Here is a 57,671-nt window from a genome sequence, read left to right on the forward strand (position 1 = left end):
CAGTAAATATTGGAACCCTGCAATTGAAAAATCGTTTGGTCGTATCTCCAATGTGCCAATACTCCGCAAAAGACGGTTTTGCAAATAACTGGCATTTGGTTCATTTGGGCCAATTTGCAATCGGCGGAGCTGCAGCAGTAATACAGGAAGCAACAGCAGTTAGCCCTGACGGTCGAATCAGTGATGGAGACCTTGGTTTATGGGACGACCAGCATATCGAAAAATTAAAAGAAATAACCGAGTTCATTAAAGAAAATAATTCCATACCGGGCATACAACTTGCTCATGCAGGACGCAAAGCAAGCAGTAATAAACCCTGGGTCGGGCGGAATCAATTTTCACCAACTGACCCACAGGGTTGGCAAACAGTCGCCCCATCTCCGATCCCTTTCCATGCTGGAGATTATGAACCACAGGAGCTTGATGTAGACGCCATTGAAAATCTAATTGAACAATTCGGAACAGCAACGAAAAGAGCCATACAGGCAGGCTATGAAATTATTGAACTCCACGCTGCACATGGTTATCTGATCCATCAATTTCTTTCACCACTGAGCAACTTACGGACAGACTCTTTCGGCGGGATCTTTGAAAATAGGATACGTTTTCTTATTGAAATTGTGAAAAGAGTAAAACAAGAAATAACAAGCCAAAGTTTATGGATACGTATTTCAGCAACGGATTGGGCCGAAGCAGGCTGGGATTTACAGCAGTCCATAGCCTTATCACAACTACTGTATACATTGGGGGTAGATTTAATTGATGTGTCGAGTGGAGGCTTGGTCTCCTATCAAAAAATAGATGTCGGACCAGCATATCAGCTCCCTTTCGCCAGCGCGATTAAGGAACATACCAAGAATAACGTTGCCACAGTAGGCTTAATCAAAACGGCTATTCAAGCGTCCGAGATCATCGCACAAAAGCAAGCTGATTTAATCTTAATCGCGCGGGGATTTCTTGATGATCCACATCTTCCATTACATTTTGCCAAAGAATTAGACGCTGACATACCCTGGCCTAAACAATATGAAAGAGCAAAATAAGATGAAACATTGTAAAATAATTTGTATATGATCCATATCCTTAAGAAACAACCTTGTATAACAAACACAATGAGATAAGATTTAAAAATGAAATTAAACCTCAACAAGATACATCATATCGCCATTATCTGTAGTAATTATGAGCGTTCAAAGAAATTCTATACTGACATACTGGGCCTAGAGATTGCTAGAGAATACTATCGTGTGGAACGTGATTCCTACAAACTGGATCTCAAACTCAATGATCATTACATTATAGAACTTTTTTCGTTTCCATCACCGCCTAATCGGCTCAGCTTTCCAGAAGCCGCCGGTTTAAGACATCTTGCATTCGAAGTCGATAATCTCGACCTAGAATTAAATAAGCTCGAAAAAGCAGGTGTATCACATGAAGGGATCAGAATAGACGAGTTAACAAATAAACGCTTTACATTCTTCTTTGATCCTGATCAGCTTCCAATAGAACTATACGAACGTTAAAACAGAAAGCGGCATTGATCTTAATCAATGCCGCTTTCTGTTTTATTAGTGTATCACTAAGTGATTACAATTTACGTTTCACTTCAACTTGTTCGTAAGCTTCGACAATGTCTCCTACTTGAATATCATTGAAACGGTCAATATTTAAACCACATTCATAACCCATTGAAACTTCTTTCACGTCGTCTTTGAAACGTTTCAAAGATGCCAGTTTACCAGTATGAATTACGACACCATCTCTGATTATGCGGATATCATTATTTCTATTGATCTTACCTTCTTTAACCATACATCCGGCAATCGTACCAACTTTAGAAATTTTGAAAGTTTCTCTGATTTCAACCTCAGCAACAATTTTCTCTTCAAATTTCGGAGCCAACATACCCTCCATCGCAGACTTGATTTCGTCAATCGCATCATAGATGATCGAATATAAACGTACATCAATTTGCTCGTTCTCTGCCAACTTACGCGCATTTTGTGTCGGACGTACTTGGAAACCTATGATGATCGCATCGGAAGCAGAAGCTAACAATACATCTGATTCAGAGATCGCACCCACTGATTTATGAATAATATTAACTTGGATCTCGTCAGTAGACAATTTCAATAATGAATCTGATAATGCTTCAATAGAACCGTCCACATCACCTTTAACGATAATATTAAGTTCTTTAAAGTTACCGATGGCCAAACGACGACCGATTTCATCCAAGGTAATATGTTTAGTTGCACGCATACCTTGCTCGCGTTGTAACTGAAGACGTTTGTTGGCGACAGTTCTAGCTTCAGACTCGCTTTCAAGAACATAAAGCTTATCTCCTGCTGTTGGCGCGCCTGCCATACCCAAGATTTGTACTGGAACAGACGGTCCCGCCTCTTTAACACGTTCACCTCTTTCATTAGTCAAAGCCTTCACCTTACCTGAATGCGATCCCGCTAAAATAGGGTCTCCAACACGTAATGTACCACTTTGTATCAATACCGTTGTCACGATACCACGACCTTTATCCAAAGCTGCTTCAATTACTGAACCAACAGCACGTTTTTTCGGATCAGCTTTTAGATCTAACATCTCAGCTTCCAATAGAACTTTCTCTAATAATAGGTCAACATTTTCTCCCGTTTTTGCTGAAATCTCTTGCGCTTGGAATTTACCGCCCCAGTCTTCAACTAAGATATTCATCGCAGAAAGCTGCTCACGGATTCTATCAGGATTTGCTCCCGGTTTATCTACTTTAGTAAATGCAAATACGATTGGCACTCCCGCTGCTTGCGCGTGGTTGATTGCTTCTTTTGTTTGCGGCATGACAGCGTCGTCCGCTGCAATAACGATAATAACAATATCCGTCACTTTAGCACCGCGGGCACGCATAGCCGTAAAAGCTTCGTGACCAGGAGTATCCAAGAATGTAATTTTACGGTCATCCTCCAATTTCACCGCGTATGCACCGATATGTTGGGTGATACCACCAGCCTCACCAGAAGTAACGTTCGCCTTACGGATATAATCCAATAAAGATGTTTTACCATGGTCAACGTGTCCCATGACCGTTACAATAGGAGCTCTTGATATCAAATTCGCTTCGTTATCCGGTTCCTCAAGTTCAGCAGTCTCCTCGTCCTCAGGTTTGATAAACTCTACCTGATAACCAAATTCATCCGCTACAATTGTTAAAGTTTCCGCATCTAAACGTTGGTTAATTGATACGAACATACCCAAACTCATACAAGTTGCAATAATTTGGGTTACCTGAACGTCCATCAAATTAGCTAATTCGTTTGCTGTTACGAATTCTGTAACACGCAATACTTTCGCCATCATTTCTTGCTCCATTGCAGCTTCTTCTGCATGTTGAGCAACATCATCACGTTTCTGACGTCTCAATTTGGCACGTTGCGCAAATTTACCAGATTTACCTGCACCACTCAAACGAGCAAGTGTTGCTTTGATTTGATCTTGGATTTCCTTTTCAGTAGGCTCTTCCTTATTCTCAACAGGTCTTCCCTTCCCTCTATTGTCAAAACGATTACCGTGTTGCGGTCTTGTACCTTGTCCTGGTCTAGCTGGGTGTTGGTTGTTACCTCCTTGTCCTGGTCTACCCGGGTGTTGGTTGTTGTTTTGCCCTTGACGATTGTTCGGGTTGTTGTTAGGACCATGATTCCCACCTCGGTTACCCCCTTGTTGGTCCCGGTTGTTGGGATTGTTACCATCACGCGGTCCACGGTGTTGGTTATTATGACCTTGACCTTGCCCCGCATTTGGGTTTACTGGACCATTTGGATTCGTACGCTTACGCTTACGTTTCTCATTATTATTTCCAGCATTTGAAGATGATGCCACTGGTTTGTGGGAAGGTCTAGCAGATGGTAATTCAATCTTACCAATGACTTTAGGACCTGTCAATCTTTCTGCGCGAGCAGAAATAATTTCATCTCCTTGTTTTTTCACAGGCTCCGCTATTGGAGTTACTGGTACAGCTTTCGGCGCTGTTTCTTCTTTTTTCTTGTCTTCTACCTTCACAGGTTCAGTTTTTGTCTCTACAACCGGAGTTGCTTTTACTTCAGTTTTATTTACTTCGGGTTTTTCTATTTCAGCTTTTGGCACAACAACTTCCGGCTTCTTTTCAATAACCTTTGGTTCTTCTTTTTTCGCTTCAACAATAGGCGCTTTGACTTCGGCTTCTTTCTTTTCTTCCACCTTAGCTTCAGCTTTAACCTCTGCAGGTGTTTCTTTGACAGTTTTAGGTTCCTCCTTGACAGGTTCTTCCTTCTTGACCTTATTTCCGCCTCTATTCAATGCGTCCAGATCAATCTTACCAACCACCTTCATACCACCTTGATGAACGGGCTCCTCTACTTTTGCAGGAGTAGTTTCCTTAACAGAAGGGATTTCTACCGTATTTTTGACCAAGATTTCCTTGGATTCATCATGATCTTCGAAATCCTCATTCTTAGATGATTCCTTAGGAGAAGTGGACGGCGACTCCTCACGACGAATTTTGCCAATCACAATTTGTTTAGCTTCATCTTTCAGTGATTTGTCTCCCTGAAACTCTTTTAACAGCACACCATACATCTCTCCGCTCAATTTAGTGTTAGGCTTTGCTTCTACATCATATCCTTTTTTCACTAAACATTCCACGGCGGTATGTATCCCGATGTTGAGTTCCTTTGCTGCTTTAAGCAAGTTTGTTCCTTTTCCTTCAGTCATCTATAATATAAACTATTTTAATATAATTACAAAAATATGTTTTTTTCCATCCATAAACAATTTATTCCGAATGTTAGATAGAAAAAAATTAACGAGCTGAATTTTATTCAAATTCAGCTTGTAAAATACGTACAATCTCACGAACAGTATCTTCTTCCAAATCGGTACGTCTAACCAGCTCTTCCTCGCTAAGAGACAACACCGATTTTGCTGAATCCAAACCAACACGTTTCAATTCATCAATAACCCAGCTTTCAATCTCATCGCTGAATTCTTCGATATCAACATCTTCATCAAACTCGTCATTTTCGCGATAAACATCAATTTCATAACCAGTCAATTTACCAGCCAACTTGATATTGTGTCCTCCACGACCAATTGCTAAAGAAACCTGATCCGATTTTAAATATACAGCCGCAGTCTTATTTTCTTCATCGATTTTGATTGAGCTAATCCTTGCTGGACTCAAAGCACGAGCGATATACAATGAATGATTTGTTGTAAAATTAATCACGTCAATATTCTCATTACGCAGTTCACGAACGATACCATGAATACGGGATCCCTTCATACCAACACAAGCTCCTACAGGATCAATACGATCATCATAAGACTCAACAGCAACCTTCGCTCTTTCTCCTGGTTCACGAACGATTTTCTTAATCGTAATCAAACCATCAAAAATTTCAGGAACCTCAAGTTCAAATAAACGTTGTAAGAACGCAGGTGCGGTACGTGAAATGATAATCTTTGGATTATTATTCATCATATCCACTTTATGCACAACTGCGCGAATGCCATCTCCCTTTTTGAAATAGTCAGCCGGAATTTGTTCTGATTTAGGAAGAATTAATTCATTACCGTCCTCATCCAATACCAAGATTTCCTTTTTCCAAATCTGATAAACCTCACCAATGACCAACTCTCCTTCTCTATCTTTATATTTCTTAAAGACCTCGTCTTTTTCCAATTCCAAAACCTTAGATACAAGCGTCTGACGTGCAGCTAAAATTGCACGACGGCCAAAGCTTTCCAATGTGATCTGTTCAATAAAATCATCGCCTACTTCCAAATCTTCATCATGCTTTCTAGCTTCCGCCAATTCGATTTCAAGATCATCATCCTCTGAAAACTCATCTTCAACAACGACACGCGTCCTCCAAATCTCCAAATCTCCGTTATCTGGATTCACGATAACATCCACATTTTCATCCGTACCAAAACGACGACGGATCATACTACGAAAAACCTCTTCCAATACTGTAATAACAGTAGGTCTATCGATATTCTTAAACTCCTTAAACTCTTGAAAAGAGTCTATCAGATTGATGTTGCTGTTACTCATTATTATTAAAATGAAATTACCACTTTTGTTGCTTTTATTTGATCAAAAGGAAGTTCTTTTTCTACCTCTTGTGCTTTTTTACCTTTTTCTTTTATCTTCTGAAGAACATTGATCTTCATCTCGTCTACGGTCAATAATGTACCTTCAACTTTTGTATTATCGTTCAACTTTACCTGAACTGTACGACCTATATTCTTTTGGTACTGTCGGATATTAACAAAATTAGCATCAATACCTGGAGATGAAACCTCTAAACGGTAAGCGTCATCAATTACATTTTCCTCCTCCAAGTGGAAACCAACATGACGGCTCACCTGTGCGCAATCATCAATATTCACACCATTATCTCCGTCCAAAAGAATCTCAAGAATTTTATTTGGGCGCATCTTCACGCTGACGATAAACAAATCCTCGCGATCTGCAATTTTTTCCCCGATGAGTTCAATAACTCTCTTTTCTATATGCTGCATTGTTCTGTTTCTAGAAATGCTAAATTAATTGAATTAAAAAAAGGGGGCAATACGAGCCCCCTTCCTTTCAGATATGCAAATATAGCATTTTATAAAATAAAAAACAAAATTAGATAGATTGTTTTTATATTCAATACACTTACATTCCCTATAAAAACAAGCTATCGATCGCTCCTCGGTCATAGAAATTCTCTTCACGGCGCAACTATATCGTAAAAAAAAACGAAGACAATTCCCCACTATTTCGAACTATCTACTACCGCATTAATTGTTTTCTGCATCTGCGCCATCATACTCGTCAGCGTTTCCATTGTTGGCTCCGGCGTAGGCTCAGGCAGTTGTGTACTGATAAAAGCCTTCGCTTTCCATACTTCAAGAATGTCCGCAGTCTCCACCCAATAAGGCTCATATGTTTTATTGTCTGAAACGAGCTTCAAACCCTTATCTTCTTTAAATTTAAAAGCGATACGCTTATAAACCACGCCATCTTCCTTAGACAATATAACATAGGTACTCCCCGGCTTGATATCATGCCAGTTCTCCACATACTCCGCTACAATAATGGACCCCGATGGCAAAGGTAACATCGAGTCCCCCTTTATTTCAAAAGCACGAAATGTCCCCTGACCAAACATAGGAAGCGAAAATTTAGGCAACTCAGCCACATATTCCGGATCCCCATACCCATTTAAATACCCGGCACTTGCCTTAACGGGCACAAGTTCGATATTTTCACGATCATCTGCGTCTACAGTCACACTAAGCACCCTTAAATTTGAGGCATTGCTTTTGGGAACCGGCTTCCATTTATCATCAATAACGTCGTTTGCCAACTCATCCATAGTCAAACCATAGAATTCGGCAATCTTCTTTAATAACTCATATTTGGGCTCTGCTCGATCCTCCTCATACGCGCCGACAGACGCACGCTTAATTTCCATAAGATCAGCAAATTGTTGCTGTGTGATTTTTTTTCCTTTTCGCAGGAACTTCAGATTGGACGAAATATTTGACATATTATTTTTTCAAAAAATATTTTGCAAAAACTAATTTTATTAGTAATATTGTGCCAATAAAATTAGTAAATATATTTTAAACGTCCAAATAATTTAGCATTATGAACAATTTTATTGTATATATATCAACTGACAACAATCGTAAACACTTTAAAATCGGCCTCAGTTCCAACATCTTTAGTACAGTAATGGAACTACAGCAATCCAATAGTTTTATTTTCAACCAAGGCCCTAGTTTAAATCGAATAATCTACACAGAATCTTTTACAAATTCGGAGACTGCCAATAAGAGAATAAGCGAACTGCAACATTTTACAACCATGCAAGTCGAACGGCTCATTCGTAAATACAACCCTAACTGGAATAATCTTTTTCCACAGCAACACCAAGCATTCGCCAAGAGAGATTCCAACCACGCAGCCTAGCATAAAAAAAGCCACCTTAGTTAAACTAGGCGGCCATCTTTATTTTTCAGATAGAATCCTCTTTAAGTAGTATCAATTTTAACTACCAACCTCCTCCAACGAGGATGACCCTTCGCTACTCGTTCCACTATCAGCACCTTCAGTATGATTACGCTCAACAGGATGCTCCGCTCCCTCTTCCTCAGGTCCGATAAATCCTTCATCAGCGGGCTCTTCTACCTGTGTAGAATCACTCTGATCTGGCTCTGGATCACTATAACGCGGAGTTTCGCACTTGTAAGATTTCGTAATTTCAACTGTAGGACTAGGAAACTTACCTTGCGTATACCCCAACTGTTTATCTTTATAAACAGACTCCATATATACCCCAAATATCGGTAATGCTGTACGAGAACCTTCTCCCGAATGAGAATTTTTAAAGTGAATACTCCGTTCGTCGCAGCCAACCCAAACACCTGTAACCAAATCTTTCGTCACCCCCATATACCAGCCATCCACATACTCCGATGAAGTACCTGTCTTTCCGCCGATTTCATTTTCCTTATCAAATAAATCCCATTCCCACAATCCCTGAGATGTACCTCCAGGTTCTTCCATACCACCACGCAACATATACGTCATCAACCAGGCATCTTGCTTATCCACCACTTGTTTACGCTCCGCCTGAAAAGTAGCAATAACATTACCATCATGATCTTCGATCTTAGACACTAATAAAGGAGTGACACGCTCACCGTGATTCATCATCGTCGAGTATCCATTCACCATTTCAAAAACAGAAACATCATTAGGCCCTAACCCCACAGAGGCAACAGGATTTAATTTACTTGTGATACCACAACGATGGGCCGCATCAACAACTTTCGCAGGCGTAACCATATCAGTTAACTGAACCGTAACCGAATTGATGGAACGTGCCATCGCATGACGCAACGACATTTCACGATAGGAAAAATTCCAGTCTGCATTTTTGGGCTCCCAAATCTCAACAGAATCCCCTTTATCAATCTTGATCGTAACAGGCTTGTCGGTAATCTTATCACACGGAGACATCCCTGACTCCAAAGCAGCCAAGTAAACAAAAGGTTTAAATGTAGACCCCGCTTGTCGCTTCGCCTGCATCACGTGATCATACTTAAAATATTCGTGGTTGATCCCACCCACCCATGCTTTAATTTCACCCGAATACGGATCCATAGACATCATGCCTGCATTTAACATCATGGCATAATATTTCAAAGAATCCATTGTAGACATATCCTTTTCGATCTTACTGCCATCCTTCCAATTATAAACTTCGATCTTCTTCTTTTTATTTAGGAAGTAATTGATACTATCAGGGGTATTTGCATATTTTTTACTCAAAAAAGCATAATAAGGAGTTTTCTTTGCCAAATTATCCAAGAAATTGGGGATAACTTTACCTGATAAATCACGCCAAGGTTCCTGTCCCTCCCAGGTGTTATTTAGACGTTGCTGTAATTCAACCATTTGTTTCGCCACAGCATCTTCAGCATGCTTTTGAAGTTTAGAATTTATCGTCGTGTAAATTTTCAAACCATCTGTATAGATATCATAATTGTTATCCTCAGACCATTTTTCCAACCATTTAGCTACTGCAGCACGTAAGTAAGAATCGCCCCCCGCATTAAGATCTTGACTATTTGTATTCAAAACAATCTTCTCCTTAACCAGATTATCATACTCTTCTTTTTTCAGAAAACCACCTTTATACATTTGACTTAAAACGGTGTTTTTTCGCGCAAAAGCATTTTCGGGATTACGAATAGGATTATATAAAGTCGTACCTTTTAACATCCCAATCAAAACAGCAGCTTCGGTCTGATTCAATTGGTTGGCTCCTTTTGAAAAATAGCGCTTTGCAGCAGTTTCAATCCCATAGGCATTATTACTGAAGGATACCGTATTTAAATACATCTCCAATATCTGATTTTTGGAATAACGTTGCTCCAATTTATAAGCCGTCATCCACTCCTTAAACTTCGTGACCACCAAGCCCGCGACGGGAAGACGCGTCAACAATCCACCGGCCTTATTATAACGTGTACGATAAAGATTTTTAGCTAACTGTTGCGTAATTGTACTTGCACCCCGCTTATCCCCTTTTAATGTAGAGATAATACCTGACCCTAGACCAAAAAAATCAACACCATTATGACTATAAAAACGCACATCCTCTGTTGCTATCAACGCATTAGTAACAGACTTCGGAATGCTATCAAATGGAATTGGATTTCTGTCCTCGTCGAAATAACGCCCAATTAAAACACTATCTGCCGTGTATAATTCGGTAGAGATATTCACACTGGGCATAACGATATCCTTTTTTGTCGGAGAATAACCAAAGAGCCACAAAAAATTCAATTGTATAGCACACACCAATATAATGATAAAATATATTGCTATAACGAGATAACGAAGAATCCTATTCTTAATACGTTTAAACATAAATGGAAATTTATCTTATATTCAACACATCCGACCAGCAAAAGGTTTTACGCCCGTCCAATATGCCTTTTTACCTATTTTCAGGGGCTAAATATACAACTAAATAAATCGCTGTAATCAACTATTTACATTTTTTAACAATAAAAAACACGCGCCAAACAACGGTAAAATACGACATCATTCGAAAGGGATATTTTGGAATTTACAACGACGACTAAATAAGAACAGCCCGGTATGGAGAAAACAAGCTCAGTCTCAAATTTGTTTATAAATTTTCCCGCGTTCCACAAATATTATACCCAATTTTTATTTATTATCGATTTTATTTTAAAATAATAATGATATTTGTTTAAATTTAGATGTAAAAAAGTCAACTATTAGCATGTTAAAACAAACATTACAACAAAAGCTATTACAGAAATTGTCCCCGCAGCAAATACAATTTATAAAATTGTTGCAGGTTCCGACTGTTTCATTAGATGCGAGAATCAAGGAAGAATTAGAAGAAAACCCTGCGTTAGAAGATGGTAGCTTGACTAATATGACCGATCCTATAGAAGAATACCCCGATAAAGATCCAGACGACAATTTCGACAATGAAGACGGATTCGACTCAGAAGACTTTAGTTTAGAAGACTACATCCAGGAAGATGATTTCAAAGATTACGGCAACGGCTATGACTATGGAGACGATGATGACGACCGGAAAGAAATGCCTGTTGCTATTCAACACTCCTTTTATGAGCAGTTACAACAACAATTAGACCTTTTAGCATTAGATGACAAGCACTTTTTAATTGGCCAACAAATTATTGGCAGTCTCGATGATGACGGCTATTTACGCCGACCCATCATCAATCTTGTCGACGATCTCGCTTTTGGCCAAAATGTAATGACCGATGAGCAGGAAGTACTTGATATGCTAAAGGTAATTCAAGATTTTGAACCTGCAGGAATTGGAGCACGAGACCTACAAGAGTGCCTATTGATCCAATTACAAAAAAAAGATACCCAAAACCCCACAATCAAACTCGCGATTAAAGTCGTAGCGAATTACCTTGAAGAATTCACCAAAAAACATTATGATAAATTAGAAAAATCTTTAGGTGTTTCATCAGAGGATTTAAAAAACGTCGTCAATGAGATCCTAAAACTTAATCCTAAACCAGGAGATTCTGGCGCAGTTGCGGGCAAACAGCTTCATATTATCCCGGATTTCCATATCAGCAATAATGATGGGACACTGCATTTGACTTTAAATGGCCGAAATGCACCTGAGCTCCGCATAAGTCGTGATTACCAACACATGTTCGAGCATTACGAGAAATCGGATCAAAAGGATAAAAAAATGAAAGAGGCTGTGCAATTCGTCAAACAAAAACTTGACTCAGCCAAATGGTTTATTGATGCAATAAAACAGCGTCAACAAACCTTACTAAAAACAATGAATGCAATCATGGAATACCAATATGATTATTTCCTCACGGGTGATGATCGAAAATTAAAACCCATGATACTGAAAGACATCGCCGATAAAATCGACATGGATATATCTACGGTGTCGCGGGTAGCAAATTCAAAATACGTGCAAACAGAATTCGGAACATTTCTCTTAAAATCATTTTTCTCTGAAGCGATCCAGACTGATTCTGGTGAAGAAGTATCCAATAAAGAGGTTAAGAAAATATTGGAGGAATGCATCTCAAAAGAAAATAAACGGAAACCCTTGGCTGACGAGAAACTAACTGAGATCCTAAAAGAAAAAGGATACAATATTGCGCGGCGAACGGTGGCAAAATATCGGGAAGCATTGAATATTCCTGTAGCAAGATTACGAAAAGAGCTCTAAGAGCTCTTTTTGTTTTTCCCACAGACCAAATCCAAATTAAGAATAGTATCTTTGTGCTGTATTAAAATAAGCATTAAAGAATGAGCAAAGTAAAAGTTGGAGTTGTACAGATGAGCTGTACCGCAAGCAAACAAGAGAATCTCGAAAAAGCTATCGCTAAAGTAAAAGAAGCCGCTGCAAAAGGTGCGCAAATTGTGTGTCTGCAAGAACTATTTACCTCTTTATATTTCTGCGATGTGGAAGATTACGACAATTTCGCATTGGCTGAATCCATTCCCGGCCCATCCACGGACGCCCTATCGGCTGTTGCTAAAGAAGCAGGCGTCGTAATTATCGCTTCATTATTTGAAAAAAGAGCAGAAGGACTGTATCATAATACAACCGCTGTATTAGATGCAGATGGTTCCTATTTAGGAAAATATCGCAAAATGCACATTCCGGATGACCCTGCATTTTATGAAAAATTCTATTTTACCCCAGGAGATTTAGGCTACAAGGTATTCAAAACAAAATTTGGAAGAATAGGCATTTTAATTTGCTGGGATCAATGGTACCCTGAAGCATCTCGAATTACCGCATTGATGGGTGCCGAAATCTTATTCTACCCTACAGCTATTGGATGGGCAACAGATCAAGATGAAGAAACCAACAAAGATCAATACAATGCGTGGCAAACAATACAACGCTCCCATGCTGTTGCAAATGGTGTCCCTGTTGTATCCGTTAACCGTGTAGGATTTGAACAAAATGGTGCGATGAAATTTTGGGGTGGAAGCTTCGTTACGAACGGACAAGGCAAATTACTTTACCTTGCCTCACATGACAAAGAAGAAATTGAGGTCGTCGAATTGGACTTAAATGAATCGGATTATTTCAGAAAACATTGGCCATTTTTGAGAGACCGAAGAATCGAAACATACGCACCGATCACCAAACGTTTTATTGACGAAGACTAATATTGGATATTCTAGCCATTTCAGTTTCGAACGCACACAATTGTGCTGAGACGAACTGAAATGGCTTTTTTTAATCCCATTAAAATAAGTATGGAACAAAAAAAGACATTCACACAGGACTATTTTGACAATTCCCCAAAACAACAGGGCTTCTCATTTCCCGCAGAATGGGCAAAGCAAGAAGCCTTATGGTTGAGCTGGCCACATAAAGAGGAATCCTGGCCTGGGAAGATTGAAACAATATACAAACCCTATTGCGAATTTATTAAAGTCGTAGCAGCAGGGCAAAAAGTAAGGATTAACGTCGCTAATGAGGAAATGCAAAATTTTGCTATTACCGCGCTCAAAGAAGTAACAACAGATTTTAGCAATATCGAATTCTATTTTAATCCGACTAACGATGCTTGGTGTAGAGACCACGGTCCCGCTTTTATTATTAACCAGGCAACAAATCAAAAAGCAGTTGTCGACTGGGGCTATAATGCCTGGGGTGGAAAATACCCTCCTTTCGACCTGGATGACGTCGTTCCGACGCGTATTGCCAAAGAATTTAACCTTCCTTTATTTACGCCTGATATCGTTATGGAGGGTGGTTCAGTTGAGTTTAATGGCGCAGGAACAATCATGACAACAACCGCTTGTTTATTGAATAAAAACCGAAATCCACACCTGACAAAAGAACAAATAGAAACCTACTTGAAAGAATTTTACGGTCAGGAACAGGTTTTATGGCTTGGAGACGGTATCGTTGGAGACGATACAGATGGACACATTGATGATATTACACGTTTCATCAACGAAAACACCGTTTTAACGGTTGTGGAGGAAGATCCAACAGACGAGAACTATGAGATACTTCAAGAAAATCTAGCAACACTTCGTTCATTTAGGCTCTTAAATGGAGAGCCTCTGCATATCATTGAGCTCCCAATGCCAGCACCGGTCATCTATGACGAAACAAGATTACCGGCTTCTTATGCTAATTTCTACATTGCAAACGATGTCGTTGTTGTACCGATCTTTAACGATAAAAATGACCAAAGGGCGCTGGATATCATCCAAGGCTGTTTCCCTACACGTAAAGTCATAGGAATAAATTCCGTCGACATTATTTGGGGGCTGGGAAGTTTCCACTGTTTAAGCCAGCAAGAGCCGGCGCTGAGCTAAAAAAAGCTATCCATAAAAAAAATGTCCCCAAATAGTTAAACACTCTTTGGGGACATTTTTTATGATAAAAATAAGCAGCTCCGTTGTGAGTTTTAATTAAGCTGAGTTAAACAACAATAACATTTACGCCAGCTTTTTCTAACGATTCCACAAAGCTTGTATTTACTTTGTCATCGGTAATTAATATATCAATTTTATCAAAACCACAAATCCGCCCGAAGCTTCGCCGTCCGAATTTAGACGAATCTGCTAGTACAACAACCTTTTGAGCCGTATCGATCATAATGCGATTTAACTGTGCCTCCTGGGCACTCGAAGTTGATACGCCGTATTCCAGATCAATACCATCGACTCCCAGAAACAATTTACTGCAGTAAAAATCATGCAATAAATTTTCTGCATACTTTCCCGTTACGGATGTTGAGGTCTTGCGAAGCGTCCCACCCATCTGCATGATTTCAACCGAAGGATATTTGATCAATTCCATCGCAACATTCAATGCCGAAGTTACTACAGTGATATTTCCTTTAGGAATGATCTGCTTTGCCAGCGACTGCATAGTCGTTCCTGAAGCTATAATGATTGAATCATTTTCCTCAATCATTTCAGCCGCTTTTTTTCCGATCCGGCTTTTATCGTCCGAACGAAGCTTCTCTTTTTCAAATACTGTACGGTCAGTCGTATAAGGATTATATTGTGTTGCCCCGCCATGCGTTCTAAACAACAATCCACTATCTTCCAACAAGGTCAAATCTTTCCGAATGGTTACAGAGGAAACGCCCAATTCCTCACATAGATCAATTACCTGAACTACGCCGACCTCCTTTAATTGTTTTAAGATATATTGATGTCTTTCTACATTTGTCATGGCTCTATTTATAATAAGCTGTTAAAATACTAAATCTATTATCGGTTTGTTTAAAGGAATATGTCGATATCTTGAAAAAATCCATCGATATCAATAAATTTCAACAAATATGACTTTCTACTTAAATTTCCCTTAGTAGAATTGATGTTAAAATAATGAAATTATTTAATTTTTTCACGCTGACAATCATAAATTCATTTTTATTTTAAAAAGAAAAATGAATTAAAATTGCAAAGGATCAGGCAGGACAAATTGATAATCAAGTTCCTCTAGAAGTAATCTTCCGCTAACTATTTTTTGAGTCGCATCCGCAGCTTCGAACGCAAGCGGCAAAGCATAACCATGTTTTTTTGCCGAAGCTAGAATAACATCCTTTTTCTTAGGATGTAAGGGAGCAACAACATTGTATACAGTATGCTTAAGCGCATTGCAAGATGCTGCCTCTAACAGTCTGATCACATCATCGATATGAACAAAATTGGCGGGTTGTTCGCCCGTCGTACAAATACGTTCGGAAAAATATTTGGCAAAAACACGATTTTTACCAAACAAACCTCCTAATCGATAAATGATAGTATCAGCCAATCCCAACATACTTGCTTCAGCAAGCAAGAGTTTTGATGAAAGTTTGGTTGTATCTGCATAGGATTCATCAAATACGCCATCTTTGTCCGGATAAATTCCAATAGAACTCAGGAAGACTTGTTTCTTCCATGTCATATGCGCATAAAATGATTTGATATTCGAAAATCTGTTTTCAAGGATCGCTACACTATTTTTCTGACTTGCCGGTATACTGTTTAATACGAAGTCAAATTGAGTAGGTAAATCTACCTGTGCTGGAAAATTTTCATAATCAAAGTCTAAAATAAACGAAAAAATACCATCGGCTTTAAGCCGATGGTATTTTTCAGATGTTGTTGTACTAGCCCAAACCTCATGGCCTTGATGCTTCATATGTATCGCAAAAGATTCTGCGAGCCAACCGTATCCCAAAATGAGTATCCTCATATTACGACAACACTATTAATAAGCTTTTGCAAACAGTACACGCCGACTTGAAGGTTTCCCTGTAAAGATACAGATACCTTCCTCTTCCTTCGCATCCAAAGGAATACAACGAATTGTTGCCTTGGTTTCTTCTTTTACACGTTTTTCCGTTTCTGTTGTTCCATCCCAATGACAAGAGATAAAACCACCCTTACCTTCCAGTACTTCTTTAAACTCATCATAAGAATTCACCTCAGTAAAATGAGATGTCCTGAAATTTAACGCTTTTTGATATATATTTTCTTGTATGGTATCTAGCAATTGTACAATAGTACCAGCCAAGCCTTCCTGAACGACCGTTTCTTTCGTTTGAGTATCACGACGCGCCAATTCTACCGTACCATTTTGCATATCTCTCGCTCCAACAGCTACACGTACAGGAACACCCTTTAACTCCCATTCTGCAAATTTAAAACCTGGACGTTGTGTGTCCCGATCGTCGTATTTTACCGATATATCGTTCACACGCAATTCATTGGTTAACTGATTCACAAAAGCATCGATTTGCGCTTTTTCTTCTTCAGTCTTAAAAATCGGAACGATGACAACTTGAATTGGTGCTAATTTTGGCGGCAATACCAATCCTTGATCATCTGAGTGAGCCATAATCAATGCGCCCATCAGACGTGTAGAAACACCCCAGGATGTCGCCCAGACATGCTCCAATTTACCTTCTTTAGAAGTAAATTTCACGTCAAACGCCTTTGCAAAGTTTTGGCCAAGAAAATGAGAAGTTCCTGCTTGTAATGCTTTTCCATCCTGCATCAATGCTTCAATACAATACGTATCCAAGGCACCCGCAAAACGCTCGTTTTCTGTTTTTCTACCACGTACAACAGGCACAGCTAAAATATTTTCAGCAAATTCAGCATACACATCAAGCATACGTTCCGTTTCTTCAATAGCCTCTTCTCTTGTTGCATGGGCTGTATGGCCCTCCTGCCATAAAAACTCTGCAGTACGCAAGAAAAGACGTGTACGCATTTCCCATCGTACAACGTTCGCCCATTGATTGACCAAAATTGGAAGATCACGATAAGATTCAATCCATCCACGATAGGTGTTCCAAATAATCGTTTCGGAAGTCGGACGCACGATCAACTCTTCCTCCAATTTCGCGTCTTCATCCACGACGATCTTACCTGTACCATCGTTTTTTAATCGATAATGAGTTACCACTGCACACTCTGTAGCAAAACCTTCCACATGCGCCGCCTCTTTAGAAAAAAACGATTTGGGAATGAATAAAGGGAAATAAGCGTTGCTATGACCTGTTTCTTTAAATCTTTTATCTAAGATCGCTTGCATCCTTTCCCAGATAGCGTATCCGTAGGGTTTAATTACCATACAGCCTCGTACAGCTGAATTTTCAGCTAGATCAGCTTTAATCACAAGCTCGTTATACCATTGTGAATAATCTTCAGCACGACTTGTTATTCCTTTACTCATATGAAATTGATAAATTATTGTAACATTATTACATTAAATCTCGTCTGTAATTTTAATACGAAAAGCGTTCAATAAAAAATATTTGTATTTTTGATTACTTCGATTAAACCCCCTTGAGAAATTTGCGTCTAAGATAGTAAATAAGGCTGTATAATCGAAAATAAGGATTTAGGATATTATGAAAAAAAATAGATTATTTATCGGAGCACTTGCCATAACAGGAGCGTTCATGCTGGGTTCCTGCGGTACAAGTAGGCAAATCTATGGCGACGATGTCTATGGCAATAATGGGCAAGCTAGACAAAAGGTTTATCAAAGCCCAGATTACTATTACACAGATGCAGATCAGTCCCAACCAAACGGGCAAGCGCAAGGCGGTTACTATGATGACGAATATTCTGATCAGGATTACAACAATGATTCCTATGAAGATCTTGAATATGCCAATCGTATCAACCGTTTCTATTACGCTAGTCCGGGCATGACGTATTTCGACCCATTTTTTGATCCATGGTATGGTTATGGTTTCGGCGGTTGGTACGGATACGGCCCATCGTTCGGAATGGGATGGGGATGGAACTCTGGATGGGGTTCATCTTGGTCTATCGGCCTCGGATGGGGTTGGGGATCTAGCTGGGGCTGGGGATCTCCTTGGTATGGCGGTTACAGACCTTGGGGTGGCTGGTATGGCGGCGGCTACTGGGGATCTGGTTGGTACGGAAACGGTTACTGGGGCGGTGGTTCCTGGGGTAACTCAAGACCAAGGTATGCATCAAGTAGATCTGTATACAGAGATAACTATAACACACGTAGTTCATCATCAAGAACCCGAACTTCAGGTGGATATGACCGCAACAGCGTTGCTCGAAATTCTGGAGGATATGACCGTACTGGCGTAGCACGTGATTCTAGAGGAAGGATTACATCCGTTGCTAGCAGATCAAGAAATTCTGATGGCACAGTATCGTCACGGAGCTCATCATACGATAGAACTGGAGGAAGAACAAGAACATCGGATGGTGTGTCGAATAGAGCTTACTCAGACGGTATGCGTTCAAGAACGTCAGATAGAGTCAATGGTTCCTATCCAAACAACACACGGAGCACCTCTAGCGGATATTATAATAATGATTCCAGATCACGAAACAGTTCAGGTGAAGTATCTCGTCCAATGAGCCGTTCGATGGAAACACGTTCCAGCAACCCAAGCTCAACGTCAAGACCATCTTATACTCCGCCAACAAGAAGCTATGATAGTGGTTCATCATCACGCTCTAGTGGTGGTTTTTCTGGAGGTGGTAGTTCTAGATCTTCGGGAGGAGGCTTCTCCGGAGGCGGTAGCTCAAGATCAAGTGGAGGACGTACTCGATAGTTAAAAGCATTTAAACAGTAGCATACAGCATCTTGTGTGCTACTGATTATTATTGACGATATTTTAGCATATGACAATCAAAAAATTACTTTTTGGAACTGCATTCGTTTTAGGTGCAGCAGGGACTACTCAAGCGCAATATACGAAAGATGTACTTTTATTCTCCCAAGGGGACAATGGCGGAACAGCTCGTTTTAAAGCCATGGGAAATGCTTCAACTGCCTTAGGTGGAGATATAAGTTCAATTACGAGTAACCCTGCAGGTTTGGGTTACTTCAATCAGTCTGATGTATCAGTAACTGGCAGGTACCTTAACAATAAAAACAAAACCGACTATTTTGGTCAAAATTCAAACAGCAGCAAGAATAATTTCAACTTAGATAATGCTGGAATCGTTTTTCACCTCCCAACTTACCGCAATGGAGGTAACCTGGATAGGGGCTGGTTGAATTTTAATGTTGGTATTGCTTACAACCGCAATTATGTCTATAACAACCTACTAGAGTATCGAGGAGTAAATAATACAAGTTCGATATCAGATGCTTATTCAGACCGTCTTTCGGACGTCGGAGGAACACAAGGTTGGGGCCAGGAAGTCTATAACAACTCTTTATTATTCGACGTAGACCCCAAAAATGCAGGCGCCTATATCCCGATTACTGTCGGCGGAACTTTTGATGGAAAAAATGGCTTTAATCAAGTAAATTCCATCCTAGAAAAAGGTAGTAAATCCGAATCTGTATTGTCATTTGGAGCCAATTATAGCAACAAATTGTATTTAGGAGCCTCTTTAGGTTTCACCGCATTTAGCTACGACAATTCCAGCTGGTTTACAGAATATGGTCAAACAATGACGGCCGACCAATTAAAAGCCATCAACAAAGATTCAGAATTTTTAAAACCAACCAATACCCAAAAGTATGCCATGTTGGATAAAGATTATGAGTTATATGATGATTATGCGCAAGCCACTGATGGTACTGGTGTAGACTTTAAACTTGGGGTAATCTATAAATTTACACCAACGTTTAGCATGGGTTTCACCGCTAAGTCACCTACATTTATGAGCATCCGGGATGAATCATATATTAATTCTGAGTTCCGTTACTTCAGGCCAAATGAAGACAAATCATTTAAAGAGTATAGAACCAGTGATGACGCAGGACACAGTTACTTGGAATATAATATGAATACCCCCTATAAATTGTCTCTTGGGGCGAGCCAATTATTTTCAAGAGGACTAATAACCGCTGATGTCGAATGGGTAGATTATGCAGCTATGCGTTTTAAAGATATAGGAAACTACAGTAAAACGTTAGAAAAGAACATGAACCAAAACATCAAAGATACTTACCAAGGTGCATTTAATGCCCGAATTGGTGGTGAAGTGATGTTTGACAATGTATTCAGCGGAAGAGCTGGTTTCAACTACAGTGGTAACCCCTATAAAAATGCAGACTATACGAATTATACAGCATCTTTAGGTATCGGCGCTAAACTTGGCCGTGGCATGTATGTTGATCTGACTGGTGCGTATAATGCAGTCAACTACAAAGAAAGCCCATATTTGATTAATGAGAACTACTGGAATAATGCTAGTCCAGTAGCAGACATAAAAAATCAACGGACTAATGTTTTACTAACAATTGGTTCAAAATTTTAAACTATATTTTTCTCAAAAAAGTCCAGCTATGTCTGGACTTTTTTTTTTGAGAAAAAATAGCAGAAAACAAACATAAACACGATAAAATTAGTTTACGCGTGATTATACTTGTATATAAAGGTAACTTTATCTAAGTTTGTCCCCTTGGATTGAAAATTACATGGCAAATCACACAATTTCAAAAGCATTCAATTTCATTTTTACATACCCCATTTGGCGGATAGAAATCGATGCGGAGAATAAATTGATCGCTGTGGAGACCAGAAACCCAGACGATACCCTGCCCTATTTTAATGTAGTCACTTTTGAAGGAACTTACGTATTACAAGACTTCAAGGCAATAGCCAAAGAGTGGGTCCTAGCTGGAATTCAATGCAAAAAATTAATACTTAAGAAGATTGCCAATAATTCACCTATCGACGCAGGCATACAGGTAATCGATTGCTACAATCCACAGCTTCAAGAAACCTGGTTCAACTACATATTCATCGGTATGGTTGATCAAGGTGTACTTATTAGACCAAAAGTAATAGCAGAAGGCTTCCAGTTATTTTTGAACCTCCAATCGATGTCGATTGAAAGCAAAAATAAAATTCCCTTTAAACCTTATGCCAGCGAGCTCGTCTATCCTATTATCTACAATGGTGACATTCCCCTTTTTTTGAAGGACTTCCCAATTGATGGTGAACTCTGGATAAATACGGTGAATGACTACTTTATTTGGGCTTTCTATGAAAAAGACAGAAACAATCGTTATCAAATCAGGCTAGTGCAATCCACAAGAGAAAAATTGACAGAGTCTATTATTGCAGTTTCCGAGCTGGAACTAAAGCTCTTCAACATTTATTTTCTTATTCACGAACAAATATTCCTTTTGACAGATAATAAACGGGAGTTTGTTTCGTATTTAGTATAATTGCAAAATATATGAAAGTTTTATTCGAATTAAAAACATATAAAAAGATAGCTATTCTATCCATCGCGATATTAGCTATTCAACAAGTTGAAGCAAAGAATTCAACTTCTTTACGTACTGATTTTATCCCTGATTCAGTAGGAACTGAAGCAATCAATGGTGAAGAATACGTGTTGTTCAAAATTGAAAAAGGAGACAATTATTACCAGTTAAGTAAAAAGTATAAAACAACGGTGGGCCAATTGACCCAAATAAATGGCAATGGAACATTAAGCCTGGGGCAAATTGTTAAGATTCCGACAGGTCGAAAAGCGAAATCAACAGTAAGCAACGACCGTGGAAATACGGCTGTGCAAAACCCGCGTAATCCGCAACAGCAAGAAGGTTTTACGGAATATATCGTTGGAGAGAAAGAGACACTTTATGCCATATCTAAAAGATTCAGTATTTCTGTTGAAGATATCAAAAAAGCGAACAATTTAAAAAATAACGTTATTGGCGGCGGAATGAAGCTTATGATCCCCAATCAGCCCCTACCTCCTGAACGGCCAAAATTAGTTGAACCTAAAGGAATCGAAATTGTAACGCCTGATTCTACAGACGATAACGATAAAGAAGAAAATCAAATTTCAACAAACCGCTACGGAATTCGTGAAAAGTCCGAACGTGGTATTGGTGTGTGGATTGATGGACTTTCATCTCAGGGTACAAGCAACCTTGCTCTTCATAAGAGCGCTCCAGTAGGTACTATTCTAAAAATTACCAACCCAATGACCAAAAGTGTTACTTACGCAAAAGTGGTCGGTAAATTTAATGATAATGCCGAAAACCAAAATGCAATTGTCGTGTTGTCAAAGTCTGCCGCCGCAAGCATAGGCGCACTTGATAAACGCTTCCAGGTCGAAATTGCGTATGGATTACCGCTAGAAAATTAACAGAATAAAATAGCTTTTATAGCATAGTAAGAATGAATAACAAACCGTATGTCATAGGTATTGCCGGAAGTAGTGGCTCTGGAAAGACTTTTTTTTTAAATAGTTTTTTAAAACATTTTAAGCCTAATGAGGTAACCTTAATTTCCCAAGATGATTATTACATCCCTGCCAATACTAAAACCCAGGAGGAAAATAGGCTGTATAACTTCGATATTCCGACATCAATCGACAGAGATGCTTTTTATAAAGATATCAAGGCACTCTTTAACGGTGAGACAATACATAAAGAAGAGTATACATTTAACAACCCGGCATTAACCCCCAAGATACTAGAAATTAAACCGGCACCCATTTTAATTATTGAGGGCCTATTCATTTTCTATTATACGGAAATTAATAATTTAATCAATCATAAGATATTTTTAAGCGCTGATCAGGATATCGCATTAAGACGACGTCTACACCGTGATCTGGTTGAACGTGGCTACTTTGAAGATGATGTTATGTACAAATGGGTAAACCATGTGCTGCCTTCCTACAACGAATTCCTACTTCCCTACCGAGATACTTGCGATCAGGTTATATTTAACAATACCGATGAACCAGAACCAATCTGGGATATCACCAACCAAATTTCTGAAGAGCTAAAATTAAAGCTCAATTTGGTATAAAATTAAAACAATGTAGAAAGGAGAATCTCGTAAACAGATTCTCCTTTCTATTTAAAGTACTTGATTTATTGGTATCAAGATTTTAAATACCTATCTTTGCGCCACGAAACAAATCCATCATAATGAACCATCCTGTAAAGATTAAAAATGCATTGGTTTCAGTCTATTATAAAGACGGCCTTGCTCCTTTAGTTGAATTATTAAACAAATACGGTGTTACCTTCTATTCCACTGGTGGAACAGAAACATTTATCAAAGATTTAGGTATAGATGTTGTTCCAGTTGAAGACCTCACCAGCTACCCTTCTATTTTAGGAGGCCGTGTAAAAACATTGCATCCAAAAGTATTTGGCGGTATTTTGGCGCGCCGCCCGCTTGAGTCGGATCAACAACAGCTTGCTCAGTATGAAATACCTGAGATCGATTTGGTTATTGTGGATTTGTACCCTTTTGAAGAAACTGTTGCTTCCGGTGCATCCGAGCAAGATATTATCGAGAAAATAGATATCGGTGGAATTTCATTGATACGCGCTGCCGCTAAAAACTTTAACGATGTTGTTATTATCTCTTCCAAAAATGATTACAAAGAATTGGAAGAAATACTAGCAAACCAAGAAGGTAATACGTCATTGGAACAACGTAAAGAATTTGCTAAACGTGCATTCAATACATCTTCGCATTACGATACGGCAATCTTCAACTATTTCAATCAAGAAAATCCGCTTCAGGTTTTTAAACAATCTGAGCAAAAAGCGCAGGTGTTGCGCTATGGTGAAAACCCACACCAAAAAGGCACTTTCTTCGGTGATTTAGATAAGATGTTTGATAAATTAAACGGTAAAGAGTTATCTTACAACAATCTGGTTGACGTTGATGCTGCCGTTGCTTTGATTGATGAGTTCACAGAACCTACATTCGCGATCTTAAAACACACAAATGCTTGTGGAGTTGCCTCCCGTTCAACAATCAAACAAGCTTGGTTAGATGCTTTAGCATGTGATCCTGTTTCAGCTTTCGGTGGAGTCTTAATAACGAATGGTCAAGTTGATGCTGCAACAGCTGAGGAGATCAATAAATTATTCTTCGAGGTGTTGATTGCACCTTCTTATTCTGAAGAAGCGATCGCTATACTTACCGCAAAGAAAAACAGAATTATTTTGGTTCGTAAAGAGGTTACATTGCCAGAACAACAGTTCAAAACTTTATTGAACGGCGTCATTCTTCAAGATAAAGACAATACGATTGAAGGACCTGAACAAATGGTTACGGTAACACAAGTACAGCCTACTGCAGAACAACTGGAGGACCTTTATTTTGCGAACAAAATTGTAAAACACACCAAGTCAAATACAATCGTATTTGCTAAAAATGGTACTTTGTTAGCTTCAGGCGTAGGCCAAACTTCTCGTGTAGATGCATTGAAACAAGCTATTGAGAAGGCCATTTCTTTCGGTTTTGACCTTAAAGGCTGTGCGATGGCATCGGATGCCTTCTTCCCTTTCCCTGATTGTGTGGAAATTGCTTCAGAAGCTGGTATCGCGGCGGTGTTGCAACCTGGTGGTTCAATCAAAGATCAATTGTCAATTGATATGGCCAATGAAAAAGGAATCTCCATGGTAACAACAGGTGTTAGACACTTTAAGCACTAGTTGAACTTCAATAATAAATAAAAAAAGCTACTTTAGAAAAGTAGCTTTTTTTATTTATCTCGCTTCTACAGGAAACTTTGAACGCTTATACTGTTCCATCTCAGCGCTAAGTTTGCGAATCGCATAACCAACAATGGCCACATCATCTATCCACCCACCAACAAGAATAAAATCAGGAATCGCATCAATCGGCGAAACCACATAAAGTATCGTTCCAATAATAATCGATAAATTCCATTTATCCATTTTATACTTCCCCGTAACTGTGTCCTTACACATTGCAATTAATACGTTGAAGTCGTCCATATAGCCCCCTAGATTCCTCGCTTTTGCTTCCGCCTGTACAAATTCAGATTCCGTAATTTTACGATGCCTAAACTGCTCAAACATTCCCTTCGCAATTCTTTTGATTCTATTGTTCATACTTCAAAATTAGGATTACTAGTTTAACAATCCAAATCCTCGCCCTAAACCAAACTCGAATCAAAATCGGATTGCATATCGCAACATAAGCAAATCCTTTCCCTCAAACTGATTAAATTTTGCCTAGGAACCATATTCTTCTGCCGCCGATCCGATTAACCACCATCTTTAAAAACTGGCTTGCAAAGGCTATCGGAATAAAAAACGAGGTCTGAACATAGATTTTTATTATTTTTACAAATCGCTGTAGCAAAGTGTCAGTCATCTCCGTATAATAGACAACACAAGCGCAATGTGAGTCACAAAAACAGATTTTAATATTACACGGTTATGAAAAACTATAGATTATTTAATTTTATTGCTATTGCTTTAGCGGCCTTTTTTTTAACAAGCTGTCTTAAAGATAACGATGACCAGCCAATTCCTGGTGCATTGTTTACCATGGTCAATGGCTACAGCGACTCCAATGCAGTTATCTATTATGCGGACGGAGGCTCACTTCAAAACCCCAATTATCCACTGGGATTCAAGAGTTATGCTCAAATAGGCTTATTATTTACAGGCGCACGAAAAATAGCAGTTTCTGCTGAATATAATACTATCTTGACAGATACAACAATAACTGTCAAAGACAGCACCATATATACATCCTTTTTATTTGGAACGAAATCCAAACCCGTACAGGTGATCACTACAGATCGAATCAATAAAGACATCAAAAATACAGAGTCTGGTTTACGCTTCTTTAATCTTGCTGAAGGTACGGATTTAGTTAGCCTTAAAATAGGCGATCAGGCTTCCCCATCAGAATGGACAAATAGAGCGCAAGAAACACAGAATTCGGCAAGTGCCCATCAGGGCTTTATCGCTCAAAAAAGTGGTACATTCACTGTAACAGCTCGTGATAAAGCGGGAAAAACAATCGCAACACGCAGCGACATTAAATTGGTTGAAGGCTATTATTATTCATTAATACTCATAGGCAAAGCTAATGATGAAAAGAAACCATTATACATTGGTTTAGTAGCGCAAGCCGCAAATTAAAATACCCATATCTATATACTTTATAACAACGGCCGTCATGTAAACATGATGGCCGTTGTTTTTCATTTTATACGATACTGTAGATCTTAATGATTCTCTTTAGCTGCTACTTTAGTAATCACATAAATATCCTCATTGTCTTTTTTCATCTTATACTTCTCACGAGCAATACGTTGCACTTCTTGCGGATTTGATCGAATATCGTTAATTGTCTTAATGATGGCGGCATTCTCCTTCAGATAGAAGGAGCGTTCACTTTCCAAATTTGCTTTCTGCTTTTGATAACTATATTGCGTGGCAAAGTCATTTCGATCAAAAAATAACATCCACACGAGAAAAGCCAAAGCGGCTAACAAATACTTATTTCTTATTAAAGACCATAATCGTTGCATAAGACAAAAATACTATTTAGCTTTTATACTTAGGATATTTTCTTCAAAAGTTGAACATCTTTAATTAAAGATATGGAATAATATGTTCAAAGTCATCATATACCTAGAATAATCTTATCTTTAACAGTTCAAAAAACGATCATTTCAATGAAGTACTCATCGTTAAGACGAAACGCAGTTTTAACGATAAAAGATATTCCAAATGATCATTAAAGAATAAATCGTTGACATATGAAATACTATCTTATTGCAGGTGAAACTTCAGGGGACTTACATGGCGCCAATCTTATTAAAGCATTAAAAATTGAAGACCCCAATGCGACTTTTCAAATAGTCGGGGGAAATCTAATGCAAGCAGAGGCCGAAAAAAAAGCATTAATACATACTTCAGAAATGGCTTTTATGGGCTTTATAGAAGTTTTAAAAAATCTGCCAAAGATATCTAGGAATCTCAAACTTGTTAAAAATGATCTATTAAAAGAAAAACCGGACACCGTCATTCTAATAGATTTCCCGGGCTTCAATTTGAAAATTGCTGATTTTGCAAAAAAACATGGAATCAAAACATGCTATTATATTTCCCCAAAAGTGTGGGCCTGGAATCAAGGTCGCGTAAAGAAAATCAAACGCATTGTCGACCATATGTTTTGTATTTTGCCTTTTGAGGTAGATTTTTATAAGAAGTGGAGCATGCCCGTTGATTACGTTGGAAACCCGCTTTTGGATGCGATTTCAACCTATAATTTCAATCCCAAATTTAGAGCACAAAATGGACTTTCAGAAAAACCACTGATCGCCCTTTTACCGGGAAGCCGCGAAATGGAAATTTCCAAGCTTCTCCCTATCATGGCCGAACTTCCGTTTTTCTTTCCTGTTCATCAATTTGTCATCGCCGGTGCTCCTAATTTTGATGAAGCCTACTACAAGCAGTTTTTTAAAGGTATTGATATTCCCGTGATCTTCGATCAAACGTACGATATTCTCCACAACGCAGAAGCCGCTGTCGTTACAAGTGGGACGGCTACTCTTGAAACAGGTATTCTGAAAGTACCTCAGGTTGTCGTTTATAAGGCTAACGCAATATCTGTATGGATAGCCAAATTAGTCATCAAGGTTAAATTTATCTCTCTAGTGAATCTAATTAATAATTTCTTATCAGTGAGGGAATTGATTCAAGACGACTGCACGGCATATGATATTTCATATGAAGTAGGCGAACTTATCAATAATAAAGCTCATCGCGCAAGTGTGATGGAAAACTACGATATTTTGGCTGAGAAACTAGGTTCTCCTGGCGCATCAGAGAAAACTGCCAAATTAATTGTAAAATATCTCGCTAAAATTTAAACTCTTTTACCTTTTATTTGTCAAACTACTAGTTAGTTACAATTAATTAAAAGTTTTATGAAATTTAAATTTATTCTCGGCTTTTTTCTTTGCTTTGCAATGATCTTCACTGGGAAAGCACAAGAAACACAACATATTTCTAAACTGGAAATTGGCAAAAAGGCAAAAAAAAATATCGATAATAGAGACTCAACTGTCGTCATGCACATCGATACTTTAATCATGAAAGACAATGCTACCCTTTCGTTCTATGGCAAGAAAAATGTCAAGCTAACGATTGGTTATGCTGAAATTGGAAATAAGGCAACCATCTATGGAACCGATGGAAAGAATAACGGTGCAAACTTTGACATCAATGCTAATTTTCAAAAATTAGGTTCTCTTTATATCATTGCAAAGGGAGATGACGCTTTTAATGGTACCAAAACTTTTCCCAATGGGAACGGAGGAAAAATTAAAGTCACTTTAACAGATGGCAGTCTCAAACCGCAAACAACAAACAAAAAAGCGGCGAACTATATCTATGGAGACGTAGCTGCAGGTGGACGGGCTGTCAATGCAAACACAGACTTGAGAAACATCTATGACCGGATTAAAACTGCTCCCACCGGATTAAGAGGGTTGCCTCAAGGACAAATTTATTCTGGCAGCGCCGGAACTGAAGGTACATTTGAACTAATTTCAACACAATAACGAAATCCTTAACCCATAAAAAAGGCGTATTATTCTCTAATGCGCCTTTTTTATGGGTTCATTATTATCTACACCCTTTTCTTTTAAGCTCATAGGCCAATACCAACCGCGTCATACGGTCGTACCGTGCTATTCCTTCCTGTTGATTGTTATGTTTCAGGTATTGATTATAAAACAATCCCATCACATCGTCGGCCCAACCCGTGTATTGACTCCAAAAATACCGTTCTTTTTCCACGTCTTTCAATACTTTCGCGCTTAATCTTCCCTTGTAATCCTTTCTTAAATCAGGATACATACCCTGCAGTTCACGTAACATATAAAGCGTGGTCTGTAGATAAGCCGAGTATCGGTAAAAGGACTGTGGATGTTGCTGTAAGCGAACAAAAGCTATAAAATTCGCCTCGTCTTCAAAACCAATTCCCTGTTGATGTGCAAGTTCATGCACTGTTGTAAAAGGTAAAAAGGTGACTGGCATTGCTTTATTAACCTGTGCTTCATGGGTAAAAGGATTAAAATAGCCCGAGACACCAAAAAAAGAGACTATCCTGCTATTTATTGGTGATTTTGCCCTAATTTGACCCCTTGACAAGAAATCAGCAAAAGCCGTATCCTGTTGTACCCATGTACTCAAATCCGTTTGAATAGTTTCTTTATGCTCTTCCCATTGGGATGGATCCACATGTTCCCGTAAATTATTTGTACTGTCCAGAAACCCATTCAAAACCAGGAGATAATCGGCTAACTTTAAGCTATCAACTTGCAAATTGGCATTGGTACTGATTGGTTCACGATAATAATTCAGGCCCCAAGATAGGTAAAAGAAAAAATAGATACCCAATAACAAGTTTATGATAAATAGAACCGGACGAAAGGAATTCTTCCATCTTTCTTTCCATAAATTTCCGATCAATTTAGCAATTGAATAAAGTAGCAACCCAACTACTATAGCATAAAATAGATCACCTAAACTAAAAGGAACATAACCAAAAATAAATCTTGGCACATGGCTAAAGGAACGGTAAAAGCCGCGCGCATAAAACACCTCAATCCATTGGCTATGTTTCTCAATCAGGGAGAAAATAAAAATTCCAATCAGAAGTAACAGCAGCGTGAAAACAGCTATTTTATTGCGCTTTTCCATTCAAATAATGATATAAAACGATTAGCTTTCGTTCTCAAAATAGACCTTGTAATAATTCATGCCTTTATCCTCATCGTAACCTTTCTCAAGATATTCTCGTTTACCATGAACATAAATATGAAAGTTCTTATCCAGCTTTAAAACAGACTTGTAAGAAGATTCCATTTTTTTCACCGCTTTATCTGCTATTTCAAAACTTGCCTGAAATGGAGAGTCAAATTCATCTTCAAAACCAGCTTTAAAGTCCTGAAATAAAGCAATCGCCTGCGGGTTACCCAATACTTCCTCCTCAAACTCTTCCTGAACAAAAGTTTCCTTTTCCTTAAAGTAATTCATGGATTTGTTCATCAGATCAATCTTGTCCGCTTTCTCCAATTCAAACGTTTCGTCTAATTTTTCCTGAACAAAGTTCTTGTACACTTTCAGGTAATTCCCCGTTTGATTGAAATTATCGTTACGCACGCGAAGCTGCAGAAATTCATCTTTCCAATACACAGCCTCCTGTTGACGGTTTGTCTGATCGAGAACCAGCACCTTATACCCCTCTTCTTCTTCCACATTGACAATAATACAGCCCTTGTCCAGTTTATTGATATTGATCGCCTCCTGCTCATATTCCAACATAAAAGCACCTTGCTCCGGATATACTTTCAGATAAGTCTCTTTATTCTCAGATTTGAATATACCAATCGCATCATGTTCTTCCCCTTCGATCTGCACATTTTTTAAGGCAACTACATATACCTCTCCAGCTTTAATTTTAGGATGGTTGGATACCTCATAAAGGTGTTTTGAAATTTGTTGGGAAAAATCATGAAATGGAAGCTGCTCCTTAAAATACTGTCTTACAAAATAGAAAATCTCATTCAGCTCCAACTCTCCATTGGGATGATATAAGCGATATACTTCATTCACCTTTGCAAAAGGACTCATAAAATACTGCATCAGGAGTCCAGGTAACACATCGTCTCCTTCAAGAGATACCGGGGCATCCGACAAAATATAAAATTCATCTTGCGCTTTATTGCCTACACGATGAATAGATAACGCTTCAAAAGTTGCATCTTGGTGAAAAAACATATTTCTTATCTTATAAATTATATATATCTATTGCTATTCTAAAAGTCTGACAATGTGCATTGACAATATCTTTAATTTCAGGAGAATAACCTCCGCCCATACTTACTTGAACAGGGATATTGTGTTTATGGCACATTTGAAAGACCAATTCATCTCTTCGATGACAGGTACTGCTGCTTAAGTTCAATTTACCCAGCTTATCTGTTTCCAAAATATCTACCCCAGCCTGGTAGAAAACGAAATCAGGCTCAAATTCCCGAAATACATCAACCAAACTCTCTTCCAATAAAGTGAGATATTCCATATCAGTAATATGATCTGCTAAGCCAATATCCAAATGGGAACGCTGTTTGACAAAGGGATAGTTTTTCTCACCATGCATTGAAAAAGTAAACACCCGGTTATGCCCCTCAAAAATATGGGCAGTACCATTTCCTTGGTGCACATCCAGGTCAATAATGAGGATACGGCTAGCATATTTATACTTCAATAAGTAGCCTGCGGCAGTCGCTTGATCATTCAGCAAACAGAAGCCTTCGCCAAAATCATAACCCGCATGATGTGTTCCTCCGGCAATGGTAAAAGCAACACCATACTCAAGTGCATATTTAGCACTTCGGATCGTCCCATCAAGGATATATCGCTCCCGATCAACAAGGCTTTGACTTAATGGAAAACCTATTCTACGAACCATCTTGGAATCCAAAGTAAGCTCAAACAACTGCTTTACATACACTGGATCATGGACTAAACAGCATGTCTCAAAACTCGCGAGCTCAGGACTGAAAAAACTTGACTCCTCTACCAGACCTTCATGTTTTAACTGTAAAGGAATCAACTCATATTTCAACATCGGAAATCGATGCCCCTCTTTGACGGGATGGACAAATTCTTGACGAAAAGCTATCTTAAGCACCTTAAAATCTTCTATTACTCTATGCGAAGATAAGAAAAAGATCTTTTGGAGTTATAGGAGAAAAAGGGCATCTTTGAGAAGAAACAAAACAGCAAGCCCATGTTATGTTGCCATAACAACATACTTGTATTCGATCATAAATTTATATTCTTCAAAATAAATGGAAACAACTAATTTGCCCCAATTGTCTGCCATGGAACAACGTGTACTAGGCGCACTAATCGAAAAATCAAAAGTAACTCCAGAATATTATCCAATGACAATCAACAGCTTACAAGCTGCTTGTAACCAAAAGACTTCCCGCAAACCGGTTGTACAATATACAGAAGAAGATATTATTGCGACTTTGGATATATTAAAGAAAAAGGGCTTAATCTCGACAGTTGTTGGCGGTGGATCTCGTGTAACAAAGTACAAACACAATTTTGCCATACAATTTCCACTGGTTCCCTCTGAATTAACCATTGTCTGTTTATTGCTACTCAGAGGACCGCTGACCGCAGGCGAAATTAATTCAAACTCCGGAAGACTTTATGAGTTTGAATCGTTGGGCGAAATCAATGAACAATTGGAAAAATTGGCACAAGAAGGCTATCTTAAGTCCTTACCTAAGCAAATGGGACATAAAGAAGTCCGCTACATCCATTTATTAGGAGAAATCAATCTGGAGGCCTATGAAAATAGTGGCCCGGTGAGCAGCTCCTCGAACGACCAGATCTTACTCGATCGAATTGCACAATTGGAACAGGAAGTTGCAACATTGAAACAGCAATTTCAGGATCTCTGGAATGAATTACATTAATTGCTCATGTCGCAAACAATAGATTCAAAAAACGAGATATCCAAAGCAACCTTGTGGTTGATGACCATCGCCACAGGCTTAGTTGTCGCCAATAATTATTACAATCAACCACTATTGGGCTTGATTGCCAAAGACCTACATATTGACGAGGCCATGGTCAGTAATTCGGCCATGTTAACGCAGATCGGATATGCCTTTGGCCTGTTACTGATCGTTCCTTTAGGGGATATGTTTAAAAGAAAGAAAATGATCTTGATCGATTTCTTTTTCATTATTTTTTCTTTGGTAGGCATGGCCATGTCTACTTCTATCCTATCTATCTTGCTATTCAGCTTTCTGATAGGTTTCACATCTGTTATTCCACAGGTTTTTGTGCCCATGGCAGCCGAACTTGCGAGCAAAGAAAAGCAGGCTTCAGCGATAGGTATGGTTATGTCGGGTCTGCTGATCGGTATATTACTTTCTAGGGTTGTAAGCGGGTTTGTCGGTTCCTACTTTGGCTGGCGCGAAATGTATTGGATAGCGTCAGCAATTATGGTCATTACAGCCATCACCATCGCATTCAAACTACCAGAGGTACTGCCTAATTTTAAAGGTTCTTATAAGGAATTGATGCGATCAGTCTGGAACTTTGCCAGGAAACAACCTGTATTACAGTTGGCTGCTTTTCGTGGAGCCATGGGATTTGGGGCTTTTTCTGCATTTTTTACAACGCTTGTTTTCCATCTTGAAGCCCCACCTTTCTTTGATGGCCCGGCAACTGCAGGAGCCTTTGGCCTCGTCGGTGCATGTGGGGCGCTTGCCGCTGCTTTTGTCAATAAACTAACTATTTATATAGGCAAAGCAAAAATCATCTTGTACGCGATCCTATTGATGTTAATCAGCTTGTTATTATTCGCCCTCTTCGGCAATTACTATTGGGGCCTGATCCTTGGTGTTATTCTCATCGATCTTGGCCTACAGTCGATGCATATCCTAAATCAAAGCGATTTCTATGCGCTAAACCTTGGTGCCAACAACCGACTAAATACCGTATATATGGTCAGCTATTTTATTGGCGGATCAACAGGCACTTTTTTTGCTGCACAAGCATGGCAACACTTCCAATGGCCCGGTGTTATTTTCGTAGGCACATGCTATACGCTGTTGGCATTGCTGGCTCATCTATTATTTGATTATAAATTAAGAAAAAACTGATATGAAATTCGGCCAAGTAGAACATCCCGAGGAAATCGATTTTACCCTTCCTCCTACTACACCAGAAACCTTAACCTTATTACAGCACTTCAAAATAGACAAGCCTTTTGAGGTATATGTAGGCTGTGCAAAATGGAATAAACAAGATTTAAAAGGCTTTTATCCCAGAGGGACAAAAGACGAACTTGCTTATTACTCCACACAGTTTAACAGCATTGAACTCAATGCTACATTCTACAATTCACCTGGCATAGACCAGGTAGAGACCTGGAAAAAGAAAACACCTGCTAACTTCAAGTTCTTCCCAAAAATACCACAATCCATCAGCCATTTCAGCAGACTACTGAATACCGGTGATAAAGTAAAATTATTTACGGACTCCATTGTTCATTTCGATGAAAAACTGGGTATGGCTTTTCTTCAGATGCACGACAATTATAATCCAAAGGACATGGCCCGTTTAAAACTATTTCTTCATGACTGGCCAAAAGAAGTCCCGCTAGCGTTGGAAGTCCGAAATAAAGATTGGTTTTCCAAACCCGAAGTAACAAAAGAACTCTATGCACTGTTGGAGGAAACCAATGTGACCAATGTACTGGTCGATACTGCAGGCCGGAGAGATATGCTCCATATGCGCCTGACCACCCCGATTGCTTTTGTTCGATATGTAGGTGCAAATCATGCAACAGACTATGATCGACTGGATCAATGGATTGATGTTCTGAAACTATGGCGGGAAAACGGGTTGCAAAAATTGTATTTCTTTATCCACCAGAATATTGAGGTAGAATCACCGTTACTGGCGACACATTTTATCAAAAAACTGAATACAACATTCGACTTGGATCTAACCTATCCCAACAAAAACACAGGAAATACCTTATTTTAAGACAAGTTATCAGATCCGGTCCATGATGCACTAATAGAAAAATATATTTTGCCCACAAAAAAAAGCCGAAGTAGAAGATACTTCGGCTTTTTTTATTAAAAATCAAACTTTAGCTTATTTTTTAGCATATTTAAAGTTTTTACCGATGAAACGGGCATTACCACCCAATTCTTCTTCGATACGCAACAATTGATTGTATTTAGCCATACGGTCAGAACGTGAAGCAGAACCAGTTTTGATCTGTCCACAGTTCAATGCTACAGCTAAGTCAGCGATAGTCGCATCTTCAGTTTCGCCCGAACGGTGTGACATCACAGAAGTATAACCAGAATTTTGAGCTAAAGTAACCGCATTGATCGTTTCAGTCAATGAACCGATTTGATTTACTTTTACTAAAATTGAATTTGCTGTATGGGTATCAATTCCTTGTTGAAGACGTTTTGTATTTGTAACAAAAAGATCATCACCTACCAATTGAACATGGTCACCGATTTTGTCAGTCAATGTTTTCCATCCAGCCCAATCATCTTCAGCCATACCATCTTCGATAGAAATAATAGGGTATTTAGCTGTTAAATCAGCCAAATAGCTTGCTTGTTCTTCACTAGAACGTACAGCACCTTTATCACCCTCAAACTTCGTATAATCGTATTTACCGTCTTTGTAGAACTCAGAAGAAGCACAATCCAATGCTAAACAAACATCTTGACCTGGTTTGTAACCAGCGATTTCAATCGCTTTCAAAACTGTTTCGATAGCATCCTCAGTACCTTCAAAAGTTGGCGCAAAACCACCTTCATCACCTACTGCAGTTGAAAGACCTCTGTCATGTAAGATTTTTTTCAAGGTATGGAAAACCTCAGTACCCCAACGCAAAGCTTCAGAGAATGAAGGCGCACCCACAGGCATGATCATAAATTCCTGAAATGCGATAGGTGCATCAGAGTGTGAACCACCATTGATGATATTCATCATAGGGATAGGCAACGTGTTCGCATTTACACCACCGATATAACGGTATAATGGTTGACGCGACTCTTGTGCAGCAGCTTTCGCTACAGCTAAAGAAACTCCTAGAATAGCATTTGCGCCTAGGTTTCCTTTATTTTCGCTACCGTCTAAATCAATCATGATTTTATCGATGGCATTTTGCTCGAAAACATCTACACCTTCTAATGCTTTTGCAATTTTAGTGTTTACATTCTCTACAGCTTTCAAAACACCTTTTCCTAGATATTTTGACTTGTCACCATCACGCAATTCTACTGCTTCGTGAATACCAGTTGAAGCACCTGAAGGAACAGCTGCACGACCAACAAAACCATTTTGTGTAGTAACATCTACCTCAATTGTAGGGTTACCGCGCGAATCCAAAATTTGACGCGCATGAACATCGATAATTAAACTCATCTCTTTATTAGACTATAATTTATTTTCATTACTTAGTGTAGATAAGACACACTCTTGTCTACAGACATTTTTCACAACCAAATATAATAAAAAATGTATTTATTCCCCTATTTATTATGAATAAAATAGTACTAATCTGAATAATTGGTACTATTGTCACAATAAAAAACCCTTCGAAATCTGAAGGGTTTTTTTATATAATATTGTACAATTTAGTTTTTGATCATCGCTACAAAATCATCAAACAAATAGCGCGAGTCATGTGGACCCGGTGATGATTCTGGGTGATATTGCACCGAAAATGCTTTCTGTCCTTTGATACGGATACCTTCAATAGACTGATCGTTCAAATTAACGTGTGTAATTTCGACGTTCTCAGAATTTTGGATATCTTCAGCCACAACCCCAAAACCGTGGTTCTGCGAAGTGATTTCACAACGGTTGGCGATAATATTCTTCACTGGGTGATTGATACCACGGTGTCCGTTATGCAATTTGCTTGTGCGGATACCATTTGCCAATGCTAAGATCTGGTGCCCTAAACAAATACCAAACATCGGTTTATTTGCATTCAAAATAGCTTTTACCGTATCGATTGCATAATCCATTGGTGCTGGATCGCCAGGACCATTGGAAATGAAATAACCATCCGGATTCCATTTCTCCATTTCCTCAAATGTTGTTTTCGCAGGAAAAACCTTTGTATAAACATCACGAGCCTCAAAATTGCGCAAGATATTTTTCTTGATGCCTAAGTCCAAAACCGCTACACGTAACGAAGCATTTTCATTACCGAAGAAATAAGGCTCAGCTGTTGTTACTTTTGAAGACAGCTCAAGTCCATCCATTGAAGGAACTTCAGCCAATTGACGCTTTAATTCCTCAACATCCAATGTTTCTGAAGAAATAATCGCATTCATCGCACCTTTATCACGGATATGTCGCACCAATGAACGGGTATCCACATCAGAAATACCAACTAAATTACCCTCTTCAAAGTAGCTTTGGATAGATTCATCAGCCATTTTACGGCTATAGTTGATGTTGTAGTTCTTACAAACTAGTCCCGCAATCTGAATTTGATTTGATTCGGTATCATCCTCATCAATACCATAGTTACCAATATGAGCATTGGTGGTTACCATGATTTGTCCAAAATAAGATGGATCAGTGAAAATCTCTTGATAACCAGTTGTTCCTGTATTGAAACAGATTTCCCCAGTAGTCGTACCAATTTTACCAGCGGCTTTACCGTGATAAACTGTACCATCTTCTAAAACTAAAATTGCAGGCAATTTGCTGTAGTTGGTCATTATCGATGTAATATTATAAAATGTGTATCCTTACTTTTATGAATTTTAAAGCGTTCTTTATTGGATATAAAAAAAGCCCTCAAATGGGCTAAATATCAATTAACAATGCATCATCACGATTGATAAACCGTTTCCTAAGGCACCTACCAATAAAGACTCTACTTTAATTTTCACGGGAGACAAAGTTACGACATATCACTTAAAAGTGAAAACATTTTTTATTTTTTTATTCTTCAACTGATTCCTTCCTCCAAAACGTTGCAAAGTCTCTCAAAATCAGACCTGTCAATAGCGGCACAAGCATATAAATCAATGGATTCTCTAACCAGGCTTCTCGAAACTCCAAGCGTAGCAAGGCAATCAAAGCGGTAGTAAGACCACATCCCGGACAATCATAGCCACTTGCAGCCTTCCAAAGGCAAGGAACAAGAATATGGATATCCGTGAAAAGATATAAGCCTATAGCAATCCCGAAATACCCCAATACCAACGAATAGATCCAATGATATTTAAGGTATTTCAGCAGGATATAAATCATTAATTATTGTTTATAGGACTCTTAATGTAATTGCCATCTGCATCCTTATATTTTCCGACAAGAATCATAATCAAATCGATCAGATACCAGATACCACAACCGCCCAAGGTAAGCAGCTGAATAACGGCAGTACCAATTTGCCCCAAATAGAACCGATGTGCTCCAAAAGGGCCTAGAAAAAAGCAAAATAACAATGCCGGCAACCATCTGTCATCCTGAAACGTGTTATTTTGTTGCTGAAAGGGTTGGTTGGCATAAAATATAGGCTGTCTTACGCCACAATAGGGACAAACCTCGGCCTTGATATTGATCAACTTGCCACATTCTACACAATACTTTTCGTCTGCTGTTTTCATTTAGATTTAATTTGGTAATGGGGCTAAAAACCAGCCTTCCATCCGGGATAAAATAATAGCATGAAATTAACAAAAAAACTTATAAAATGTTCTTTTTTTAGCAACATATAGCATTTAATATAAACAGAAAAGGCGCTTCACGGTATGGAGCGCCTTTTCTATTTATATATTCAACCTTTAGGAGTTGATTGCTTTCCAGATCATATCTTTCAATGGCAATATATTTTTACCGGTCACCGAAGAAATGAAAATATAGGGTACATCTTCCGGTAGCTCCTGCTCCATTTCCTTCTCCAGCTCCTCATCGAGCATATCAGACTTGGTAATAGCCAGCAATTTGGGTTTATCTGCCAATTCTGGATTATACGCAGTCAGTTCATTCAATAAGATTGCGTACTCCTCACGGATCGTCCGATCGGTATCGGCCGGCACCATAAACAGCAAAACAGAATTTCGTTCAATATGCCGCAAGAAACGATACCCTAATCCCTTTCCTTCTGAAGCGCCTTCGATAATACCCGGAATATCGGCCATAACAAAGGAACGGTTATCCCGGTAGCTCACCATACCCAAATTAGGTACCAGTGTTGTAAAGGGGTAATTCGCGATTTCTGGTTTCGCAGCAGAGACGACTGACAACAACGTTGATTTACCAGCATTCGGGAATCCAACCAGTCCAACATCAGCAAGAACCTTCAATTCGAGAATCATCCACTGCTCTTTACCTGGAAGACCAGGTTGCGAAAACCGCGGTGTCTGCTGCGTTGGCGACTTAAAATGCCAATTACCCAGTCCGCCTTTTCCTCCCGGAACCAATATTCTGGTTTCACCGTCTTCTGTGATATCGAACAACACCTCTCCCGTCTCTGCATCCTTCGCAATCGTACCCAATGGCACTTCCAAGATCTCATCACGTCCAGTTGCCCCCGTACGCAAAGAACTGCCGCCAGACTCACCGTTTGACGCAATAATATGCTTACGATATTTTAAATGGAGTAACGTCCAGAGATTAGTCGTTCCTTTCAGTATAATATGCCCTCCACGACCGCCGTCACCACCATCGGGTCCACCGGTAGCTGTGTGCTTGTCACGGTGCAAATGAGCCGAACCTGCCCCACCATGTCCAGAACGACAACACACTTTCACATAATCAACAAAATTCGAACCTTGCGCCATTACAATTTATTACAGTCTAAAAAGTACTTATCTTAATTAATAATTATCGATGATATCTGTTAAACTTTTAAAGATAGAATCGATATCACCGATACCATTCACTTTAGAAAGTTTACCTTGTGCCTCATAATACGGCAACACATGAATCGTCTTCGTGAAATATTCATCAATACGCTTCACCAATTTATCAGCATCATCATCCGCACGACCAGAAATTTCCTTACGTTTAGCGATGCGTGCTTTCAATTCATCCTCATTCACATCCAGTGCAATTACTACCGAGATTGATGTATTGATACCTTCTAAAAAAGCATCCAATGCCTCAGCTTGAGCAACAGTACGAGGAAATCCATCAAAAATAAATCCTTTTGCATCCGGATTTTTCTTTACTTCCTCTTCCAGCATTGCTATCGTAATCGAATCTGGCACTAAATTTCCCTCAGCAATAATCTGGCTCACTTGTTGACCAAGTGGCGTTTGACCTTTAATATGTGCTCTAAAAATATCACCAGTTGAAACATGAACCAATTGATATTTTTCAATAAGCTTTGCAGATTGGGTTCCCTTACCTGCACCCGGAGGGCCAAATATTACAAGGTTTAGCATAGTTTTATTTAAGAAATTAAAACGAGTTAAAAAATAAAAGCCTAATCACAGATGATGACTAGGCTTTTCAGTTGTGCGCTCCAAGGGAGTCGAACCCCTAACCTTCTGATCCGTAGTCAGATGCTCTATCCAATTGAGCTAGGAGCGCAATAAACCATTACGTTTAGAACTCTGTCCCATGTGTTTTGGTGACGCAAATATAGTCAGAATTCGTTTTTTTACAAATTTTTTTTCAAAAAGAAGTTCCCTCCTTCCATCGACTGCCCTGCAATTATGCTTCTAAAAACAAAAAGCCAATCAAATTGACTGGCTTTTATTTGTGCACTCCAAGGGAGTCGAACCCCTAACCTTCTGATCCGTAGTCAGACGCTCTATCCAATTGAGCTAGGAATGCCTCTTTTAACAATACAAAAACTGTATTTGTGCGCACCAAGGGAGTCGAACCCCTAACCTTCTGATTCGTAGTCAGATGCTCTATCCAATTGAGCTAGGAGCGCTAGGCAACCAAAACAAATCCGTTATCCTTTTCCGTTTTGGTGATGCAAATATCGTTATATTTATCGATTTAACAAACATTTTTTCTCTTTTTTAAACTTTATACAACAACATTTCTTTTATCTCGTTGATAATATTATATTTAAAATATCAACTTTTTTTTTCAGACACGGACAAATGTTAGCATTCATGAGCAAAAGAGAATTAAAACTCAGTAAAATTCGCATCGGAGATATCAGTATCTCTTACTATATTCGCCCAAGCAAATTATACCCCTCTCCGAAAACAGTCATTTTCATTCATGGTTTCCCCTTCAACAAAAACACCTGGAAACAACAACTCCTACAACTCGACGAAGATTATACAGGCATCGCCATTGATGTTCGAGGACATGGCCTAAGTACCAATGGACATGGTTTTTTCTCCGTCGATGTTTTTGCCAAAGATCTTGTGGAGTTTATTCGTAAACTCGACCTCAATCATGTCATCCTTTGTGGAATCTCTATGGGTGGCTACATCGCCCTCAGAACCTATGAACTGATCGGACAACAGCTCAAAGGACTTATCCTCTGTGACACGAATTCTCTTTCCGACGACAACAAAGGCAAACAAAAGCGTTTTGATTCCATTCAGGCTTTATTAAAATATGGCAGAAGACCATTTGCCATTGGCTTTATCGCAAACGTGTTTCACGATAAAACAATCCGTGAAAACCCCGAAGCTGTTGAACTCGTCAAAAGCTGTATTCGCAGAAATGAAGTCGCCAGCATTTGCGCGACACAACTCGCTCTTGCTTCACGAACAGATACAACCCATTCGTTGAAGACAATTATTATTCCAACACTGATCATAAAAGGTAAACACGACAAGTTGATGAGCGAAGAGCAAACAAATATCCTTATCGAAAATATACCCGACGTCCGCTATATGGAGTTTGAAGAATCCGGGCACCTTCCAAATCTCGAGGAACCCGAAAAATTTAATGCGGTGCTCAATGATTTCCTGCGAAATATACCATTATAACCATCACCTTGGTCGTCAAGTGCGGCATCGGATATAAAAACAATAAAAAAAGCCACAACAGTGGCTTTTATTTCTTTTTTTCATTAAGATTTCGTTCTACGGATACTAGAACGAAAAATCATCTTTTGACCGAACATCCGCTTCCTCAGCGTATGCATCATCAAAGTTAGGCTCATAACGTTTCTCGATTACTTCCTGATTAGACTTGATGTAATTAACCACATCCGTCAAACCATCAGCGAATTTCTCAAAATCTTCTTTATATAAGAAAATCTTATGCTTAATAAACTGGCCATCCTCAAAGCGCTTCTTGCTTTCTGTGATAGTAATGTAGTAATCGTTCGATCGAGTTGCTTTTACATCAAAAAAATAAGTACGCTTACCTGCTCTCACCTTTTTTGAAAAAACTTCTTCACGTTCTTTGTTTTCAAAATCTCCCATTGGTTGTTATTTAAGTTTAAAGTAATCTTAATCTTTGATAAATATATAATAATTCATTTTAATACACCAAATAATATTAAAAAAAAAGACAATTACGCGTAAAAATGGCAGTTCACTTCTATTTATAGCCGAGATAAAAAATAAACAACAAGATTTTTTACCGACGAAATCATTACATTTACCGAAAATATAAGTTGTATTACCTAAAGCAAATATGTAGAATATATTTGTGCCTCTATCTTTGAGTCATAAATAGTAAAAACATTATGGAAAAAGAACCCATCATACCAAACAGCAATAATAGCCGCAATATTGTAGGAGCGATTGTGATCATCGTAGGTATATTCTTATTATTGAATAACCTAAATTTAGGAAGCTGGTTTCCGGATTGGTTATTTGGCTGGCAAACGATATTAATCATCATTGGATTGGTCATTGGTATAAATTCCCAATTTCAGAAAAAATCGGCCATTATCCTATTGATCATAGGCGGAGCAAGCCTTATTTCAAGAATGATGCGCACAGACTTTGGTTCCGTAACCGTCCCGATCATCATCATTTCTCTCGGGATTTACTTTATCATGAGCAAAAGGAAACCTCCGATGGTTCCCCCAACTTACCCTAATCCGCCGCAAGGCTCTTACGACTGGGATAAGCGAGTCAACGTACCTATGGAAGGCGTTACTGACAGCGGTGTTACTGACCAGGAATCCAGACCTTTTAACGAACAATACGGTTCAAGCCAACAAGCCTCGCCTAATCAGCAGGCTTTTGGCGACAAAGATAAAGATTCCTTTCACCAGTCATTTGAGGACAACCTCAATCTGAATACCATCTTTGCAGGCCAAAAGAAAGTAATCTATTCCAAACATTTTAGAGGGGGCAATATGACCAATGTATTTGGAAGTGTAGAGCTGGATCTAACGAAAGCTGATATTCAGCAGCCTATTGTGATCGATACATTCCAATTGTTTGGCAGCGCACGTATTATTATACCTCCGCATTGGACGGTATTTAGCAACGTCGCCTCAATCTTGGGCTCTGTCGATGACCGCCGGTTCCAAACGATTTATAACCCCGATACAGATAAAAAAATCTATATAACAGGCACCTGTATTTTAGGTAATTTAACCATAAAAAATGCTTAATAGATGAAAAGTAAGCTGTTCCTCAGTGTTAAAAGTCGATTAATTGGCATTATCTGTATATCCGTATTTATCGGATATCTTGCATTACAATACCTATTGATGCTTCGTTCTGGTTTTGACCAACAACTCGCATTCAAAGATTCATTTATAAACAGTGTGGTGATGATGTTTTGCTGTTATGGCATGTCATCAGCACTTAATTTCTATACCCCACAACCCCGGGAGATTTGGAAGGTACTCATCATCGGTTTAATCATGGGCGCAATAAGCATCGCATTAAGCCGATTCTTGATGAGTTACTTTATCCAATCGACCTTTACCCCTTTGCTGGATTTAACATTACCCTATCGGGGTATCGTTAACTTCCTCATTTTGACTTCTGTTGCCATTATCAACATCGTTTGGAATATTCAGGAAGATAACATCAACAATATCAAGCGGAAACAGGAATCCGAAAATTTACTTCGGGAAGCCGAACTGTATAATCTAAGACAACAGTTACAGCCGCATTTCCTATTCAATAGCCTCAACTCCATTATAGCACTTATTGGTGCCAATCCGGATGAAGCCCGAAACATGACATTTCAGCTATCGGACTTTTTAAGAGGAACATTAAGAAAAGAAAACAATCAAATTATCACACTTGAAGAAGAACTCGATCACCTTCAACTTTATCTCGATATTGAAAAAGTTCGTTTCGGTCATCGACTAAATACATCCATCTCTTCCTCAGAAGAAATTTTCAACAATAGATTACCAGCCATGATTATTCAGCCACTGGTAGAAAATGCAATTAAACACGGCTTATATAATGTAACGGATCAAGTAGAAATTAAAATAAAATGCCATTCGAATGATGGTCAGCTGCTGATTCAGATTACCAACCCCTTCGACACCGAAGAACAGTCAAAACCGAAAAAAGGCACTGGATTTGGGCTTTCGAGCATTCAGCGCAGATTATATCTCCTGTATGGAAGAAATGATCTACTGGAAACTCAAATTCAGGACAACATATTTATCAGCACCCTAAAAATACCTCAATATGATTAAAGTCGTTATTATCGATGATGAACCCCTTGCACGCTCCATTATCGCGGGTTACCTAAAAAATGAAGCCGATATATCCATCATGGCAGAATGCGGTGATGGCTTTGAAGCTGTTAAGGCTATCCATGCGCACGAACCGGATTTAATTTTTCTGGACGTACAAATGCCCAAATTAACGGGTTTTGAAATGCTGGAACTGATAGACAATCCACCAGCTGTCATCTTTACGACGGCTTTTGATGAGTACGCCTTAAAAGCTTTTGAGAAGAACGCATTGGATTATCTGTTAAAACCGGTATCACCTACGCGCTTTAAAAAAGCCTTGGAAAAATTTAGGGCTAACTTCTCAGCTCCGGAGAAAAAGGTACAGCCCAACTACGAAGTCCTTACAGCGCAAGACGAAACAAAAATTGACCGTATTGTTGTAAAAACAGGCACCCAGATCAAAATTATTCCAATTGATACCGTCAAATATCTGGAGTCTTACGATGACTATGTTAAGATTCATACCAAAGATGGCATGTACCTCAAGAACAAAACCATGTCCTTTTTTGAAAAATCTTTGGATCCAAATCAATTTGTCCGCATCCACCGTTCTTTTATCATCAAAGTGGATCAGTTGGCTAAATTGGAACCTTATGAAAAAGACTCTTATATTGCTGCACTGACATCGGGCGAAAAGCTCAATATCAGTAAATCAGGCTATGCACGATTAAAACAATTGATTGGAATTTAAACATTCCGTAGATTTGTGCCCATCAATAGTTATGAAACATTTAATTACAATAGTATTGCTGGGCATCTCTTCTTACTCCTTTGCCCAAACGAATCCTGCGGAACAGATCAACAGAGGAGTTTACAATAAGCTGGAATTTTTTATCAATTCCCAGATGACAGACTCCGCCTATAATTTGGCCAGTGATTCTTTTAAACAGCAAATTAGCCTAGCCAAATTCACGCAAGTACTCCAAGAGCTATACCCCTTAGGAAGAGTAAAAAGCTCAACGATACAAGAATTTGAAAAAGGTCTTGCAACCTATCAAATGGACTTCGACAGCAAATCATATGCGGTCCTTTTTGCAACGGATACTACCCTAAAATTCAACACATTAAAATTCACACCTTTAGCAGGGAAGCCTCAAGTGGAAAAAACTATTGTGGTACCTGCTACACAGAAATCTGTCGATAACGACGACCTTTTTGTCGATTCAGTTGCAAATACGTACCTGAAACAACAAAACACACAATCACTTGCCATTGGCATTTTAAAGAACGGACAAACCAAAACCTATTTCTATGGCGAGACGGCCAAAGGCAACCAAACTCCACCAACAAAAACGTCTATTTATGAAATCGGTTCGCTGAGCAAAGTTTTTACGGCTATACTTTTGTCAAATCTTGTCGAAGAAGGAACAGTCACGTTAGATCAACCTATCGCGCTATTTCTTCCTGATACACTCAAGAAAAATGGAGAACTTTCGAAAATAACGTTTCAAATGCTGGCCAATCATACTTCTGGCTTACCTCGGCTTCCTGAGAATCTCGACAAAGTCAAAGGATTTAACGAAAACGATCCCTACAAAACATACGACAAAAAAGCACTTTATAATTACCTCGCAAGCTTTAAAAATAAAAAAAATCCAGGTGAAGAATATGAGTACAGCAACCTTGGTTACGCCGTATTAGGAGACATTATATGCAGTATCTATAAAAAAAGTTATGATCAGCTTGTAAAAGACATCATCTGTAAACCACTTGAAATGAGTAATACCTTTCAAGTATTAGACCCTAAGAGAAAAGATACTTTTAAAGTATACAACAAAGAAGGCCAAGAAGTAATTCCTTGGTCGTTTGACGCTTTCGGTCCCGCTGGTGGATTAAAATCGACTCTGGAGGATCTGCTTAAATTTGCGAATGCGCAATTTAAAATGCCGCAGACTCCATTGGAAAATGCGATGGCAAATACCCGGTTATTTACATTTTTTCTACCTCCAGACACAGACCTCGGACTCGCATGGCATATGAATTTGATTGACGACCTAACGGTTTATTGGCACAATGGCGGAACTGCCGGAAGTAGCTCCTATCTAGCCTTATCGCCCGACAAAAAAAGTGGCGTGGTCATCTTGTCCAATTCAGCCATCTCTACCGATGACACGGGTAAAGCTATCTTGGATTACCTACTCCGTAAAAAGTAAAGTTCAAAAAACAAGGAATAATGAGCCATATTGAAACAACAATATGGCTTTTTTTGTTGTAATAGCGATGAGTGATCATTAATTTTGAAGATAGGACAAAACAAATGGATTCAGAGGAATCAACCAACAACAAGCTAAACAGCATCTATTTACATGAAGATATTTATCACTAAAAAAATTCCACAAAAAGGCATAGATCTATTAAAATCTGCTGGGCACGACATTTCTATACACGATTCAAGTACTCCCCTATCCGAAACGGAGCTTATCAAAGCTAGCCAACAGGTCGACTACGTCCTTAACGGTGGGATGCAAAAGTTTGATGCTAATTTTTTCCAAAACTGCCCCAACCTAAAAGCCCTATCTCTCATGAGCGTCGGCTATGACAATGTGGATATCTCAGCCGCTACACAGCATGGAATCCCCGTAAGCAATACACCGGGCATCCTTTCGGGAGCAACAGCAGACGTTGCTTTCCTCTTGATGCTATCGGTATCGCGGAAAGCATTTTTCAACCACAAAAGAATTTTGCAGGGCGAATGGAAAGGTTTTGATCCCACGGCAAACCTAGGCATCGAGCTCAATAACAAAACACTAGGCATTTATGGACTGGGACGAATTGGCTTTGAATTCGCCAGAAAAGCCAAAGCAGCGTATAACATGGAAATTATCTATTACAATCGGAGCCGTAATGAGGAAGCAGAACAAATTCTTGGCGCACGATATGTTAATTTCGACGATCTGCTCACGCGGAGCGATGTACTTTCAATCCATGCAGCTTTGACTGCGGAGACTAAAAACCGATTTGACAAAAATACGTTTACGCGCATGAAAAACTCCGCTATATTAGTGAATACGGCTAGGGGCGGATTGGTCAATGAATTGGATCTAACAGAAGCCCTGCAGACTGGCCAATTATGGGGCGCCGGGCTTGATGTAACAGACCCGGAGCCGATGGATCCAAAAAACCCACTCTTAACGATGGAAAATGTTTGTATCCTGCCGCATATCGGCTCTGCCACCGTAGAAACAAGGGATAATATGGCATTGATGGCCGCCAGCAACTTACTGGCCGCAATCAAAGGCGAAAAAATGCCACAAATTATCAATAAAGAAGTATATCAATGAAACGAAGATTTTTTCAGCTTTTAAATAGCTTAAATAAAGCCATCTTACCAAAATACGGTAAGATGGATCCGTTAAAATTAAAAAAGTACCAGCAGGCTATCATTGCCTACAGGTACTTTGTCCTTATACATGCATTGGAAACGGACCAGGACTAAGTTTTTGCAGTTCCTTGGTCACTTGAATTTGAAACAATGCTAATCTGCGTCGGATTGGAAGATAAACTAATATCGTTCCTTTCCAGCTCCAACATAATCTTTTCCTGCATCGAGTTTCGCGCAGCGACATAGTGCTCTCTTTTCGTCCAGGCACGAACGGTCAAAACCATGGCACTGTCCCCCAATTCTTTGATGAAAACAGTTGGCTCCGGACTTGTCAACACATTCTCATTCGAACGGAGAACCCTTAATATGATATCTTTCGCTTCTTTCACGTTTTTATCATAAGAGATACTGATGGTATATTCAAACATCCGTTGCACAATTTTCGTGTAATTTTTGATAACCGAATTAGCTAAGGGTCCATTAGGGCTAAAAACACGTACCCCATCATCCCCTATTAAAGTGGAATACAAGATATCAATCCTTTCTACCGTACCTGCAGTACCATTTGCACTCGATATGGAATCTCCTACTTCAAAAGGCCTAAACATCAATATGAGCACTCCGCCAGCAAAATTGCTCAAGCTGCCCTGAAGCGCCATACCAACAGCCAATCCAAAAGCAGACAACGCTGCAATAAACGAGGTTGTCTGAATCCCAATCTGGCTGGCTACAGTAAGAAGCAACATCACCCACATGACAATCTTGACGATGCTAGAGATAAAAGCCCGGATCGAAGGATCCACATTTTTCTTTTCAAAACGTTTATGTAATAATCGGTCCACAAAACCAATCACATATTTACCGAGAATTAATAGGATAATTCCCCCTATAATCCCCGGAATAGACTCAATCACAATGTCTGTCAAACGCCCAAATCTCGTTTCTAGGCTATTCAAATTACTTTCCATTTATTAATATATTTTAAAAATTTAGGAACAAGGATTGTTCCAACATCGTCCACTACCTATCAAAAGATCAAAATCATTGAAAAATACCACAAAACAACAAATAAACACCACTTATAAAAGAATATTTACCCTAATTTTGTAATATGAATAGAAAAAACACCATACCTATCATTGATAGTTGTAGTATTGATCTCAACAATAACACAACGATTCATATTGATGATCTGAAAGAATATATCATCAAACATCAGGATATGGTGTTCCCACATAAGCATAATTTTTTTCATTTCGTCCTTTTCACCAAGGGGTCGGGTGAGCATATCATTGATTTTAATCATTATAAGATAGCGCCTTATCAGATCTATTTTATGGTGCCGGGTCAGGTACATACCTGGAATTTTGTGGGTGATGAAGCAGGTTATGTTGTCAATTTTTCGATTGATTACTTTCAATCTTTTCTTTTACGTACCGATTACCTGGAGCGCTTTAGCTTTTTACAGGGTAAAATTGAACATCTGATATTTGTATTGGCTGAACAGTATCGTTACCAGGCGACTGCTATTCTTGACCAAATCTTATCCGCCAAAGCCGAGCGATTATCGGAAGACTATATCCGTACACTTTTACTGCAATTTATATTATATATTTCAATTGCTACAGAGAAGGAACATCTCGAAAGAGGCAATCCTTACAACCATAAAATATTCAACAGCTTTCAGCAATTGGTTGAACAGCAGTTTAAATCGACCAAGCTGCCCAGCATTTATGCGGATCAGCTATTTATCACGCCCAATCATCTCAACGCGATCTGTAAGTCTTATATTGGACAGTCTGCGGGAGAAATCATCCGGAACCGCATTGTCCTTGAAGCAAAGCGGCTCCTGGTCAATAGAAATTTAAATATTACCGAAATTGCAGATGAGCTGCAATTTAAGGACAACTCATACTTTACTAAATTTTTCAAAAAATCCGCTGGGCTCACACCAGAAGAGTTCAGAAAACAACTATAACTATGGAAGAGGTTAAATACGAATTATCTGAATTTAAGGCCGCATGGCAAGCAAAATGTCCAAGATGTAGAATCGGCCATGTGTACCAAGGGCCTGCTTACGGTCTGAAAGTACAAAAAATGAATAGCCATTGCGAATACTGTGGACTTCGTTACGAACGTGAGCCAGGTTATTTTTATGGTGCCATGTATGTTACCTATGCGTTTTCCATCGCCGAAATGGTTACTGCTTGCATGGCAACCTATATCCTGACAGGCAATGATTCTTCTTTTATACTCTATGCAACAGTTGCGATCATGAGCGTTGTTTTAATGTCGCCATTCAACTACCGCTATTCCCGTATCATACTGATGTATTGGTTAACGCCAGGCTTAAGGTATGATCCGAATGTCAAAAAAAAGGAAGTTGATGTGAAGGCTTCAGCATAACCTTTATTATCCTTATCTTTATCCTGATGAAGGATATCATTTATTTGGACAACAACGCAACAACTCGAATTTTGGATGAAGTATGGAATACCATGACTCCCTATTTCATCCAAAATTATGCAAACGCATCGAGTGTCTATCACCAAATGGGACGCGAAGCCAATGCTGCCATCCAACTTGCTAGAGGACAACTAGCTGAAGTGCTGAATTGTTCAGCGAAAGAACTATTTTTCAATTCAGGTGCAACAGAAAGTATTAATACCGTAATCTGTGGCATATTTGACAAATATCAATCCAAGGGGAATCATATTATCACCGTTTCAACAGAACACAAGGCTGTCCTAAGTTGCTGTGAACAATTGACGAAAAAAGGAGCACAGATCACCTATCTCCCCGTCGATGCACAAGGAATGATCAATATGGACGACTTGAAAAATGCGATGAGTGCACAGACCATACTCGTTTGCATCATGGCTGCAAATAACGAGACAGGGGTATGTGCATCACTGGCACAAATTGCTACGATTTGTACAGAGAAAGATATCTTGTTCTTCTGTGATGCAACCCAGGCTGTTGGAAAAATCGACATTGATCTACAAAAAATCCCTATCGACCTCTTATGTCTGAGTGCGCATAAACTTCATGGCCCAAAGGGAATCGGCGCCTTATACATTCGTCGAAAATCTAAGCCGATTCAGATTGCCCCGCTGATTGCAGGTGGTGGTCAGGAAAGCGGATTTAGAGGCGGTACATACAATGTGCCAGCTATCGTCGGCTTTGGAAAAGCCATATCTCTGATTAAGCCAACATCTTATAATACGGTCGAACGAAACCGCAATCTATTGGAAGAAATTTTAAGTGAGATTCCTGAAATCATCATTCATGGAAAAAATGCACTCCGCCTACCAAACACCAGTTACATTAGTTTTAAACATATACTGGCCAGTGAAATAATGACTACCTGTCCCACATTGGCCCTTTCCTCGGGCTCGGCCTGTGTGACCGGATCCAGAGAACCTTCCCATGTTTTAATGGCTATGGGTATTTCCAAAGAAGATGCATTATCGGCCATTCGCTTCAGCTTAAGCATATTTACGACGCAAGAGGATATTATACAATGTGCCCAATTGATCACAGCAGCGGTTCGCAAAATCCGCGATCAATCCCCCATCTGGCAACTTTTCAAAGCTGGCTTGATCGATTAATTTATGACATTCTAAAAACTTTATAGGAGACGAAATATAACAAGATTGTATGTATCTTTGTGTCATACAAAGGATATTACTATGATTACAGTTACTGACAAAGCAAAAACTCGTATCGAGGAAATCATGAAGGATGAGCAATATGACAGCAATTACTTTGTGCGTGTTGCTGTGGAAAGTGGCGGTTGTTCGGGCTTGAGTTATAAGCTGAACTTCGATAACGAAGAAAAAAAAGGTGATCAATTTTTCGAAGATAAAGGCGTGAAAGTCTGTTTGGATATAAAATCATTTTTATACCTGGCAGGTACAGAATTGGATTATTCCGATGGTTTGGACGGAAAGGGTTTTGAATTCCACAATCCGAATGCGAGCCGGACCTGTGCATGTGGCGAAAGCTTCTCTGTTTAATCAATTCAATCGATCCACCATAAACAAAAGAGCCCTGAAATATTTCAGGGCTCTTTTGGTAAGTAACCAAACACTTTTAGTTGCACCAACAAATTATTAGTTTTATAATTAAATATTGACCTATCTTCATTTTGTTAGAATTTTTTTATTTTTTCAACTTTTTAATGGATAAATATTAAAAATCACAACCAAACAGATTAACCAATGATATTTTCATACTTTTGTATGAAATAACTGAATAAAAAATAAAACCATGCGTATCAATCCATGCATGGTATTTCATTTGACTCATATGGAGGGAAGAAAACTTTTAAGTACCGAAGTTGCTATCAGCTTCGTTAAAGATACATTTGTCCAACAACTAAAGAAAGCATTAAATTTAATTCCGATCTCATCACCATTGGTGGTTTTAGACGGCACAGGATTAAACGATGACTTAAATGGAATTGAGCGTCCGGTATCATTTCCGATTAAATCATTGAATGAAAAAAGAGCTGTCGTGGTACATTCATTGGCAAAATGGAAAAGAGTCCGTTTAAAAGAGCTTGAAATGTTACCTGGGGAAGGCATCGTGACAGATATGAAAGCACTGCGTCCTGATGAAGATTACACCCCTATTCACTCGATCTATGTAGACCAATGGGATTGGGAAAAAGTAATCGATAAAGATCAACGTAATTTGGCCTTGCTGAAAGAAACTGTATTAAAAATTTACGATGCATTACGATTTACAGAACAACAGGTTGAAAGCAAGTATCCACAGATAAAAGCGATTCTTCCAGAAACCATTACATTCATTTCGGCTGAAGAACTACTGCAAAAATATCCTAATCTAAGTGCAAAGGAACGTGAAAATACAATCACAAAAGAATACGGTGCTGTGTTTTTATATGGTATCGGAGGGGCACTGAGCAATGGTGTTGCACATGATGGACGCGCAGCCGACTACGACGACTGGAGTACTGCCAATGAGGCTGGCCACAAAGGATTGAACGGCGATATTCTCGTATGGAACCCGATCTTAAATTCAGCGTTTGAGCTTTCTTCCATGGGAATTCGTGTCGATAAAACAGCTTTGGCACATCAAATGGAAATCAGAAATTGCAATGAAAAATCCAAACTGACTTTCCACAGCATGCTTCTTAATGATCAATTACCGGAATCTATGGGCGGTGGAATTGGACAATCACGTGTCTGTATGTTTATGCTCAAGAAACAACATATTGGAGAAGTCCAAGTCAGTATCTGGGAAGAGGACAAAAAAGAAACGCTAAGACAAGAAGGTATTGATATTTTATAAAACAATACTTATTAAGAATTAATAACGCGGCAACTATACCGCGTTTTCCAATATATCGATACAAATCATTGCAAGGTAATCATCTTTTATAGACCGATTACCTTGTTTTTTTAGGTATAAAATGCTTAAAAAATTTTCATTCTAGTTTGTTCCTTTCAAGATAGCGGTATTTTGTATTTTTGTCAAATGCAGCTAGAAGCTATTTTAAATAAATTAGGCATTTCATCCTTAAATGAGATGCAAAAAAAAGTAGTGGAATCGTATCAAAAAGACCATGATTTCATCTTACTTTCACCCACAGGATCTGGCAAAACCTTGGCCTTTTCATTGCTCATTTTAGCGCAATTGAAGGACATCGTTCGGGAGGTTCAAGTACTGATTTTAGTGCCGACCCGCGAACTTGCCTTACAGATAGAGCAAGTGCTACGCAAGGTGACCACAGGTCACAAAGTCACCTGTGCCTATGGCGGTCATAGTACCCGTATCGAAAAAAATGAATTCAAGGATGCTCCCGCAATTATTATAGGAACTCCAGGACGTATAAAGCAACATATCGAAGAAGGAAATTTTGATCCGACCAGTATCCACACCCTTGTGTTAGACGAATTTGATAAATCGTTGGAACTGGGATTTCAGCATCAAATGGATTTCATTATTCGACATATACCGGCCATCAGATCACGGATATTGACTTCTGCAACAATGATGGATGTAATCCCGCCATTTACACAGATAAAGGAGCCTATCCTTGTTGATTTTCTGAATAACTCACAGAACATACCCCGCATTACAATAAAAAAGGTCGTTGCTCCTGTTCAAAAGAAATTGGAGGCATTGCTAAAACTCATCTGCAAGATCGGGACGAAAAAAATGATTATTTTCTGTAATCATCGCGATGCAGTAGATCACATCAGCGAACTGCTGGACAATCGCAATATTATTCACGACACCTTTCATGGCGGACTTGAACAGCAAGATCGTGAGCTGGCGCTTCTCAAATTCCGTAATCATTCCAACAATGTTTTGATCACGACCGATTTGGCTGCAAGAGGGCTGGATATCCCCGAAGTCGATGCCATTATTCATTACCAGCTACCGCATAAAGAAGATGGCTTTATTCATCGCAATGGACGTACTGCGCGTATGCAGGCAAAGGGTGATGTCTATGTCATCTTAAAGCCTGAAGAAGCCTATCCCTATATAGCGGAAGAAATACCTGAAGAGGAATTTCCCGAATACTATGATCTTCCGGAAAATTCACCTTTCGCCACACTTTATATCAGTGCTGGACGAAAAGATAAAGTCAATAAAATTGACATCGTAGGTTTTCTCCTGCATTTGGAAGGTGTTGAAAAAGACGACATCGGTATAATAGAAGTGAAAGATAAGGTAGCTTATGTTGCCGTTAAAAGAAAGCTTGCTTCCATTATTATCAATAAGGCTAGTGGGCAAAAAATCAAAGGACGTAAAGTAAAAATTGGACGTACCTAGTTCTTTACACTCCAAGAGATTCTCCTTACCTATTTCGCTTGTGAAGGTCATATCCATCATCAAACTGTGATTCCAATGCATAAGGAGACCTGAATTGTCGTTTAAATAAGTTGATATAAAAACCACTCAATGAGTGTTTTTTTTATAGGAACCTGATTAACTCTTGGTTAATACCATGTTTGACTTTAACAGGGGTATTACAGGGGGTTAACAGGGGTATACCCCTATTAACCCCTTGTTAATACCCTTTAAAAAGGGTACTGTCACCCTTTTAATTCCAAACATGGTGTAATCGGAGTTATACGCCTTATCGAAGTCGTTATAAACAAAAGCAAGAAATAAAGGGAATTTATCAGGGGTGTAGTGCACCCGGGGAATCAATCGGCAGGTAAGCCTTCACAATGCCGTGTAAGGCTTACCTGGCGATTCTGATTTAAAATTTTTCAGGGTATGTCATGGTTCCTGTTCAGGTCAAGCGACCCAGGTTAATCCAATTCTTTTAAATACCGGAGATACAACTGCACAGCTTCGCGTTTCTTATCTGTCAAATGGAAATTAAGATGCTGTGTCAGATATTTGGTATAATCAAAGCCCTCAAATTCTGGGAGACCGGCTATCACATCGGTTGCATGTTCAACGCCATATGCTAAAGCTTCATTAAATTGCTCCACAAAAGAGTCGGGAAGCTTTTTGTTACTTACCCATAAAGCAAAAGCAAAAGGTAATCCGGTGAAGTTAAACCACTCTTCCCCCAAATCATAAACATAGGGTACTGCATTCTTCTTACCGAAAGTACGATCCCCAATTAAAACATAGGCATCTGGCTCTATAGATTCATCAGTGACCAATTCTACATCTTTTTTCCAATAATTTTTAATCAATACACGTGCTAAACCATTTGACGTGCGCGATTGCTTATCCAAACGTAAAGTTTTTACATCTTCAATAGGCTTATTGGCAAAAATAAAGACAGAATCAACAGCACCTTCTGTGCCGATACAAAAATCGGTATTAATATAATACTCGGGAAGACTTAATAAGGCAGCTGTCGGTATAATACCGATATCAGCTTGATCATCGATTACTTTCTGTGCACAGGCACTTGGATAATCAACGCTCAAGTCGATTTGCTCCATCACTTTCGATTTACGTATTCCATTCAAAAATGGATAAGTATTGGTATACGATACGGCAGAAACTCTAATTTTATTCATTTATCAATGCTTCTAAGTGTGCAGTATTGTAATGGTCCACAATCTCAAATTGACCATTATCATACAGCAATTTATATAAAGCAGTATTTGTATGCGGGAAATCATCCATATAACGGGCATCAACACCAGTCATTAGACAAAGCATAATTCGTAAAGCACGACCGTGCATACAGACTAATATGTTTTTTTCATCTGCCTGAGCGAGCATATGATCCAAGGCGACTTGTTGACGAGCCATCAATTCATGAGGAGACTCTCCGTTTTCAATACTGACATCCAATTCTCCGTTGCGCCATGATGCGACCAATTTTTCAAAACCAGTTAGCAACTCTGGTGTTTGTTCTTTTCCTTCATAAACGCCCCAGCTTATTTCATCCAAACCAACAAGCTGTTCCCAAGGTAAATCCAAATCAAGAAATCCTTGTACAGTTTGATGCGTACGCAATAAAGTGGAGGTATATATCTTATCAAAAGGCACTGTCTTATAATGATCAAAGAAAGCCTGAGCTTGAGCTATGCCCATCTTATTGAGCGGGGAATTAACACCCCGTCCCTGCACAATACCTTTTAAATTTAGATCAGTCTGTCCGTGTCGTATAAAATAAAATGTCTTTTTCAACGTGCGATATGAGTTATGAATTGACAACAGGTAATGCATAGTAGCTTTTCTTTTGATCACCTTGATCAAAAACAAAATCATTATAATCGGTCACCACATTGTAGAGGGTATCTCTTTCGATCGGATGGCGTCCAACATTTTTTATCAGCTCGACAACCTCTTGTGTGGTCATCCCCGGCTTTTGCTCTTCTGCTCCCGCCATGCTGTATATTTTTGTCGTATCATCCAGTGTTCCATCGATATCATCGACCCCAAAAGCTAAGGATAACTGGGCCGTATCTCTCGATATCATTGCCCAATACGCTTTAATATGATCAAAATTATCCATGTAAATTCGAGCGATCGCATAATTCCTTAGGTCTTCGATAACGGATACCTCGGGAATATGGGACATTTGGTTCTCCTTATTTCTAAATTTTAAAGGAATAAAGGTCTGAAAACCGCCAGTCTTATCCTGCAGCTGTCTTAGGCGCTCCATGTGATCTACTCGATGCCAAAACTGCTCAATATGACCATACAGCATTGTGGCATTGGTATGCATTCCCAGCTTATGTGCTTGCTCATGAATATCCAACCATTGTTCGGCGGTACATTTATCATGTGCAATCTGCTCTCTGATTTCTGGATGAAAAATCTCTGCTCCACCCCCTGGCATAGAATCCAAGCCGCAAGATTGCAAATACTTCAGGCCATCGTAATGGCTTAATTTTGCCTTCTTAAAAATATAGTAATACTCTACAGGTGTAAGTCCTTTAATATGCAACTCGGGGCGATGCGCCTTACATTTGCGAAAGAAATCGGCATAAAATTCGAGGTTTTGTTTAGGAACAACCCCTCCAGTGATATGAACCTCAGTAACAGCCTCATTGTCATATTTTTTGACAATATCCATCATGCCATCAACTTCCATCTCCCAACCTTCTGCCCTTTCTTTTATTAAGCGGGAATACGAACAGAACTTACAGTCATAGACACAAACATTAGTCGGCTCAATGTGAAAATTACGATTGAAGAAAGTATGATCTCCATGACGTCTCTCACGAATATAGTTAGCAAGCACACCAAGATAGCCTAGCTCACCTTTTTCATATAAAAGCACTCCTTCCTCAAAAGTGATACGCTCCTCTCGCAAAACTTTCTCCGCTATATCTCTCAACTCGACAGCTAAATTCTT

Annotated in this window: 55 protein-coding genes and 3 tRNA genes (2 of these 58 running past the window's edge); 31 read left to right on the top strand and 27 right to left on the bottom strand. The window is 39.0% G+C overall.

Annotated elements, in window-relative coordinates:
* Both K2F45_RS17955 and gloA2 read left to right on the top strand, forming a co-directional pair.
* Positions 1-1,043, top strand: partial view of an NADH:flavin oxidoreductase/NADH oxidase gene (locus K2F45_RS17955; RefSeq protein ID WP_248931975.1) — the 3' portion only. It extends 19 nt beyond the left edge of the window; the window shows 1,043 of its 1,062 coding nt (coding positions 20-1,062); the start codon falls outside the window, past its left edge; the stop codon is at positions 1,041-1,043.
* A gap of 87 nt (positions 1,044-1,130) precedes the next feature.
* The gene (gene gloA2 / locus K2F45_RS17960) at positions 1,131-1,523 is read left to right on the top strand and encodes an SMU1112c/YaeR family gloxylase I-like metalloprotein (RefSeq protein WP_248931976.1); all 393 of its coding nucleotides are present in this window, start codon (positions 1,131-1,133) and stop codon (positions 1,521-1,523) included.
* A gap of 64 nt (positions 1,524-1,587) precedes the next feature.
* On the opposite strand, the gene infB is transcribed toward gloA2, so the two are convergent.
* From infB to K2F45_RS17980, 4 genes are all read right to left on the bottom strand, one after another.
* Complete coding sequence (gene infB / locus K2F45_RS17965; RefSeq protein WP_248931977.1) at positions 1,588-4,737, bottom strand: translation initiation factor IF-2; 3,150 nt, start codon at positions 4,735-4,737, stop codon at positions 1,588-1,590.
* Positions 4,738-4,840: 103 nt separating this feature from the next.
* Positions 4,841-6,082, bottom strand: a complete 1,242-nt coding sequence (gene nusA / locus K2F45_RS17970) for a transcription termination factor NusA (protein ID WP_070567754.1) — start codon at positions 6,080-6,082, stop codon at positions 4,841-4,843.
* Between the two features lie 5 nt (positions 6,083-6,087).
* A complete protein-coding gene (gene rimP / locus K2F45_RS17975; RefSeq protein ID WP_201667777.1) occupies positions 6,088-6,552 on the bottom strand; it encodes a ribosome assembly cofactor RimP in 465 nt (154 codons plus the stop codon).
* A 239-nt stretch (positions 6,553-6,791) separates the two neighbouring features.
* Positions 6,792-7,568 carry an XRE family transcriptional regulator gene (locus K2F45_RS17980; RefSeq protein WP_248931978.1) on the bottom strand — a complete coding sequence of 259 codons (777 nt, stop codon included), beginning with the start codon at positions 7,566-7,568 and terminating at the stop codon, positions 6,792-6,794.
* 101 nt (positions 7,569-7,669) lie between these two features.
* Here K2F45_RS17980 and K2F45_RS17985 point away from each other — a divergent pair, with 101 nt between their 5' ends.
* A complete protein-coding gene (locus tag K2F45_RS17985; RefSeq protein ID WP_075993378.1) occupies positions 7,670-7,993 on the top strand; it encodes a GIY-YIG nuclease family protein in 324 nt (107 codons plus the stop codon).
* Between the two features lie 78 nt (positions 7,994-8,071).
* Here K2F45_RS17985 and K2F45_RS17990 read toward each other — a convergent pair whose 3' ends face one another.
* On the bottom strand, positions 8,072-10,462 hold the full coding sequence (locus K2F45_RS17990; protein ID WP_248931979.1) for a penicillin-binding protein 1A: 2,391 nt from the start codon (positions 10,460-10,462) through the stop codon (positions 8,072-8,074).
* A gap of 382 nt (positions 10,463-10,844) precedes the next feature.
* On the opposite strand from K2F45_RS17990, the gene rpoN reads away from it, so the two are divergent.
* From rpoN to K2F45_RS18005, 3 genes are all read left to right on the top strand, one after another.
* The gene (gene rpoN, locus K2F45_RS17995) at positions 10,845-12,311 is read left to right on the top strand and encodes an RNA polymerase factor sigma-54 (protein ID WP_075993380.1); all 1,467 of its coding nucleotides are present in this window, start codon (positions 10,845-10,847) and stop codon (positions 12,309-12,311) included.
* An 80-nt stretch (positions 12,312-12,391) separates the two neighbouring features.
* Entirely contained in the window at positions 12,392-13,267 is an 876-nt protein-coding gene (locus tag K2F45_RS18000; RefSeq protein WP_075993381.1) for a carbon-nitrogen hydrolase, read from the top strand.
* A 90-nt stretch (positions 13,268-13,357) separates the two neighbouring features.
* Positions 13,358-14,434, top strand: coding sequence for an agmatine deiminase family protein (locus K2F45_RS18005; protein WP_182331225.1), 1,077 nt, complete (start codon positions 13,358-13,360; stop codon positions 14,432-14,434).
* A 106-nt stretch (positions 14,435-14,540) separates the two neighbouring features.
* Here K2F45_RS18005 and agaR read toward each other — a convergent pair whose 3' ends face one another.
* From agaR to proS, 3 genes are all read right to left on the bottom strand, one after another.
* The gene (gene agaR / locus K2F45_RS18010) at positions 14,541-15,302 is read right to left on the bottom strand and encodes a transcriptional repressor AgaR (RefSeq protein ID WP_153848702.1); all 762 of its coding nucleotides are present in this window, start codon (positions 15,300-15,302) and stop codon (positions 14,541-14,543) included.
* A gap of 222 nt (positions 15,303-15,524) precedes the next feature.
* Positions 15,525-16,313, bottom strand: coding sequence for a Rossmann-fold NAD(P)-binding domain-containing protein (locus K2F45_RS18015; RefSeq protein WP_248931980.1), 789 nt, complete (start codon positions 16,311-16,313; stop codon positions 15,525-15,527).
* Between the two features lie 15 nt (positions 16,314-16,328).
* Positions 16,329-17,801 (bottom strand): proline--tRNA ligase, encoded by a 1,473-nt coding sequence (gene proS / locus K2F45_RS18020; RefSeq protein ID WP_248931981.1) that lies wholly within the window; start codon positions 17,799-17,801, stop codon positions 16,329-16,331.
* Between the two features lie 178 nt (positions 17,802-17,979).
* On the opposite strand from proS, the gene K2F45_RS18025 reads away from it, so the two are divergent.
* From K2F45_RS18025 to purH, 6 genes are all read left to right on the top strand, one after another.
* Positions 17,980-19,173, top strand: coding sequence for a hypothetical protein (locus K2F45_RS18025; RefSeq protein WP_248931982.1), 1,194 nt, complete (start codon positions 17,980-17,982; stop codon positions 19,171-19,173).
* A gap of 70 nt (positions 19,174-19,243) precedes the next feature.
* Positions 19,244-20,836: an OmpP1/FadL family transporter gene (locus K2F45_RS18030; RefSeq protein WP_248931983.1), complete on the top strand. Its 1,593-nt coding sequence runs from the start codon at positions 19,244-19,246 to the stop codon at positions 20,834-20,836.
* Positions 20,837-20,996: 160 nt separating this feature from the next.
* Positions 20,997-21,752 carry a hypothetical protein gene (locus K2F45_RS18035; protein ID WP_248931984.1) on the top strand — a complete coding sequence of 252 codons (756 nt, stop codon included), beginning with the start codon at positions 20,997-20,999 and terminating at the stop codon, positions 21,750-21,752.
* Between the two features lie 11 nt (positions 21,753-21,763).
* Positions 21,764-22,687 carry a LysM peptidoglycan-binding domain-containing protein gene (locus tag K2F45_RS18040; RefSeq protein WP_248931985.1) on the top strand — a complete coding sequence of 308 codons (924 nt, stop codon included), beginning with the start codon at positions 21,764-21,766 and terminating at the stop codon, positions 22,685-22,687.
* Between the two features lie 32 nt (positions 22,688-22,719).
* Positions 22,720-23,358 (top strand): uridine kinase family protein, encoded by a 639-nt coding sequence (locus tag K2F45_RS18045; protein ID WP_248931986.1) that lies wholly within the window; start codon positions 22,720-22,722, stop codon positions 23,356-23,358.
* Between the two features lie 122 nt (positions 23,359-23,480).
* On the top strand, positions 23,481-25,007 hold the full coding sequence (purH, locus tag K2F45_RS18050; protein ID WP_075993391.1) for a bifunctional phosphoribosylaminoimidazolecarboxamide formyltransferase/IMP cyclohydrolase: 1,527 nt from the start codon (positions 23,481-23,483) through the stop codon (positions 25,005-25,007).
* Between the two features lie 54 nt (positions 25,008-25,061).
* On the opposite strand, the gene K2F45_RS18055 is transcribed toward purH, so the two are convergent.
* A complete protein-coding gene (locus K2F45_RS18055) occupies positions 25,062-25,430 on the bottom strand; it encodes a YkvA family protein (RefSeq protein ID WP_075993392.1) in 369 nt (122 codons plus the stop codon).
* A 330-nt stretch (positions 25,431-25,760) separates the two neighbouring features.
* Between K2F45_RS18055 and K2F45_RS18060 the strand changes: the two genes are divergently transcribed.
* On the top strand, positions 25,761-26,474 hold the full coding sequence (locus K2F45_RS18060; RefSeq protein ID WP_248931987.1) for a DUF4397 domain-containing protein: 714 nt from the start codon (positions 25,761-25,763) through the stop codon (positions 26,472-26,474).
* A gap of 86 nt (positions 26,475-26,560) precedes the next feature.
* On the opposite strand, the gene K2F45_RS18065 is transcribed toward K2F45_RS18060, so the two are convergent.
* Positions 26,561-26,866 (bottom strand): FtsB family cell division protein, encoded by a 306-nt coding sequence (locus K2F45_RS18065; protein WP_075993394.1) that lies wholly within the window; start codon positions 26,864-26,866, stop codon positions 26,561-26,563.
* 231 nt (positions 26,867-27,097) lie between these two features.
* On the opposite strand from K2F45_RS18065, the gene lpxB reads away from it, so the two are divergent.
* A complete protein-coding gene (gene lpxB, locus K2F45_RS18070) occupies positions 27,098-28,213 on the top strand; it encodes a lipid-A-disaccharide synthase (protein WP_248931988.1) in 1,116 nt (371 codons plus the stop codon).
* A 57-nt stretch (positions 28,214-28,270) separates the two neighbouring features.
* Positions 28,271-28,906, top strand: a complete 636-nt coding sequence (locus K2F45_RS18075) for a hypothetical protein (RefSeq protein WP_248931989.1) — start codon at positions 28,271-28,273, stop codon at positions 28,904-28,906.
* Positions 28,907-28,970: 64 nt separating this feature from the next.
* Here the strand turns inward: K2F45_RS18075 and K2F45_RS18080 are convergent, their stop codons facing one another.
* The 3 genes from K2F45_RS18080 to K2F45_RS18090 are packed head-to-tail and all read right to left on the bottom strand — an operon-like array spanning position 28,971 to position 32,046.
* Complete coding sequence (locus tag K2F45_RS18080; protein WP_248931990.1) at positions 28,971-30,050, bottom strand: DUF3810 domain-containing protein; 1,080 nt, start codon at positions 30,048-30,050, stop codon at positions 28,971-28,973.
* Between the two features lie 21 nt (positions 30,051-30,071).
* Positions 30,072-31,130: a nucleoid-associated protein gene (locus K2F45_RS18085; protein ID WP_248931991.1), complete on the bottom strand. Its 1,059-nt coding sequence runs from the start codon at positions 31,128-31,130 to the stop codon at positions 30,072-30,074.
* Positions 31,131-31,140: 10 nt separating this feature from the next.
* On the bottom strand, positions 31,141-32,046 hold the full coding sequence (locus K2F45_RS18090; RefSeq protein WP_248931992.1) for a histone deacetylase family protein: 906 nt from the start codon (positions 32,044-32,046) through the stop codon (positions 31,141-31,143).
* 160 nt (positions 32,047-32,206) lie between these two features.
* On the opposite strand from K2F45_RS18090, the gene K2F45_RS18095 reads away from it, so the two are divergent.
* Genes K2F45_RS18095 through K2F45_RS18105 form a run of 3 tightly spaced genes read left to right on the top strand, consistent with a single transcriptional unit; the run spans position 32,207 to position 34,934 of the window.
* Positions 32,207-32,848: a YceH family protein gene (locus K2F45_RS18095; RefSeq protein ID WP_248931993.1), complete on the top strand. Its 642-nt coding sequence runs from the start codon at positions 32,207-32,209 to the stop codon at positions 32,846-32,848.
* 6 nt (positions 32,849-32,854) lie between these two features.
* Positions 32,855-34,045, top strand: a complete 1,191-nt coding sequence (locus K2F45_RS18100; RefSeq protein ID WP_248931994.1) for an MFS transporter — start codon at positions 32,855-32,857, stop codon at positions 34,043-34,045.
* A 1-nt stretch (position 34,046) separates the two neighbouring features.
* Positions 34,047-34,934, top strand: a complete 888-nt coding sequence (locus K2F45_RS18105; RefSeq protein WP_088162227.1) for a DUF72 domain-containing protein — start codon at positions 34,047-34,049, stop codon at positions 34,932-34,934.
* A 114-nt stretch (positions 34,935-35,048) separates the two neighbouring features.
* Here the strand turns inward: K2F45_RS18105 and eno are convergent, their stop codons facing one another.
* From eno to K2F45_RS18150, 9 genes are all read right to left on the bottom strand, one after another.
* Positions 35,049-36,344, bottom strand: coding sequence for a phosphopyruvate hydratase (gene eno, locus K2F45_RS18110; protein ID WP_248931995.1), 1,296 nt, complete (start codon positions 36,342-36,344; stop codon positions 35,049-35,051).
* 212 nt (positions 36,345-36,556) lie between these two features.
* A complete protein-coding gene (gene carA / locus K2F45_RS18115) occupies positions 36,557-37,657 on the bottom strand; it encodes a glutamine-hydrolyzing carbamoyl-phosphate synthase small subunit (protein WP_075993402.1) in 1,101 nt (366 codons plus the stop codon).
* Positions 37,658-37,883: 226 nt separating this feature from the next.
* The gene (locus K2F45_RS18120; RefSeq protein WP_248931996.1) at positions 37,884-38,195 is read right to left on the bottom strand and encodes a DUF2752 domain-containing protein; all 312 of its coding nucleotides are present in this window, start codon (positions 38,193-38,195) and stop codon (positions 37,884-37,886) included.
* Complete coding sequence (locus K2F45_RS18125) at positions 38,195-38,551, bottom strand: NINE protein (RefSeq protein ID WP_075993404.1); 357 nt, start codon at positions 38,549-38,551, stop codon at positions 38,195-38,197. The genes K2F45_RS18120 and K2F45_RS18125 overlap by 1 nt, the downstream gene beginning before the upstream one ends.
* A gap of 177 nt (positions 38,552-38,728) precedes the next feature.
* Complete coding sequence (obgE, locus tag K2F45_RS18130) at positions 38,729-39,727, bottom strand: GTPase ObgE (RefSeq protein ID WP_046675449.1); 999 nt, start codon at positions 39,725-39,727, stop codon at positions 38,729-38,731.
* Between the two features lie 36 nt (positions 39,728-39,763).
* Complete coding sequence (locus K2F45_RS18135) at positions 39,764-40,333, bottom strand: adenylate kinase (RefSeq protein ID WP_046675448.1); 570 nt, start codon at positions 40,331-40,333, stop codon at positions 39,764-39,766.
* A 74-nt stretch (positions 40,334-40,407) separates the two neighbouring features.
* A tRNA-Arg gene (locus tag K2F45_RS18140) sits at positions 40,408-40,481 on the bottom strand.
* Positions 40,482-40,653: 172 nt separating this feature from the next.
* Positions 40,654-40,727, bottom strand: a tRNA-Arg gene (locus tag K2F45_RS18145).
* Positions 40,728-40,756: 29 nt separating this feature from the next.
* Positions 40,757-40,830, bottom strand: a tRNA-Arg gene (locus K2F45_RS18150).
* 187 nt (positions 40,831-41,017) lie between these two features.
* Here K2F45_RS18150 and K2F45_RS18155 point away from each other — a divergent pair.
* A complete protein-coding gene (locus K2F45_RS18155; RefSeq protein ID WP_075993405.1) occupies positions 41,018-41,851 on the top strand; it encodes an alpha/beta fold hydrolase in 834 nt (277 codons plus the stop codon).
* Between the two features lie 105 nt (positions 41,852-41,956).
* Here the strand turns inward: K2F45_RS18155 and K2F45_RS18160 are convergent, their stop codons facing one another.
* Complete coding sequence (locus K2F45_RS18160) at positions 41,957-42,292, bottom strand: DUF3276 family protein (RefSeq protein WP_075993406.1); 336 nt, start codon at positions 42,290-42,292, stop codon at positions 41,957-41,959.
* Between the two features lie 266 nt (positions 42,293-42,558).
* On the opposite strand from K2F45_RS18160, the gene K2F45_RS18165 reads away from it, so the two are divergent.
* From K2F45_RS18165 to K2F45_RS18190, 6 genes are all read left to right on the top strand, one after another.
* Positions 42,559-43,440 carry a LiaF transmembrane domain-containing protein gene (locus tag K2F45_RS18165; protein ID WP_115050665.1) on the top strand — a complete coding sequence of 294 codons (882 nt, stop codon included), beginning with the start codon at positions 42,559-42,561 and terminating at the stop codon, positions 43,438-43,440.
* 3 nt (positions 43,441-43,443) lie between these two features.
* Positions 43,444-44,490 (top strand): sensor histidine kinase, encoded by a 1,047-nt coding sequence (locus tag K2F45_RS18170; RefSeq protein ID WP_115050663.1) that lies wholly within the window; start codon positions 43,444-43,446, stop codon positions 44,488-44,490.
* A complete protein-coding gene (locus K2F45_RS18175) occupies positions 44,483-45,223 on the top strand; it encodes a LytR/AlgR family response regulator transcription factor (protein ID WP_248931997.1) in 741 nt (246 codons plus the stop codon). Before K2F45_RS18170 ends, K2F45_RS18175 begins: the two co-directional genes overlap by 8 nt.
* Before the next feature lie 31 nt (positions 45,224-45,254).
* Complete coding sequence (locus K2F45_RS18180) at positions 45,255-46,685, top strand: serine hydrolase domain-containing protein (RefSeq protein ID WP_248931998.1); 1,431 nt, start codon at positions 45,255-45,257, stop codon at positions 46,683-46,685.
* A gap of 153 nt (positions 46,686-46,838) precedes the next feature.
* Positions 46,839-47,813 (top strand): 2-hydroxyacid dehydrogenase, encoded by a 975-nt coding sequence (locus K2F45_RS18185; protein WP_201667757.1) that lies wholly within the window; start codon positions 46,839-46,841, stop codon positions 47,811-47,813.
* The gene (locus K2F45_RS18190; protein ID WP_167450500.1) at positions 47,810-47,968 is read left to right on the top strand and encodes a hypothetical protein; all 159 of its coding nucleotides are present in this window, start codon (positions 47,810-47,812) and stop codon (positions 47,966-47,968) included. The genes K2F45_RS18185 and K2F45_RS18190 overlap by 4 nt, the downstream gene beginning before the upstream one ends.
* Here the strand turns inward: K2F45_RS18190 and K2F45_RS18195 are convergent.
* Entirely contained in the window at positions 47,965-48,822 is an 858-nt protein-coding gene (locus K2F45_RS18195) for a mechanosensitive ion channel family protein (protein WP_075993411.1), read from the bottom strand. The two genes, K2F45_RS18190 and K2F45_RS18195, sit on opposite strands and share 4 nt — an antisense overlap.
* A 143-nt stretch (positions 48,823-48,965) precedes the next feature.
* On the opposite strand from K2F45_RS18195, the gene K2F45_RS18200 reads away from it, so the two are divergent.
* The 6 genes from K2F45_RS18200 to K2F45_RS18225 all read left to right on the top strand — a co-directional run bounded on the left by K2F45_RS18200 (position 48,966) and on the right by K2F45_RS18225 (position 54,664).
* Positions 48,966-49,832: an AraC family transcriptional regulator gene (locus K2F45_RS18200; protein WP_201667756.1), complete on the top strand. Its 867-nt coding sequence runs from the start codon at positions 48,966-48,968 to the stop codon at positions 49,830-49,832.
* 2 nt (positions 49,833-49,834) lie between these two features.
* Positions 49,835-50,260, top strand: a complete 426-nt coding sequence (locus K2F45_RS18205; protein ID WP_046675442.1) for a DUF983 domain-containing protein — start codon at positions 49,835-49,837, stop codon at positions 50,258-50,260.
* A 26-nt stretch (positions 50,261-50,286) separates the two neighbouring features.
* A complete protein-coding gene (locus tag K2F45_RS18210) occupies positions 50,287-51,465 on the top strand; it encodes a cysteine desulfurase family protein (RefSeq protein WP_248931999.1) in 1,179 nt (392 codons plus the stop codon).
* Between the two features lie 81 nt (positions 51,466-51,546).
* Complete coding sequence (locus K2F45_RS18215; RefSeq protein ID WP_201667755.1) at positions 51,547-51,873, top strand: HesB/IscA family protein; 327 nt, start codon at positions 51,547-51,549, stop codon at positions 51,871-51,873.
* Positions 51,874-52,126: 253 nt separating this feature from the next.
* Positions 52,127-53,173, top strand: a complete 1,047-nt coding sequence (gene asnA, locus K2F45_RS18220) for an aspartate--ammonia ligase (RefSeq protein WP_248932000.1) — start codon at positions 52,127-52,129, stop codon at positions 53,171-53,173.
* Between the two features lie 237 nt (positions 53,174-53,410).
* On the top strand, positions 53,411-54,664 hold the full coding sequence (locus K2F45_RS18225) for a DEAD/DEAH box helicase (RefSeq protein WP_237241736.1): 1,254 nt from the start codon (positions 53,411-53,413) through the stop codon (positions 54,662-54,664).
* Positions 54,665-55,149: 485 nt separating this feature from the next.
* Here K2F45_RS18225 and K2F45_RS18230 read toward each other — a convergent pair whose 3' ends face one another.
* The 3 genes in view from K2F45_RS18230 to mqnE are tightly spaced (at most 13 nt apart) and all read right to left on the bottom strand, a layout consistent with a single transcriptional unit that may run on beyond the window.
* Entirely contained in the window at positions 55,150-55,878 is a 729-nt protein-coding gene (locus tag K2F45_RS18230) for a menaquinone biosynthetic enzyme MqnA/MqnD family protein (RefSeq protein WP_075993415.1), read from the bottom strand.
* Positions 55,871-56,497, bottom strand: a complete 627-nt coding sequence (locus K2F45_RS18235; protein WP_075994881.1) for a histidine phosphatase family protein — start codon at positions 56,495-56,497, stop codon at positions 55,871-55,873. Before K2F45_RS18235 ends, K2F45_RS18230 begins: the two co-directional genes overlap by 8 nt.
* A 13-nt stretch (positions 56,498-56,510) precedes the next feature.
* On the bottom strand, positions 56,511-57,671 hold the 3' portion of the coding sequence (gene mqnE, locus K2F45_RS18240; RefSeq protein ID WP_075993416.1) for an aminofutalosine synthase MqnE. The gene runs 39 nt beyond the window's last position; only the last 1,161 of its 1,200 coding nucleotides appear in the window; its start codon lies beyond the right edge, outside the window — the gene reads right to left on this strand; its stop codon occupies positions 56,511-56,513.

It is taken from the genome of Sphingobacterium siyangense (assembly GCF_023277505.1).
GTDB lineage: Bacteria > Bacteroidota > Bacteroidia > Sphingobacteriales > Sphingobacteriaceae > Sphingobacterium > Sphingobacterium siyangense.

Coding starts and splice junctions, on each gene's coding strand:
- K2F45_RS18100 (WP_248931994.1), top strand. CDS start 32,855: ATGTCGCAAACAATAGATTCAAAAAACGAGATATCCAAAGCAACCTTG.
- K2F45_RS18190 (WP_167450500.1), top strand. CDS start 47,810: ATGAAACGAAGATTTTTTCAGCTTTTAAATAGCTTAAATAAAGCCATC.
- K2F45_RS18055 (WP_075993392.1), bottom strand. CDS start 25,430: ATGAACAATAGAATCAAAAGAATTGCGAAGGGAATGTTTGAGCAGTTT.
- asnA (WP_248932000.1), top strand. CDS start 52,127: ATGCGTATCAATCCATGCATGGTATTTCATTTGACTCATATGGAGGGA.
- rimP (WP_201667777.1), bottom strand. CDS start 6,552: ATGCAGCATATAGAAAAGAGAGTTATTGAACTCATCGGGGAAAAAATT.
- K2F45_RS18210 (WP_248931999.1), top strand. CDS start 50,287: ATGAAGGATATCATTTATTTGGACAACAACGCAACAACTCGAATTTTG.
- K2F45_RS18015 (WP_248931980.1), bottom strand. CDS start 16,313: ATGAGGATACTCATTTTGGGATACGGTTGGCTCGCAGAATCTTTTGCG.
- K2F45_RS17990 (WP_248931979.1), bottom strand. CDS start 10,462: ATGTTTAAACGTATTAAGAATAGGATTCTTCGTTATCTCGTTATAGCA.
- infB (WP_248931977.1), bottom strand. CDS start 4,737: ATGACTGAAGGAAAAGGAACAAACTTGCTTAAAGCAGCAAAGGAACTC.
- K2F45_RS18080 (WP_248931990.1), bottom strand. CDS start 30,050: ATGGAAAAGCGCAATAAAATAGCTGTTTTCACGCTGCTGTTACTTCTG.
- lpxB (WP_248931988.1), top strand. CDS start 27,098: ATGAAATACTATCTTATTGCAGGTGAAACTTCAGGGGACTTACATGGC.
- K2F45_RS18125 (WP_075993404.1), bottom strand. CDS start 38,551: ATGAAAACAGCAGACGAAAAGTATTGTGTAGAATGTGGCAAGTTGATC.
- K2F45_RS18065 (WP_075993394.1), bottom strand. CDS start 26,866: ATGCAACGATTATGGTCTTTAATAAGAAATAAGTATTTGTTAGCCGCT.
- K2F45_RS18060 (WP_248931987.1), top strand. CDS start 25,761: ATGAAAAACTATAGATTATTTAATTTTATTGCTATTGCTTTAGCGGCC.
- K2F45_RS18035 (WP_248931984.1), top strand. CDS start 20,997: ATGGCAAATCACACAATTTCAAAAGCATTCAATTTCATTTTTACATAC.
- K2F45_RS18105 (WP_088162227.1), top strand. CDS start 34,047: ATGAAATTCGGCCAAGTAGAACATCCCGAGGAAATCGATTTTACCCTT.
- K2F45_RS17980 (WP_248931978.1), bottom strand. CDS start 7,568: ATGTCAAATATTTCGTCCAATCTGAAGTTCCTGCGAAAAGGAAAAAAA.
- K2F45_RS18175 (WP_248931997.1), top strand. CDS start 44,483: ATGATTAAAGTCGTTATTATCGATGATGAACCCCTTGCACGCTCCATT.
- K2F45_RS18170 (WP_115050663.1), top strand. CDS start 43,444: ATGAAAAGTAAGCTGTTCCTCAGTGTTAAAAGTCGATTAATTGGCATT.
- proS (WP_248931981.1), bottom strand. CDS start 17,801: ATGAGTAAAGGAATAACAAGTCGTGCTGAAGATTATTCACAATGGTAT.
- K2F45_RS18215 (WP_201667755.1), top strand. CDS start 51,547: ATGATTACAGTTACTGACAAAGCAAAAACTCGTATCGAGGAAATCATG.
- K2F45_RS18160 (WP_075993406.1), bottom strand. CDS start 42,292: ATGGGAGATTTTGAAAACAAAGAACGTGAAGAAGTTTTTTCAAAAAAG.
- K2F45_RS18005 (WP_182331225.1), top strand. CDS start 13,358: ATGGAACAAAAAAAGACATTCACACAGGACTATTTTGACAATTCCCCA.
- K2F45_RS18135 (WP_046675448.1), bottom strand. CDS start 40,333: ATGCTAAACCTTGTAATATTTGGCCCTCCGGGTGCAGGTAAGGGAACC.
- K2F45_RS18225 (WP_237241736.1), top strand. CDS start 53,411: ATGCAAAAAAAAGTAGTGGAATCGTATCAAAAAGACCATGATTTCATC.
- nusA (WP_070567754.1), bottom strand. CDS start 6,082: ATGAGTAACAGCAACATCAATCTGATAGACTCTTTTCAAGAGTTTAAG.
- K2F45_RS18205 (WP_046675442.1), top strand. CDS start 49,835: ATGGAAGAGGTTAAATACGAATTATCTGAATTTAAGGCCGCATGGCAA.
- K2F45_RS18180 (WP_248931998.1), top strand. CDS start 45,255: ATGAAACATTTAATTACAATAGTATTGCTGGGCATCTCTTCTTACTCC.
- eno (WP_248931995.1), bottom strand. CDS start 36,344: ATGAGTTTAATTATCGATGTTCATGCGCGTCAAATTTTGGATTCGCGC.
- K2F45_RS18185 (WP_201667757.1), top strand. CDS start 46,839: ATGAAGATATTTATCACTAAAAAAATTCCACAAAAAGGCATAGATCTA.
- K2F45_RS18075 (WP_248931989.1), top strand. CDS start 28,271: ATGAAATTTAAATTTATTCTCGGCTTTTTTCTTTGCTTTGCAATGATC.
- K2F45_RS18155 (WP_075993405.1), top strand. CDS start 41,018: ATGAGCAAAAGAGAATTAAAACTCAGTAAAATTCGCATCGGAGATATC.
- K2F45_RS18040 (WP_248931985.1), top strand. CDS start 21,764: ATGAAAGTTTTATTCGAATTAAAAACATATAAAAAGATAGCTATTCTA.
- K2F45_RS17985 (WP_075993378.1), top strand. CDS start 7,670: ATGAACAATTTTATTGTATATATATCAACTGACAACAATCGTAAACAC.
- K2F45_RS18045 (WP_248931986.1), top strand. CDS start 22,720: ATGAATAACAAACCGTATGTCATAGGTATTGCCGGAAGTAGTGGCTCT.
- rpoN (WP_075993380.1), top strand. CDS start 10,845: ATGTTAAAACAAACATTACAACAAAAGCTATTACAGAAATTGTCCCCG.
- K2F45_RS18230 (WP_075993415.1), bottom strand. CDS start 55,878: ATGAATAAAATTAGAGTTTCTGCCGTATCGTATACCAATACTTATCCA.
- K2F45_RS18000 (WP_075993381.1), top strand. CDS start 12,392: ATGAGCAAAGTAAAAGTTGGAGTTGTACAGATGAGCTGTACCGCAAGC.
- K2F45_RS18165 (WP_115050665.1), top strand. CDS start 42,559: ATGGAAAAAGAACCCATCATACCAAACAGCAATAATAGCCGCAATATT.
- K2F45_RS18200 (WP_201667756.1), top strand. CDS start 48,966: ATGAATAGAAAAAACACCATACCTATCATTGATAGTTGTAGTATTGAT.
- agaR (WP_153848702.1), bottom strand. CDS start 15,302: ATGACAAATGTAGAAAGACATCAATATATCTTAAAACAATTAAAGGAG.
- K2F45_RS18120 (WP_248931996.1), bottom strand. CDS start 38,195: ATGATTTATATCCTGCTGAAATACCTTAAATATCATTGGATCTATTCG.
- obgE (WP_046675449.1), bottom strand. CDS start 39,727: ATGGCGCAAGGTTCGAATTTTGTTGATTATGTGAAAGTGTGTTGTCGT.
- K2F45_RS18030 (WP_248931983.1), top strand. CDS start 19,244: ATGACAATCAAAAAATTACTTTTTGGAACTGCATTCGTTTTAGGTGCA.
- K2F45_RS18095 (WP_248931993.1), top strand. CDS start 32,207: ATGGAAACAACTAATTTGCCCCAATTGTCTGCCATGGAACAACGTGTA.
- purH (WP_075993391.1), top strand. CDS start 23,481: ATGAACCATCCTGTAAAGATTAAAAATGCATTGGTTTCAGTCTATTAT.
- gloA2 (WP_248931976.1), top strand. CDS start 1,131: ATGAAATTAAACCTCAACAAGATACATCATATCGCCATTATCTGTAGT.
- K2F45_RS18085 (WP_248931991.1), bottom strand. CDS start 31,130: ATGTTTTTTCACCAAGATGCAACTTTTGAAGCGTTATCTATTCATCGT.
- K2F45_RS18195 (WP_075993411.1), bottom strand. CDS start 48,822: ATGGAAAGTAATTTGAATAGCCTAGAAACGAGATTTGGGCGTTTGACA.
- K2F45_RS18025 (WP_248931982.1), top strand. CDS start 17,980: ATGAAAAAAAATAGATTATTTATCGGAGCACTTGCCATAACAGGAGCG.
- carA (WP_075993402.1), bottom strand. CDS start 37,657: ATGACCAACTACAGCAAATTGCCTGCAATTTTAGTTTTAGAAGATGGT.